The sequence below is a fragment of the Neobacillus niacini genome (genome assembly GCF_030817695.1).
Classification (GTDB): domain Bacteria; phylum Bacillota; class Bacilli; order Bacillales; family Cytobacillaceae; genus Neobacillus; species Neobacillus niacini_F.
In genome coordinates, this window is record NZ_JAUSZQ010000002.1 from 3,944,851 (window position 1) to 4,002,521 (window position 57,671).

At 36.7% G+C, this 57,671-nt stretch carries 60 protein-coding genes, 1 tRNA gene and 1 riboswitch (2 of these 62 only partly in view); of the genes, 19 read left to right on the top strand and 42 right to left on the bottom strand.

Annotated features, from left to right (window positions below):
* Both QFZ28_RS19820 and QFZ28_RS19825 read right to left on the bottom strand, forming a co-directional pair.
* A protein-coding gene (locus tag QFZ28_RS19820) for a restriction endonuclease (protein WP_307196240.1) crosses the window boundary here: on the bottom strand, positions 1 to 53 show its beginning. The gene continues 1,054 nt to the left of window position 1, outside the view; only the first 53 of its 1,107 coding nucleotides appear in the window; it begins with the start codon at positions 51 to 53; its stop codon lies beyond the left edge, outside the window.
* Positions 54 to 153: 100 nt separating this feature from the next.
* On the bottom strand, positions 154 to 1,107 hold the full coding sequence (locus QFZ28_RS19825) for a tyrosine-type recombinase/integrase (RefSeq protein ID WP_307196241.1): 954 nt from the start codon (positions 1,105 to 1,107) through the stop codon (positions 154 to 156).
* 422 nt (positions 1,108 to 1,529) lie between these two features.
* On the opposite strand from QFZ28_RS19825, the gene QFZ28_RS19830 reads away from it, so the two are divergent.
* Together QFZ28_RS19830 and QFZ28_RS19835 are read left to right on the top strand one after the other, a co-directional pair.
* Positions 1,530 to 1,958 carry a DUF2621 domain-containing protein gene (locus QFZ28_RS19830; RefSeq protein ID WP_307196242.1) on the top strand — a complete coding sequence of 143 codons (429 nt, stop codon included), beginning with the start codon at positions 1,530 to 1,532 and terminating at the stop codon, positions 1,956 to 1,958.
* Between the two features lie 84 nt (positions 1,959 to 2,042).
* The gene (locus QFZ28_RS19835; protein WP_307196243.1) at positions 2,043 to 2,513 is read left to right on the top strand and encodes a hypothetical protein; all 471 of its coding nucleotides are present in this window, start codon (positions 2,043 to 2,045) and stop codon (positions 2,511 to 2,513) included.
* A gap of 49 nt (positions 2,514 to 2,562) precedes the next feature.
* Here the strand turns inward: QFZ28_RS19835 and QFZ28_RS19840 are convergent, their stop codons facing one another.
* Together QFZ28_RS19840 and QFZ28_RS19845 are read right to left on the bottom strand one after the other, a co-directional pair.
* The gene (locus tag QFZ28_RS19840; RefSeq protein WP_307196244.1) at positions 2,563 to 3,036 is read right to left on the bottom strand and encodes a CcdC family protein; all 474 of its coding nucleotides are present in this window, start codon (positions 3,034 to 3,036) and stop codon (positions 2,563 to 2,565) included.
* Between the two features lie 63 nt (positions 3,037 to 3,099).
* Positions 3,100 to 3,807 (bottom strand): cytochrome c biogenesis CcdA family protein, encoded by a 708-nt coding sequence (locus tag QFZ28_RS19845; RefSeq protein WP_307196245.1) that lies wholly within the window; start codon positions 3,805 to 3,807, stop codon positions 3,100 to 3,102.
* Between the two features lie 280 nt (positions 3,808 to 4,087).
* Between QFZ28_RS19845 and QFZ28_RS19850 the strand changes: the two genes are divergently transcribed.
* A complete protein-coding gene (locus QFZ28_RS19850; RefSeq protein WP_307196246.1) occupies positions 4,088 to 4,267 on the top strand; it encodes an aspartyl-phosphate phosphatase Spo0E family protein in 180 nt (59 codons plus the stop codon).
* 36 nt (positions 4,268 to 4,303) lie between these two features.
* Here QFZ28_RS19850 and QFZ28_RS19855 read toward each other — a convergent pair whose 3' ends face one another.
* From QFZ28_RS19855 to QFZ28_RS19865, 3 genes are all read right to left on the bottom strand, one after another.
* Entirely contained in the window at positions 4,304 to 6,112 is a 1,809-nt protein-coding gene (locus QFZ28_RS19855) for an ABC transporter ATP-binding protein (RefSeq protein ID WP_307196247.1), read from the bottom strand.
* Positions 6,099 to 7,850, bottom strand: coding sequence for an ABC transporter transmembrane domain-containing protein (locus QFZ28_RS19860; RefSeq protein ID WP_307196248.1), 1,752 nt, complete (start codon positions 7,848 to 7,850; stop codon positions 6,099 to 6,101). The genes QFZ28_RS19855 and QFZ28_RS19860 overlap by 14 nt, the downstream gene beginning before the upstream one ends.
* A gap of 164 nt (positions 7,851 to 8,014) precedes the next feature.
* Positions 8,015 to 8,482, bottom strand: coding sequence for a hypothetical protein (locus tag QFZ28_RS19865; RefSeq protein ID WP_307196249.1), 468 nt, complete (start codon positions 8,480 to 8,482; stop codon positions 8,015 to 8,017).
* Positions 8,483 to 9,268: 786 nt separating this feature from the next.
* On the opposite strand from QFZ28_RS19865, the gene QFZ28_RS19870 reads away from it, so the two are divergent.
* Positions 9,269 to 9,574, top strand: a complete 306-nt coding sequence (locus QFZ28_RS19870) for a hypothetical protein (protein WP_307196250.1) — start codon at positions 9,269 to 9,271, stop codon at positions 9,572 to 9,574.
* Positions 9,575 to 10,067: 493 nt separating this feature from the next.
* Here the strand turns inward: QFZ28_RS19870 and QFZ28_RS19875 are convergent, their stop codons facing one another.
* The 6 genes from QFZ28_RS19875 to yneA form a co-directional block, all read right to left on the bottom strand.
* Positions 10,068 to 10,289: a YneF family protein gene (locus tag QFZ28_RS19875; RefSeq protein WP_063254381.1), complete on the bottom strand. Its 222-nt coding sequence runs from the start codon at positions 10,287 to 10,289 to the stop codon at positions 10,068 to 10,070.
* Positions 10,290 to 10,366: 77 nt separating this feature from the next.
* Entirely contained in the window at positions 10,367 to 10,807 is a 441-nt protein-coding gene (gene sirA / locus QFZ28_RS19880) for a sporulation inhibitor of replication protein SirA (protein ID WP_307196251.1), read from the bottom strand.
* A 215-nt stretch (positions 10,808 to 11,022) separates the two neighbouring features.
* Entirely contained in the window at positions 11,023 to 13,029 is a 2,007-nt protein-coding gene (gene tkt, locus QFZ28_RS19885; RefSeq protein WP_307196252.1) for a transketolase, read from the bottom strand.
* A 182-nt stretch (positions 13,030 to 13,211) separates the two neighbouring features.
* Positions 13,212 to 13,442, bottom strand: a complete 231-nt coding sequence (locus tag QFZ28_RS19890; RefSeq protein WP_307196253.1) for a DUF896 domain-containing protein — start codon at positions 13,440 to 13,442, stop codon at positions 13,212 to 13,214.
* Positions 13,443 to 13,512: 70 nt separating this feature from the next.
* Positions 13,513 to 14,172 (bottom strand): YneB family resolvase-like protein, encoded by a 660-nt coding sequence (locus QFZ28_RS19895; RefSeq protein ID WP_307196254.1) that lies wholly within the window; start codon positions 14,170 to 14,172, stop codon positions 13,513 to 13,515.
* Positions 14,173 to 14,181: 9 nt separating this feature from the next.
* Positions 14,182 to 14,505, bottom strand: a complete 324-nt coding sequence (gene yneA, locus QFZ28_RS19900) for a cell division suppressor protein YneA (RefSeq protein ID WP_307196255.1) — start codon at positions 14,503 to 14,505, stop codon at positions 14,182 to 14,184.
* Positions 14,506 to 14,665: 160 nt separating this feature from the next.
* Here yneA and lexA point away from each other — a divergent pair, with 160 nt between their 5' ends.
* Both lexA and QFZ28_RS19910 read left to right on the top strand, forming a co-directional pair.
* Positions 14,666 to 15,289, top strand: a complete 624-nt coding sequence (gene lexA / locus QFZ28_RS19905) for a transcriptional repressor LexA (RefSeq protein WP_179602115.1) — start codon at positions 14,666 to 14,668, stop codon at positions 15,287 to 15,289.
* Positions 15,290 to 15,695: 406 nt separating this feature from the next.
* On the top strand, positions 15,696 to 15,986 hold the full coding sequence (locus tag QFZ28_RS19910; protein ID WP_307196256.1) for a DUF4257 domain-containing protein: 291 nt from the start codon (positions 15,696 to 15,698) through the stop codon (positions 15,984 to 15,986).
* Between the two features lie 262 nt (positions 15,987 to 16,248).
* Here QFZ28_RS19910 and glnA read toward each other — a convergent pair whose 3' ends face one another.
* From glnA to hflX, 4 genes are all read right to left on the bottom strand, one after another.
* On the bottom strand, positions 16,249 to 17,583 hold the full coding sequence (glnA, locus tag QFZ28_RS19915) for a type I glutamate--ammonia ligase (RefSeq protein WP_307196257.1): 1,335 nt from the start codon (positions 17,581 to 17,583) through the stop codon (positions 16,249 to 16,251).
* 22 nt (positions 17,584 to 17,605) lie between these two features.
* Positions 17,606 to 18,007, bottom strand: coding sequence for a MerR family transcriptional regulator (locus QFZ28_RS19920; RefSeq protein WP_307196258.1), 402 nt, complete (start codon positions 18,005 to 18,007; stop codon positions 17,606 to 17,608).
* Positions 18,008 to 18,149: 142 nt separating this feature from the next.
* A complete protein-coding gene (locus QFZ28_RS19925) occupies positions 18,150 to 19,421 on the bottom strand; it encodes a methionine gamma-lyase family protein (RefSeq protein WP_307196259.1) in 1,272 nt (423 codons plus the stop codon).
* A gap of 4 nt (positions 19,422 to 19,425) precedes the next feature.
* Complete coding sequence (hflX, locus tag QFZ28_RS19930) at positions 19,426 to 20,694, bottom strand: GTPase HflX (RefSeq protein ID WP_307196260.1); 1,269 nt, start codon at positions 20,692 to 20,694, stop codon at positions 19,426 to 19,428.
* 179 nt (positions 20,695 to 20,873) lie between these two features.
* Between hflX and QFZ28_RS19935 the strand changes: the two genes are divergently transcribed.
* Positions 20,874 to 21,479 carry a trimeric intracellular cation channel family protein gene (locus tag QFZ28_RS19935; protein WP_307196261.1) on the top strand — a complete coding sequence of 202 codons (606 nt, stop codon included), beginning with the start codon at positions 20,874 to 20,876 and terminating at the stop codon, positions 21,477 to 21,479.
* Positions 21,480 to 21,513: 34 nt separating this feature from the next.
* Here the strand turns inward: QFZ28_RS19935 and spoVK are convergent, their stop codons facing one another.
* The 3 genes from spoVK to miaA form a co-directional block, all read right to left on the bottom strand.
* A complete protein-coding gene (spoVK, locus tag QFZ28_RS19940; RefSeq protein ID WP_307196262.1) occupies positions 21,514 to 22,464 on the bottom strand; it encodes a stage V sporulation protein K in 951 nt (316 codons plus the stop codon).
* Between the two features lie 240 nt (positions 22,465 to 22,704).
* The gene (gene hfq, locus QFZ28_RS19945) at positions 22,705 to 22,935 is read right to left on the bottom strand and encodes an RNA chaperone Hfq (RefSeq protein WP_034672853.1); all 231 of its coding nucleotides are present in this window, start codon (positions 22,933 to 22,935) and stop codon (positions 22,705 to 22,707) included.
* 26 nt (positions 22,936 to 22,961) lie between these two features.
* Positions 22,962 to 23,918 (bottom strand): tRNA (adenosine(37)-N6)-dimethylallyltransferase MiaA, encoded by a 957-nt coding sequence (gene miaA / locus QFZ28_RS19950; protein ID WP_307197080.1) that lies wholly within the window; start codon positions 23,916 to 23,918, stop codon positions 22,962 to 22,964.
* Between the two features lie 316 nt (positions 23,919 to 24,234).
* Here miaA and mreBH point away from each other — a divergent pair, with 316 nt between their 5' ends.
* The gene (gene mreBH, locus QFZ28_RS19955; protein WP_307196263.1) at positions 24,235 to 25,242 is read left to right on the top strand and encodes a rod-share determining protein MreBH; all 1,008 of its coding nucleotides are present in this window, start codon (positions 24,235 to 24,237) and stop codon (positions 25,240 to 25,242) included.
* 217 nt (positions 25,243 to 25,459) lie between these two features.
* Positions 25,460 to 25,849, top strand: a complete 390-nt coding sequence (locus tag QFZ28_RS19960) for a hypothetical protein (protein WP_307196264.1) — start codon at positions 25,460 to 25,462, stop codon at positions 25,847 to 25,849.
* A 594-nt stretch (positions 25,850 to 26,443) separates the two neighbouring features.
* Here the strand turns inward: QFZ28_RS19960 and QFZ28_RS19965 are convergent.
* The 3 genes from QFZ28_RS19965 to mutS all read right to left on the bottom strand — a co-directional run bounded on the left by QFZ28_RS19965 (position 26,444) and on the right by mutS (position 31,504).
* Positions 26,444 to 26,896, bottom strand: a complete 453-nt coding sequence (locus QFZ28_RS19965) for a hypothetical protein (protein ID WP_307196265.1) — start codon at positions 26,894 to 26,896, stop codon at positions 26,444 to 26,446.
* Positions 26,897 to 27,025: 129 nt separating this feature from the next.
* A complete protein-coding gene (gene mutL, locus QFZ28_RS19970) occupies positions 27,026 to 28,900 on the bottom strand; it encodes a DNA mismatch repair endonuclease MutL (protein ID WP_307196266.1) in 1,875 nt (624 codons plus the stop codon).
* 12 nt (positions 28,901 to 28,912) lie between these two features.
* On the bottom strand, positions 28,913 to 31,504 hold the full coding sequence (gene mutS, locus QFZ28_RS19975; protein ID WP_307197081.1) for a DNA mismatch repair protein MutS: 2,592 nt from the start codon (positions 31,502 to 31,504) through the stop codon (positions 28,913 to 28,915).
* Between the two features lie 163 nt (positions 31,505 to 31,667).
* Here mutS and QFZ28_RS19980 point away from each other — a divergent pair, with 163 nt between their 5' ends.
* A complete protein-coding gene (locus QFZ28_RS19980) occupies positions 31,668 to 32,378 on the top strand; it encodes a YwaF family protein (RefSeq protein ID WP_307196267.1) in 711 nt (236 codons plus the stop codon).
* A 57-nt stretch (positions 32,379 to 32,435) separates the two neighbouring features.
* Positions 32,436 to 32,509 (top strand) — tRNA-Arg (locus QFZ28_RS19985).
* 28 nt (positions 32,510 to 32,537) lie between these two features.
* Here the strand turns inward: QFZ28_RS19985 and QFZ28_RS19990 are convergent.
* Both QFZ28_RS19990 and QFZ28_RS19995 read right to left on the bottom strand, forming a co-directional pair.
* The gene (locus QFZ28_RS19990; protein ID WP_307196268.1) at positions 32,538 to 32,663 is read right to left on the bottom strand and encodes a hypothetical protein; all 126 of its coding nucleotides are present in this window, start codon (positions 32,661 to 32,663) and stop codon (positions 32,538 to 32,540) included.
* Positions 32,664 to 32,689: 26 nt separating this feature from the next.
* The gene (locus tag QFZ28_RS19995) at positions 32,690 to 32,869 is read right to left on the bottom strand and encodes a hypothetical protein (RefSeq protein WP_307196269.1); all 180 of its coding nucleotides are present in this window, start codon (positions 32,867 to 32,869) and stop codon (positions 32,690 to 32,692) included.
* A gap of 353 nt (positions 32,870 to 33,222) precedes the next feature.
* On the opposite strand from QFZ28_RS19995, the gene QFZ28_RS20000 reads away from it, so the two are divergent.
* Positions 33,223 to 33,594 carry a helix-turn-helix domain-containing protein gene (locus QFZ28_RS20000; RefSeq protein WP_307196270.1) on the top strand — a complete coding sequence of 124 codons (372 nt, stop codon included), beginning with the start codon at positions 33,223 to 33,225 and terminating at the stop codon, positions 33,592 to 33,594.
* A gap of 473 nt (positions 33,595 to 34,067) precedes the next feature.
* Here the strand turns inward: QFZ28_RS20000 and QFZ28_RS20005 are convergent, their stop codons facing one another.
* Together QFZ28_RS20005 and QFZ28_RS20010 are read right to left on the bottom strand one after the other, a co-directional pair.
* A complete protein-coding gene (locus tag QFZ28_RS20005; RefSeq protein WP_307196271.1) occupies positions 34,068 to 34,262 on the bottom strand; it encodes a hypothetical protein in 195 nt (64 codons plus the stop codon).
* 319 nt (positions 34,263 to 34,581) lie between these two features.
* The gene (locus tag QFZ28_RS20010; protein WP_307196272.1) at positions 34,582 to 34,920 is read right to left on the bottom strand and encodes a DUF1360 domain-containing protein; all 339 of its coding nucleotides are present in this window, start codon (positions 34,918 to 34,920) and stop codon (positions 34,582 to 34,584) included.
* Positions 34,921 to 35,177: 257 nt separating this feature from the next.
* Here QFZ28_RS20010 and QFZ28_RS20015 point away from each other — a divergent pair, with 257 nt between their 5' ends.
* Complete coding sequence (locus tag QFZ28_RS20015; protein WP_307196273.1) at positions 35,178 to 36,314, top strand: hypothetical protein; 1,137 nt, start codon at positions 35,178 to 35,180, stop codon at positions 36,312 to 36,314.
* A 133-nt stretch (positions 36,315 to 36,447) separates the two neighbouring features.
* On the opposite strand, the gene QFZ28_RS20020 is transcribed toward QFZ28_RS20015, so the two are convergent.
* Positions 36,448 to 36,996: a hypothetical protein gene (locus QFZ28_RS20020; protein WP_307196274.1), complete on the bottom strand. Its 549-nt coding sequence runs from the start codon at positions 36,994 to 36,996 to the stop codon at positions 36,448 to 36,450.
* Between the two features lie 52 nt (positions 36,997 to 37,048).
* Positions 37,049 to 37,708: a hypothetical protein gene (locus tag QFZ28_RS20025; RefSeq protein ID WP_307196275.1), complete on the bottom strand. Its 660-nt coding sequence runs from the start codon at positions 37,706 to 37,708 to the stop codon at positions 37,049 to 37,051.
* Positions 37,709 to 37,874: 166 nt separating this feature from the next.
* Between QFZ28_RS20025 and QFZ28_RS20030 the strand changes: the two genes are divergently transcribed.
* Together QFZ28_RS20030 and QFZ28_RS20035 are read left to right on the top strand one after the other, a co-directional pair.
* Positions 37,875 to 38,018 (top strand): hypothetical protein, encoded by a 144-nt coding sequence (locus QFZ28_RS20030; RefSeq protein WP_307196276.1) that lies wholly within the window; start codon positions 37,875 to 37,877, stop codon positions 38,016 to 38,018.
* A 25-nt stretch (positions 38,019 to 38,043) separates the two neighbouring features.
* Positions 38,044 to 38,445, top strand: a complete 402-nt coding sequence (locus QFZ28_RS20035) for a M67 family metallopeptidase (protein WP_307196277.1) — start codon at positions 38,044 to 38,046, stop codon at positions 38,443 to 38,445.
* 74 nt (positions 38,446 to 38,519) lie between these two features.
* On the opposite strand, the gene QFZ28_RS20040 is transcribed toward QFZ28_RS20035, so the two are convergent.
* A complete protein-coding gene (locus QFZ28_RS20040) occupies positions 38,520 to 39,284 on the bottom strand; it encodes a GT-D fold domain-containing protein (protein WP_307196278.1) in 765 nt (254 codons plus the stop codon).
* A 315-nt stretch (positions 39,285 to 39,599) separates the two neighbouring features.
* On the opposite strand from QFZ28_RS20040, the gene QFZ28_RS20045 reads away from it, so the two are divergent.
* The 3 genes from QFZ28_RS20045 to QFZ28_RS20055 all read left to right on the top strand — a co-directional run bounded on the left by QFZ28_RS20045 (position 39,600) and on the right by QFZ28_RS20055 (position 44,501).
* A complete protein-coding gene (locus QFZ28_RS20045) occupies positions 39,600 to 42,650 on the top strand; it encodes a hypothetical protein (protein WP_307196279.1) in 3,051 nt (1,016 codons plus the stop codon).
* 93 nt (positions 42,651 to 42,743) lie between these two features.
* On the top strand, positions 42,744 to 43,625 hold the full coding sequence (locus QFZ28_RS20050) for a glycosyltransferase family 2 protein (RefSeq protein ID WP_307196280.1): 882 nt from the start codon (positions 42,744 to 42,746) through the stop codon (positions 43,623 to 43,625).
* A gap of 45 nt (positions 43,626 to 43,670) precedes the next feature.
* The gene (locus QFZ28_RS20055) at positions 43,671 to 44,501 is read left to right on the top strand and encodes a glycosyltransferase family 2 protein (RefSeq protein WP_307196281.1); all 831 of its coding nucleotides are present in this window, start codon (positions 43,671 to 43,673) and stop codon (positions 44,499 to 44,501) included.
* 9 nt (positions 44,502 to 44,510) lie between these two features.
* Here the strand turns inward: QFZ28_RS20055 and QFZ28_RS20060 are convergent, their stop codons facing one another.
* From QFZ28_RS20060 to QFZ28_RS20085, 6 genes are all read right to left on the bottom strand, one after another.
* A complete protein-coding gene (locus QFZ28_RS20060) occupies positions 44,511 to 45,794 on the bottom strand; it encodes a glycosyltransferase family A protein (protein WP_307196282.1) in 1,284 nt (427 codons plus the stop codon).
* Positions 45,795 to 45,887: 93 nt separating this feature from the next.
* The gene (locus tag QFZ28_RS20065) at positions 45,888 to 47,039 is read right to left on the bottom strand and encodes a hypothetical protein (RefSeq protein ID WP_307196283.1); all 1,152 of its coding nucleotides are present in this window, start codon (positions 47,037 to 47,039) and stop codon (positions 45,888 to 45,890) included.
* A gap of 89 nt (positions 47,040 to 47,128) precedes the next feature.
* Entirely contained in the window at positions 47,129 to 47,317 is a 189-nt protein-coding gene (locus QFZ28_RS20070; protein WP_307196284.1) for a hypothetical protein, read from the bottom strand.
* Positions 47,318 to 47,432: 115 nt separating this feature from the next.
* Positions 47,433 to 48,116, bottom strand: a complete 684-nt coding sequence (locus QFZ28_RS20075; protein ID WP_307196285.1) for a DUF1796 family putative cysteine peptidase — start codon at positions 48,114 to 48,116, stop codon at positions 47,433 to 47,435.
* A gap of 105 nt (positions 48,117 to 48,221) precedes the next feature.
* Positions 48,222 to 49,925: a LamG-like jellyroll fold domain-containing protein gene (locus QFZ28_RS20080; RefSeq protein WP_307196286.1), complete on the bottom strand. Its 1,704-nt coding sequence runs from the start codon at positions 49,923 to 49,925 to the stop codon at positions 48,222 to 48,224.
* A gap of 135 nt (positions 49,926 to 50,060) precedes the next feature.
* Positions 50,061 to 50,810: a sugar phosphate nucleotidyltransferase gene (locus QFZ28_RS20085; RefSeq protein ID WP_307196287.1), complete on the bottom strand. Its 750-nt coding sequence runs from the start codon at positions 50,808 to 50,810 to the stop codon at positions 50,061 to 50,063.
* A gap of 181 nt (positions 50,811 to 50,991) precedes the next feature.
* Here QFZ28_RS20085 and QFZ28_RS20090 point away from each other — a divergent pair, with 181 nt between their 5' ends.
* A complete protein-coding gene (locus QFZ28_RS20090; RefSeq protein ID WP_307196288.1) occupies positions 50,992 to 51,204 on the top strand; it encodes a DUF192 domain-containing protein in 213 nt (70 codons plus the stop codon).
* Positions 51,205 to 51,364: 160 nt separating this feature from the next.
* Here the strand turns inward: QFZ28_RS20090 and rfbB are convergent, their stop codons facing one another.
* From rfbB to putP, 6 genes are all read right to left on the bottom strand, one after another.
* On the bottom strand, positions 51,365 to 52,363 hold the full coding sequence (rfbB, locus tag QFZ28_RS20095) for a dTDP-glucose 4,6-dehydratase (RefSeq protein ID WP_307196289.1): 999 nt from the start codon (positions 52,361 to 52,363) through the stop codon (positions 51,365 to 51,367).
* Positions 52,363 to 53,217, bottom strand: a complete 855-nt coding sequence (gene rfbD / locus QFZ28_RS20100; RefSeq protein ID WP_307196290.1) for a dTDP-4-dehydrorhamnose reductase — start codon at positions 53,215 to 53,217, stop codon at positions 52,363 to 52,365. The genes rfbB and rfbD overlap by 1 nt, the downstream gene beginning before the upstream one ends.
* A gap of 3 nt (positions 53,218 to 53,220) precedes the next feature.
* Entirely contained in the window at positions 53,221 to 53,781 is a 561-nt protein-coding gene (rfbC, locus tag QFZ28_RS20105) for a dTDP-4-dehydrorhamnose 3,5-epimerase (protein ID WP_307196291.1), read from the bottom strand.
* 1,254 nt (positions 53,782 to 55,035) lie between these two features.
* On the bottom strand, positions 55,036 to 55,287 hold the full coding sequence (locus QFZ28_RS20110; protein ID WP_307196292.1) for a hypothetical protein: 252 nt from the start codon (positions 55,285 to 55,287) through the stop codon (positions 55,036 to 55,038).
* Positions 55,268 to 55,352: riboswitch (cyclic di-GMP riboswitch) on the bottom strand. It overlaps the preceding gene by 20 nt.
* Positions 55,353 to 55,679: 327 nt before the next feature.
* Complete coding sequence (locus tag QFZ28_RS20115; protein ID WP_307196293.1) at positions 55,680 to 57,374, bottom strand: sigma-54 interaction domain-containing protein; 1,695 nt, start codon at positions 57,372 to 57,374, stop codon at positions 55,680 to 55,682.
* A 146-nt stretch (positions 57,375 to 57,520) separates the two neighbouring features.
* A protein-coding gene (gene putP, locus QFZ28_RS20120) for a sodium/proline symporter PutP (protein WP_307196294.1) crosses the window boundary here: on the bottom strand, positions 57,521 to 57,671 show its final stretch. It continues 1,313 nt past the right edge of the window; only the last 151 of its 1,464 coding nucleotides appear in the window; its start codon lies beyond the right edge, outside the window; it ends in the stop codon at positions 57,521 to 57,523.

Here is a 57,671-nt window from a genome sequence, read left to right on the forward strand (position 1 = left end):
CTTTCTGACCAGCCAACAGCTTCAGAAAGTTTTCTCTTTGAAATTAAACTCAACGTTCTCACTCCCTAAAATCTTCCTATTACAATAATACCATATGTTACTTACCAGAAATGCTGTAAAACAACAAAAAAAAGCTCTCCAACAAGGGAAAGCTTATCTGAAAACATGTCTTAATGGACTAAAACTATTATGTTGTCTCTTAACGTCTAAGTTGGTCATATTCACATATTTCCTAGTCATTGACATGTCTGTGTGACCAAGTATCTTTTGTAAACTGAAGGGGTCTCCTCCATTTGTAATATAAAGTAATGCTCCAGTGTGTCTTAGTATGTGAGGACGAACAGCTTTCTTTACACCAGATAATTCAGCAACTTCATGAAGTCGTGTTCTCCAAGTGTTAGACAGCATTTCCCTTCCGTCATAGGTAAGGAATAATAGGTCTTCCCCAAAGTCTGCTGACTCGTCCATGTACTCTTTCAACAGCTTCATGGTCTTTGTTGAAAGTGGTACTTCACGAGCTTTTCTGGTCTTAGTATTCATAGCTTCCAACTTGATAGTACCAGCTTTAAAGTCCACATTTGAACGCTTCATTGCTAGTAATTCAGAGATACGAACCATTGTATCTAACAAGACCATAGTCATGACCTTATCACGATACCCAGCAAAGGTTGACTCCTCGAATGAATTGAGCAAAGACTTTATTTCTGCAACAGAAAGAGCTTCTATTTGTTCCTCTGCAACCTTCACTGGTTTAAATCTCTCGTGGATTGGTTCGTCAATTAAGTTCTCCATGAAGCAATATCGAAGGAAAGCTCTCATTGTTCTAATCCTAATGTTGACCGTGTTTGGTTTCAGTTGCTTCTCGTGAACCATGAAGTCAACCCAGCCAAGAAAAGCTTCCGTTGTCATTTCTTCTCGTGATAAATCTTTCCCAAAGTAATCACACAGCCACTGAAAGTGTATCTCGTATTCTTCAACGGTTCTTGGAGCTAGACCTTCACTATTCTTGAACCACATGAACCGCTCGAACATTTCAACCATTGTAAACGACTCTGTTACCTTCCTCGTTGCTGTAACACGACCATGTTTCCTAGTACCTTTCCGCATACAAAAAACCTCCAAATAAGTAATATTTGAAGGTCACGGGGTCACACGGTTTCGGCTTCTCGTACTCAACCAGTCTCGTTTGAAAATGCAAAAGACTGGGTTAGTTTCGACGACTAAAACCCCTATGTATCAATGGTTAGGTCTCTCAAACTCTATCATGGTTTTGAAGACTGTGGGGGACACCAGTACCCCATTCAGCCCCAGAATTATTATGGTAAAAAAGATAACTATCATTTGTAATCATAATACAATGGAATATAGTAATAATCAATAGTGTTGGTGATTTTGTCATTTTTTCGACAACTTTTGCACCCCTTCTTTAGAGCTCGCCTTTTCCTTGATGCTATAGGCAATGACTTGTCTTTTCACCTGATTACAGACTATAATAAATAGATGAAAATAGTATCGTGTAGGTGAAAACAATGCAATTAACAGGTTGGTTTCTTTGGTTTATATTAATATGGATTTTTGCTTTTGCTGGTGCTATGGCGATTGGCGGATTTTTTATGTTTCGTAAGTTCCTTAAGAGAATGCCAAAAGACGATGGCAAATCGGTGATGGACTGGGAAGAATATTATGTCAATGAATCCCAACATCTTTGGGGGGAAGAAGAGAAAGCTCTTCTAGAAGATTTGGTCAGCCCGGTTCCTGAATTATTCCGTGATGTAGCTAGGCACAAAATAGCAGGTAAGATTGGCGAGATTGCGCTTAATGAGAAAGTACCTAAAATTACAGAAGACCTTGTAATCCGCGGCTACATTCAAGCCACACCAAAAAGAGATCATAAATTTTTACGTAAAAAGCTTTTTGAAAATAGAATTGATGTAGCTCCTTATGAGCATTTATTCTAAACCGTCCAATGTTGACGGTTTTTTTTTCATAATATTGGATACCTTAAATAAGGAGTCTAAATGTAGGTAGAGGTGAAAACACTTATGGCGACAAAGAGGCATAAGATATTTAATCTATTATTAATATTGATTCCTTGGCTGTCATTGTTATTTATAGGAAAGCGTGATTTTAAACGTTATTCTTTTTCAGGCGTTTTTATTGTTATTTTTGAAATCATTAATCATTTGTATGGACACAAGCGGAATTGGTGGAAGTTTTACGATAAGAAGAAATCATTTATCAGAGATGAACTTCCTTTTAGTGTTGGTCCTTATATGCCACTTTCGATGTGGCTGCTCAAAATTTCGAATGGAAACTTTAAGAAGTTTGTGTTACTCAATGCGATTTCTGATAGCGCCTTTGCTTTCTTTTTCATTGATGTTTTTAAAAAGCTTAAAATTATCCGTCTCAATCGGTTAAATCATATTCAGTTTTTTTTCTACTTACACTATAAAGCCTATATCTTATATGGAGTACAGTATTTGTTTGATAAAATAAGAAGATATCGTTATTAAAGAAACGCTCAGGACTTTTTATACCCTGAGCGTTTTTTTAATAGCGATGTCAGTGTTGACCATGAAGCTGTCTATATAGCTTTTTGTAATCGAGATACATCGCAACCCGCCATGGTACAATCATACTAAATGCCAACAGGAAGAACATGCCGCTGAGTTCTCCAAAATCAATGGTTGTACTCAAGATAGATTTTAACGCTAATCTCACAATTAACAATCCAACTAAAATGTAAATAAAAGCCTTTGATCTTTTTAAGTAAATTTCATTCTCGCGAATTTCGAATTTAGATGTTTTGATTAACAGAATCGAAAAAAGCATTCCTAAAATGACAACCTCTGTGATTTCCATACCAGTTAAACGAAATTGTGGTACCACATACATTAATGCCCCGCTCGACATAAAGACAGGAGGCAGGATAATTTTCAACGCATTTGTAGGTTTCTTTGCAGCCTTCATACGGACAAATAAAGCAAATATCCCCATAAATACCGCACCGATTGAAGAAACAACAACGAAGTTCATAGGTTCCATCCCCTATTTTCTTAAAATCAAGCTATATCATATTTTAATATATGATTCATGTCTTTAGAAACCTGTAAAACCGCCAAACAATCCTGAGAATATTGCAATGATTTTTGTCATCCAGTCAAAAAAGAGCACAATACCCATTACAATCATGATGTAACCACCGAATTTCATAATCTTTCCACTGTTTTTGCGAATCCATTTCATCCGACCGACGAAGAAAGATAAGATTAAAAACGGTATCGCAAACCCTAGAGAATACGCAGTCATGTATAGTACGCCTGACCCAGGATTTGTTGCAGCTAAGGCAATAACTGCCGAAAGAATTGGACCTGTACATGGAGTCCAGCCGGCAGCAAAGGCCATTCCGATAAGCGCTGAACCAAAAAAACCAGAAGGTCGATTTTTAAATTCTAATTTACGATCCTTCATCAAAAACTCCGGTTTAAATACTCCCACAATGATTAATCCAAACAGTACAATAAATATCCCGCCAAGCTGACGAATGAGATCTTTGTACTCGAGGAAAAAGCTTCCTACAAAGGAGGTTCCAAAACCAATTGCAATGAAAATAGCCGAAAATCCTAAAAGGAAAAAGATTGTATGTAAAAGACTCCGTTTTTGAAGCATGGCATTTTCAGTTTTTAACTCCCCTACTGACATCCCTGTAATATAAGAAAGAAATGCAGGGTAGAGCGGTAAACAGCATGGTGAGATAAAACTTAAAAATCCAGCACCAAAGGCCAAAAATATATTTACGTCAGTCATATTAACACTCCCAATATAGTCGATACTCATTCATTTTAACAAAACTTACCCTTAAATGATAATGGTTAACATGAATATTTTGTGTCGCCGGCAAATTATTAGAATTCCATTCAAAAAAATTACCATAAATCTATTAAATACTTAAATTAGATGGATATTATTTTACAAATATCTTTGTTTTTATTCCCATCTTAGGTTATACTAGTAAAACATTGGTAGAGAATTTCCTGCCAATGTTTTGTTATCTATTATTGGAGTTTCTCCGGAAAGGACCACGGCTATGATCAAACAAGACCTAATTGCACTTATTGAAAAAAAGCGTGCTGAATTAATTCAAGTCGCGGTCACCAACGGCCTTACTTCCTCCATTGCTATTCGCTACAGCCAAGAATTAGACCACCTTTTAAATGAATATAATCGAAAGTATATAAAGAAAACCCGCCGAGTGGCGAGTCTGTAGTGAAAAATCCTGGCAAAATGCCAGGATTTTTTCTATTTAATGCATAATATCCTCTAATCGTTCGACAGCTCCGTTTTGCAATAAGAACATTTTATGGTAAAGCCCGCCAAGTGCTAACAACTCTTGATGCGTCCCTCTTTCTACAATTTCTCCTTGGTGTAAGACGAGAATTAAGTTCGCATCCTGGATTGTCGATAACCGGTGGGCAATCGCGATCGTCGTCCGCCCTTTCCTCATTTTTGCAAGCGCAGTTTGAATCGCTTCTTCTGTTTCGGTATCAATATTTGCAGTTGCTTCATCGAGGACAAGTATCTTTGGATTGGCTGCAATCGTCCTTGCAAAGGCAATTAATTGCCGCTGTCCACTCGATAAAGTAGATCCTCTTTCCACCACTTTATGATTATAGGTATCTTCCAGCTTTTCGATAAACGTATGTGCCTGAACAAATTTAGCCGCTTCCTCCACTTGTTTATCCGTTAAATGATGATTATGAAGCGTAATATTGTCTCTTACGGTTCCGTAAAATAAAAACGGATCTTGGAGAACAAGCCCCATTTTATCGCGTAATTCATCCTTAGAAAAATTGCGAATGGATTTACCATCTATTAAGATATCGCCATTTTCATATTCATAAAATCTCATTAATAGATTAATAATCGAACTTTTTCCGCTGCCCGTATGCCCGACGAGTGCCACGGTTTCCCCAGGGTTAGCCGTAAAGGATATATTTTTTAATACATCTCGCTGTCCATCGTAAGAAAAGGTTAAATTCTTAAATTCAATTCTTCCCTCTTCAATCGATAGAGCATTTTTTTCACTTTGTGCTGGTGCCAATTCTTGTTTATCCAAGATTCTAAAAACACGTGCCCCAGCCACAATCGCCTGCTGATACAAAGATAATCTCATCATCATATTATTGACTGGCTCAAAAAACCGCTCTAGGTAATTGACAAACGCATATAACACACCGATTTCAACTGGACTATCCAATGAAGTAATACCAAAATAATTTAAGACGATGATTAGTCCTAAAATGAAAATCAAGTCAACGGCTGGCCGGAGCAGTAATCCGTCAATCTTAATATTTTTCATACCTGCGTTATAGTGCTTTTCATTAATGTCTTCGAACTCTTTACGAAGTCTCTTTTCCTGACGGAACACCTGTATAATACTCATTCCCTGCAGAGATTCACTTAGCTTGGCATTTAGCTGGCTGAGTCTTTCACGCATATCCAAATAAAAACGGGAACTAAATTTACGGTATAAACTCATGACAAGTAGAATTAATGGAATAAAAATCAGACAGAAGAGCGCTAATTTTACATCCAAAATAAACATGGTAATGAAAATACCTGTTAGTAAAAATCCGCTTTGGATGAAGGTTGATAGTACGGTAACAAACATATCTTTAATGGCTTCGGTATCGTTCGTAATCCTAGAAACGATACTACCAGCCGGTGTTTGATCAAAATATTTTAGACCAAGTGACTGAACCTTTGAAAAGATATCAACCCGCAGCTGTTGAATAATTTTTAAAGCAATCTCCTGAAATTTCACTAATTGAAAAAACAACAATACTGATTTTACAATTTGTATTCCAAGATAGCTTACCCCAAGAATTAACAAAGGCTGAAACACTAAATTTCCTGATGTTAGATAATCATCAATAAAGATTTTAACAAGTATCGGAGAGGCTAACTCTCCTATTGTTGTTAACACGAGAAGACTGAATGCTAGAATCAATTCCTTTTTATGCGGTTTCGTATAGGATAGCAGGCGATATAAAACCCTTTTTTGTTCTTTTTCAGTCAGCTGTGCTGTTTCATCTATTTTAATGTCCTCCATGCTCTACCAACTCCTCTAGCTGCTGACGTAAATAGATTTCCTTATACCATCCATCGCTTGCCATCAGTTCTTCATGCGTTCCTCTTTCAATGACCCCGCCATTATCAAGAACTAAGATTAAATTGGCGTGTTGGATGGCACTTAAACGATGAGAAGTAATAATGGTTGTTTTGCCTTCACGATTTTTCCTTAATGAGGAAAGAATCGCTTCCTCCGTTTTTGCATCCACGGCTGATAGTGAATCATCTAGTACTAGTACTTCTGGATTCATCAGCAGTGCACGTGCAATCGAAATTCTTTGTTTCTGGCCGCCTGATAGTGAAACTCCCCTTTCACCCACAACGGTTTGATAGCCTTCGGTAAATTGAAGAATATCTTCATGAATATTGGCAAGCTTTGCAGCATCATAGATTTCTTCTTTAGGTGCTTGCGGGTTCGTAAACGCGATATTTTCACCTACACTTGCTGAGAATAAGAAATGGTCCTGTGGTACATAGCCAATGGCTTCACGCAGTTTTTCTAGCTTATATTCTTGAAGGGTATGACCTCCGAAGATAATTTCCCCTTCATAATCTTCAAATTCACGAATGAGAAGCTTCAACAGTGTTGTTTTACCAGCACCTGTTTTCCCTACAATCCCAAGTGTTTCTCCTCTATTAAGCGTGAAGGAGATGTCCTTCAACATTGGTTCTTTTTCACCAGGGAAAGTAAACTTCTCAATGTTATATTGAATACCGCCGCTAGGCACAACCTCTAAAGCACCACTTGTGTCTCTTATGTCTGACTTTTCACGAAGCAATGCTGCTACACGGTCATAAGAAGCACGACCGCGTTCAACGATGTTAAACAACCAGCCGAATGCCAACATCGGCCAGATTAAAAGTCCTAAATAGGTCGTAAAAGCAATTAACTCACCAATTGATAATTCTCCTGCCAACACATATTTGGAACCAAAGGTAATCGCTAAGAAAAACGAAATTCCCACGATGATGGAAATCGTTGGATCATACAAAGAATCTATTTTTGCGACAACGATGTTTTTTTGCACCACGTCTTCTGACTGCTTTCGGAAATCCTCAATATCTTCATTTTCCTGACCAAATGTTTTAATAACTTTAATTCCTGAAATACTTTCCTGTGTTTTATCATTTAAGTCAGAGAATGCTTCTTGCGCCTTGTGAAATGTACGATGGAGCATGGTACCGAACCAATTTGTAAGCACTGCCATTAAAGGCATCGGTATTAAACAAATCAACGTTAATTTCCAGCTGATCGTAAATGCCATGGCCAGGATAACGAATCCACCTGTTGAGAGAGAATCCACTAACGTTAGGACTCCGGCACCTGCTGTTTGTTGAATAGCCTGTAAGTCGTTGGTGGCATGTGCCATTAAATCGCCAATTCTGCGTTTCTGATAAAACGATGGTGACATATTGGTAAAGTGCTGATATAAGCGATTTCGTAACTGTTTGCTAAGTTTAACTGCTGAACCAAAAATCATGATTCGCCAAAAATACCTCAAGACATACATTCCCAGTCCGGCAGCTACTAAAATGAGCGTCCACTCAAGAAGCAAACCTTTGGTTAACGTACCTTCATTAATGTGGTCTGCAATCACACCGATTACTTTTGGCGGTACGAGTTGAAGCAGCGCGACAAATAGTAATATAAATGTTCCTGATATGTATGCTTTTTTCTCCTGCTTAAAAAACCAGCCTAGATCTAAAAATACTCTCATAATGGTTCCCCCGAAAAATAATTGACCTTACTTTTATTATTTTAAAAAAATCATTCCACCCCACCCGAAGGTATATTTTATCAAATATTGGTAAAATAATAAAGATTTAGACACTTATTTCCATTTATAAAAAAGCACTCATCGTAATGAGTGCTAGTCCATGATTATTTTGTTAATTGTTTATCTGCTTCTGCTACTTTTTCTTCTGCAGATTTTTTTAATCCTTCAACTTCAACTTTGATTTCATCAGGTACAAACTTCACTCTGTTTATATAATTAACAATCACCTGATAATCAGTTTTCATCGCAGTCAAATCAGCCGGATTATACGTCTTTGTTTGATTTTCATTATTTTTAATAATTGCTGATGCTATATAATAGAAGTCTTTTTGCGATTCACTCTTTAAAGAAACTGTCTCTGTGATTACTGCATCATAATTTTTTTCTACTATTAACTTGCTGAACTTTTCATCTTCAGCTGTTAACTCTCTTGTATTTGTATTTTCTTTAGCAGCATTGGTACCCTCTTCTGTTTTCTTTTCTTCAGGTGAAGCTGTCTCTTCTTTTTCTTGCGTTCCGCAAGCTGTTAAAGCGAGCAGTAATATTAAAATAAGTGATAAAACTTTTTTCATATAAAATGCCCCTTTATCTATGTTGTTGCTCTAAGCGTAACTATTATGTACCTATTTTTCCTGCTTTTCAATATATTTTTTTAATATAATTTCTTTTTTCTAAAAAATAATCGATAGATGAAAAAACCACGTAATCCTATGATTAAGTGGTTTCAGTTTCATCTAATATTTACCTTATTCATTCTTATTATCCTGCTGCCTATTCTCCATGATATTAATATCATCCAGCATACACCATTCCTGGTGTTATTCATTACCATAATATGAAATTGATAATTTTTTTCTCATCGCACCAGTACAATTGACCCTTCTAGAATCCCACAGAGAGTCATATAGGTAGTTTTATGTAGTATTTTGTTACTTCGCACAATAGATTGTGGTATTTGAATTTTGAAATCATTCCTCATTTTTTATCCCTCCGTTTATTTGCTTTATTTATGTTTTGGTTCTGCTCAACAAAATTCTTTACATAGTCCGTATTCGGAAAAAAGTAAACAAATTTAGTTGGTGTGTTTAAGTCATTCTTGATCTTTTTTAATCTGCAACGCATTTATCATTAAATATCCTGCCATGCGTTGTGAAAACACCACGTAATCCTTTTCTATTTTTGATCCACTTCCCTTCGGTTCATCTTTTAAAACTCTTGTTTTATCGGAAACCCAAATCACCTCATTTATTGAGTTGTTGTTAATTCCTTGTTAAGAAACATACCATTGTATTCTTTAACCCCTTCCTATCGAATAAAATTAATTTGTAAATATTCAAAAATTGGGGGTATCAGTTAATATGGCTAACTTAAATGATAAATTTTCACTTGATGACATGAGGGATTTAGACCACAGACTTAACCATATCTTTGAACAAGTCACTCATTATCTAACTAGAACTAATGCAGGACTTACAGAACTTCAATTACTTAATACAATCGACCATTTATGTCGAGTATCAGGAATGCTATGTGACATGATTGAACAACAGATTGAAGGACATATTGAATCATCTGATCCTTTTAGTTATATTGATAAAAATTTAGGCACTGTTGAGACTGGGGTAAAAAACTTCTTAAAGGTTAAGAAAATTGAAATAGATTAAATACTAGGAGCTCATAAGGGCTTCTTTTTGCCTCCTTTTTATCTGATAATTTTGGTTTCGTTCCAATTTTATTTTTTTGAAAAATTGGATTGATTTCTGATTTAAATGATGTATTTTACATTTCTGTTTACTCGCATATTTTTTGGATTAGTGAAATGATTGTCCCAACTAATTCGATATGAACATCAGAATTTAGTTCATTTTTAGATTTACAATTGACTGACATAATTCGAGGATTTCTTTTAAAACTACATTGTTTTAGGAGTAAACCCTTTTACGATTATAGGTACTCTTCTAAAACATCATTAAAGACAGCAAAAAACCACCCTCCCCGTTAAATGGTTTATCATTCAACAGCAAAAGTGGTTTGTAGGTGTAATTTTGAAGGATTAAGTAATCTTCATTATTTTTTCGAGGAAGGATTAAGTCTTAATATCCTCTTCAATAAGATAATTACTTCTAACCAAGCGATGAGCCCTTGATATATAAGGGTTTATTTGCCTTGTTGTTTGTTCATAGCAGCCATCATTTGGTTGATCTTCTTTTGAGAAGGCTTCATACCCATTTGCATCATCATCATTTTTAACATTTGCTCATTGATTGGCGGATTTTTCTTTAAATAGCTCATCATGTATCTGCGAGCAATGAAAAATCCTAGAGCTACACCAGCTACTAATGCTAGTATAACAACTAGAATCCATAGACCTGTACCCATTAAACTTCCTCCTTCATGTTGTCTAACATACAGTGTACTAAATTAAACAGGAATATACAATATTCTCTTTTAAAAGATTAGACATATTTTCTCTCTTTAATAGGCTTTAACCATCCAAATCTCTGATGATCAAGATCTAATGCCATAAAGGAAGATTCACATTTTCTCAGCACTTCAAAAAATATAGTTTCTGCCTCATAGCTGCCTGATGCCTCAATCGTGATTAAATCCTGGTAGACCTTCAGTTTCGCTGTACTTAGTTTTCCACTTAACTCAATTGAGTATGTACCATGTTCAGCACGAAAACCCTTCTTTTTTCCAAGTTGTTTCTGAATTAAGTTATGGATTTTTAAAACTTCTATCGACTTTGTTATATACGTTATTTGTTTATTTGTAATAAATTTAAGTTCACCTTCTGCTTTGTCATGTTCCTGAAAAAGCTGAAAAAACATACGCTCTCTTCCGAAGTAATGGGCGGCAAATTCATCTTCTATTAAATAAAGCTGATAATGTCTCACCACGATCTCTCCTTCGTTGAATACCCTTTCTATCAATTATAAAATACGCGTTGTCAAAACATTTGTCTTTTACCGGCAAAAAATATCACTATTATTGTCGAATTCATTAGTTTCTTACAAAATTTATTATATTCTACTAGTAATTGGAATGTAAGACATTCCCATGCACCATAAAAAAGAGAACGGCTATTGACCGTTCTCTTAGATAATCATTATTATTTTTGAAGAAGTGCTTTCACGCGTGCTACTACATTGCTAACGCTGAATCCGTATTCTTCCATAATCTTTTCTCCAGGTGCAGAAGCCCCGAATGTATCGATTGCTAGGACGTCACCTTCATCACCTGTGTATTTGTGCCAGCCGAATGAAGAACCAACTTCAATTCCAAGACGCTTTTTCACGTTCTTAGGAAGAACTGAGTTTTTGTATTCCTGTGATTGCTGTTCAAAGCGATCCCATGATGGCATACTTACAACAGAAACATGAATACCTTCACCAGCTAAAGCAGCCTGCGCTTCAACTGCTAAGCTTACTTCGGAACCAGTTGCTAGTAATAATGCATCTGGAGTCTCTCTTTCAGAAGGGGAAACGACATAAGCGCCTTTTGAAACGCCTTCGTATGCGTTTTGATCTGTTCCTTTTAATGTTGGCAGGTCTTGACGTGTTAACACTAAAGCAGTAGGTTTGTTTGTAGATTCCACTGCTAGCTTCCATGCTGCCGCAGTTTCGTTCCCATCTGCTGGACGAATAATAGAAAGACCTGGCATTGCACGTAATGCTGCAAGCTGTTCAACAGGCTCATGAGTAGGTCCATCTTCACCAACAGCAATACTGTCATGAGTGAAAACATACGTTACTGGTAAGCCCATTAACGCAGCCAAACGGATTGCTGGACGAAGGTAATCAGAGAATACAAAGAATGTTCCTCCAAAAATCTTCACTCCGCCATGTAAAGCGATTCCGTTCATTGCTGCGCCCATTGCAAATTCACGAACACCGAACCAAATATTACGGCCTTCATAGCTGCCTGGTGCAAAATCTCCTGTACCCTTAATCATTGTTTTATTGGAACCAGCAAGGTCAGCAGATCCCCCGATAAAGATTGGTAGATTTTTCGCAATACCGTTAAGAGCTTCACCTGATGACGCACGGCTAGCTAGAGCTTTACCTTCGCTGTAAACCGGAATATCCTTATCCCAGCCTTCAGGTAATTCGTTTTTCAATGCTTTTTCTAATTGATTTGCTAATTCAGGATATTCCTTTTTGTATTGTGCAAAAAGGTCATTCCATTCTTTTTCCTTTTTAGTACCGTTTTCAACGATAAGGTTTTGGAAGTTATCATATACTTCCTGTGGAACATGGAAGTCTTCTTCAAAAGTCCATTTATAAGCTTCTTTTGTAAGCTTTAATTCGTCAGCTCCAAGCGGAGAACCATGGACACCAGAAGTTCCTGCACGGTTTGGTGAACCATATCCGATAACCGTTCTAACTTCAATCATTGTAGGACGGTCAAGATCATTTCTAGCTTCTTCAAGGGCTTTAGAAATCTCTTCAAGATTGTTTCCATCTTCAACTCGAAGGTATTGCCAGCCGTATGATAAGAAACGGTCCTTAACACTTTCTGAGAAGGATTTATCTAAATCTCCATCAAGTGAAATATCATTTGAATCGTATAATACCACTAAACGACCTAATTTTAAGTGTCCAGCAAGTGAAGCAGCTTCTGCAGATACACCTTCCATTAAATCTCCATCACCACAAACACTGTATGTATAATGGTTTACAAGTTCATAATTTTCCTTATTGTAGACACTAGCTGTATGGCGTTCTGCCATTGCCATACCAACAGCCATTGCAATACCTTGTCCAAGTGGACCAGTAGTAGCCTCTACTCCTTCAGTATGACGGTACTCTGGATGTCCAGGAGTCTTACTTCCCCATTGACGGAATTGCTTTAAATCATCCATTGATAGATTATAACCTGATAAATGAAGCATGCTGTATAATAAAGCAGAGCCATGTCCTGCTGATAATACAAAACGATCACGGTTAAACCATTCTGGATTTTTTGGATTGTGGTTCATAAAACGAGTCCATAAAGCGTAGGTCATTGGTGCAGCACCCATTGGCATTCCAGGATGTCCTGAATTTGCCTTTTCAATCATATCAATTGATAACGTACGAATGGATGTTACCGACAAAGCATCAATAGTATCAAACATTATTTACATCACTCCTGATTCTCTAGGATTAAAAAAATAATAACAACTTTAATATTATAGCTCTCTTCACTATAATTCAACAATTAATTTGACTACTAAACAAATTATTTCACTACATTATATTTTGACACAGGTTGCTGCGCAATATGTAAAAAAGGAAAACAAAATGTTTTCCTATGGGGTTAATGAAGATTATATTTTTTTCTTTGTTTTATTTTTTCTGGTGTTACGTCATTTCCTTCAGAATCAATGATTTTTGTATTTGTTAATGTATCCAGCATAGAACTGCGGAAAGTAGTCAAATACTCGCCTCTTAATTTTGATTGTTCCTTTGCTTCTGCTTCTGTAAGTCCAGTTGCTTTAGCTTTTCTAGCTAATTCATTGATTCTTGCCATTTTTTCTTTTGAGAGCATTTAGGACCCTCCTTTCATTACTTAAAGACTGATTTTACTAAAAAATAGACCATCTGACAAGGCAAATGGTCTACTCTTCTTCTGTCTCGAACAATTCTTGTTGAAATTCCTGATACCGTCTGTGTACGGTTGCTTTTGAAATATTATATCCAAACCCTCTTAAAGTAGCAGCAATCTCTGAAAAGGTTAATTTATTTTTTCTAAGACGGACAATCTCCTCAACCGGTACCTCTATTTTTTCCCGCCCGGAATTGGAATTGAGATTTTTTAGATTTTTTTCAGGCTTATAACCCTGAGCCACGGCTCGTTTCATGCCCCGTTTGATTTTAATATTATGTAACTTACGCTGATATTCTTCGACCATACCAACAATTTTCAATACCATAGAATCACTTTCAGATAACTGAAGTTGACCATTATGAGAAATACTATAAAGTTTCACATTTTCTTTTAATATGCAATGTAGGAGTGCAATCTTCGCATTCCCTCTTCCGAGTCTTGTTTCATCTTGAATTAACACAGCTTGTATATTTTTTTCTTTCAAAAGATCTAATAACTCCAGAATCCCGTCTCTTTCCAAGTCATAACCACTTGCCTGTTCTCTGATAATGGCTACTATATTAAAATGATATTGACTAGCAAGTTGCGTTAGCTCCTCTTCCTGACGCCTTAAAGAAGTTTCCTGGGTTTCTTTGTTTGTACTGACCCGGCAGTAAATGATAGCATTCACCATCTGACCTTATTCTCCAGCAGCGCTAGCATATTCAGTCATAGACCCAACTTCATAGTTTACAGGGATAGTGATTTCTTCTCCAGGATAAATTCTATCTCCATTGATTTCATTATGCTGCTTAACCCAGCTGACAAACTCATCATTAGAGTAAGAATGCTGGTCCGCATATTGGTTAGAGATTTTCCAAAGTGAATCTCCTTCCGAAACAGTAATGGTTAAGAACTTTTCTTCCACATCTGCGTTAAAACGTATTGATAACATAAAAGCTACAGCGCAGCTCAAGATGATTAATAAAATAGCATAAGAGTATCTGTCCCAAATTTTTTTCATACTATAACCCCTATCCAGAATGTATGTTCGTTTCGTTTATGTATTTATTATAGTTCGAACATTTGTTTGTTGTCAATAATAATTCGAACTTATGTTTGTATAAAATATGCGAACATGCTATAATAAAGGTAAATATTACATAGGGCGAGGTGTATCTATAATGACAAAAATATCTAAGCGACAGCAGGATATCCTTGAATTTATAAAAGGGGAAGTAAAGAAAAAGGGTTATCCACCATCCGTTCGAGAAATTGGTGAAGCAGTAGGACTTGCCTCTAGTTCTACCGTACACGGTCATTTAGCACGATTAGAAAGCAAAGGACTCATTAGACGAGATCCTACTAAACCGAGAGCAATTGAAATACTAGAGGTGGATGAAACCGTTAATATCCCAAGAAATAATGTTGTCAATGTACCAATTGTGGGTAAAGTAACTGCGGGTCTTCCTATTACTGCCATCGAAAACGTTGAAGAGTTTTTTCCACTTCCCGAAAGTCTAGCACCTGCAGACGAGCAAGTATTTATGCTAGAAATCATGGGTGAGAGTATGATAGAAGCAGGCATTCTCGATGGAGATTACGTAATCGTAAGACAGCAGCCAACTGCGAACAATGGTGATATCGTCGTTGCGATGACAGAGGAAGATGAAGCCACTTGTAAGAGATTTTTTAAAGAAAAAGATTACATTCGCCTACAGCCTGAAAACTCAACTATGGATCCAATTATTTTAAGAAACGTTTCTATCCTTGGAAAAGTAATTGGGGTTTATCGACATATTCACTAATTTTTACACAATAAAGGGTACAATTCGAAATCCGAATTGTACTCCTTTTTATTAATCTCGAAGTAAAACTCATGTGTCCGAATCTATGATCCATTCAGACAAGGCTTCCCACGATTTCATCAATCGTTGTCGAATCAGTGCTCCATTGAGACAAGTTCGCCACTATTTCACTAATTGTTGTCTAAATCCATACCCATTCAGACAACACCTCCTCGATTTCACGCTTCATTGTCCGAATTAGTGCCCCATTCAGATATTTCACCCATCCATTGCAGGATCCTTTTCACTTTATACAAAAATGTGTATATTTACTCATTCTATCTATTTTCCACTATTTGTATAATAGTATTACACCATGATTTAACCTTAGGTCCAAAAAATACTAGGCTTAAGGAGAGTGGAAAAAGTGTTGAAGGACATTATTTTCTCAATGGTTATTGGTGGAACTGTAGGGATTGTAGGGCATGTTAGAAAGCATGGAAAGATAATTATGCCCAGGAAAACAAAAAGGTTTATCTATTTAGGTTTTTTAGAAGAAATGCTTCTTGGTGCTGTCGCAGCTCTCCTCATCCTGATTTATACAACTCCGAATTCTATGGTTGAGACCATTTTTTTATCGGCTCTTGCCGGGATTAGTGGCGATATCATACTCTCTCGATTTAGAGCACTTAATGAAAATAGTGAAAAAGAATCCTAAACAGAAATAACCCAGAATGGTCGATTTCCATCCTGGGTCTTTCAAATTTTGCTGAAAACTTTCTTTTCCCACCTCTTTTTCTAGCTTCCCCGCGGATACAGTCATCATGAACACTCTATGATTACCACTTTTCCGTTTTTCCTATGATTTCGTTCATCATGAACGCTCTATCATGAAAACACACTATGGTCAAGGTACACTCAACCTATATTAACGAAAAATAACCCAGTATGGACTTAACTCCATACTGGGTTACTTAATTTTAGTACATGCTCATATATTGCTCACGTTCCCACTGGTGTACAACGGTACGGAACATATCCCATTCGATTTCTTTTGCTTCGATAAAGTGTTCGAAGATGTGCTCTCCTAAACCAGATACGATAACTTCATCAGACTTTAATAGGTCTAATGCTTGAGCTAGAGTTGCAGGAAGATCGATGATTCCTTCTTCGACTCTTTCTTCTTTGCTCATAACATAGATGTTACGGTCTACTGGAGCTGGAGGAGTTAATTTGTTCTTGATTCCGTCTAAACCAGCTTTTAATAGAACAGCCATTGCTAGGTATGGGTTTGCAGCTGGGTCTACGCTTCTTACTTCTACACGAGTGCTTAATCCGCGAGAAGCAGGAATACGAATTAGTGGTGAACGGTTTCTAGCAGACCAAGCAACATAGCATGGTGCTTCATAGCCAGGAACTAAACGCTTATAAGAGTTTACAGTTGGGTTCGTTACCGCTGTAAAGCTTGGAGCGTGCTTTAAGATACCAGCGATGAATTGACGAGCTGTATCACTCATTTCTAAATCACCAGTTGGCTCGTAGAATGCATTTTTGCCATTTGTAAATAATGAAAGATTCATGTGCATTCCAGAACCGTTTACTCCATATAATGGTTTTGGCATGAACGTTGCATGCAAACCATGCTTACGAGCAATTGTTTTTACTACTAATTTGAATGTTTGAATTTGGTCACATGCTGTTAACGCGTCTGCATATTTAAAGTCAATTTCATGTTGACCTGGCGCTACCTCGTGGTGAGAAGCTTCAATTTCAAAGCCCATTTCTTCAAGTTCTAGTACGATATCACGACGGCAGTTTTCTCCTAAATCGGTTGGAGCAAAATCGAAATAACCGCCTTGGTCATTCAATTCTAGTGTTGGCTCACCTTTTTCATCTAATTTAAATAAGAAGAATTCTGGCTCAGGTCCTAAGTTAAAGTCTGTAAATCCAAGCTCTTCCATTTCTTTTAATACTTTTCGTAAATTATTACGTGGATCACCCTCAAATGGTTTTCCTTCTGCAGTATAGATATCGCAAATTAAACGAGCAACTTTTCCTTTTTCAGCTGTCCAAGGGAATACCACCCATGTATTCAAATCTGGATATAAATACATATCAGATTCTTCAATACGTACGAAACCTTCGATAGAAGATCCATCAAACATCATTTTATTATCCAAAGCCTTTTCTAATTGGCTAACTGGAATCTCAACGTTTTTGATTGTTCCTAGAATATCAGTGAACTGTAAACGAATAAATTTTACATTGTCCTCTGCTGCCAACCGCTTAATATCTTCTCTAGTAAACTTTGCCATCCTTATTACCTCCAAAATTTAATTAGTGAAAAAATCTTGACATGTCCCCTTGCCTCAATGATGAACGATTGAATCTTCCAGCCTGCTGCAATTCTTGGCGGAGTAAATTCCTTAACTGTTCGTCTGTTAACTCCTGCTTGGCTTTTTCAGCCTGCTGGTGGATAACATTTTCCTGTTGATCTTTGATCAATAACAGCTGTTTGATACCAGCCATATTCACTCCTTGATCAATTAAATCTTTAATTTCTAATAGTCTATCAATATCGCTTAAGCTAAAGAGTCTTCTATTCCCATCTGTCCTTGCTGGAGAAATCAATTCGTGCTCTTCATAGTATCGGATTTGTCTAGCAGTCAATTCTGTTAGCTGCATAACGGTTCCGATTGGGAATAGTGGCATTGAGCGGCGTATTTCTTTTCCACTCACGTAAATTTCTCCTCTCCACTTGGTGATTTATAATGTTATTATATTTCGTGTTAGAAAAGATGTCAATCATATGTTAGGTTTTCTAACAATGTTTTTATAAAAGACAAGGGACAACTACTTTTGTTATCCTTTGTCATTCAACTTAGTTTAATTCAATTAATTTCTTTTCGATTAAAGAATCGACTGCGATACAAACGGCCATTTTTACATGCGAGTAGGTTAAGCCGCCTTGTACATAAGCTACATATGGCGGTCTGATTGGCCCATCCGCAGTCAGTTCTATACTTGCCCCTTGAATAAAGGTACCAGCGGCCATAATTACATCATCCTCGTAACCAGGCATATATGCTGGATAGGCCGTTACATGGGAATTAATTGGTGAAGCAAATTGGATCGCCTGACAAAAAGCAATCATTTTATCTTTATCATCAAATTGTACGGATTGAATTAAATCGGTTCTATTTTCATTCCACTTAGGTGATGAATTCATTCCTAACTTTTCTAGTAGAGCTGCTGTAAAAACGGCTCCCTTCAATGCTTGTCCGACTACATGCGGTGCTAAAAAGAAACCTTGATACATTTCCTGCAGGCTGTAGAGCGAAGCACCTGCCTCAGCGCCGATACCCGGAGAGGTCATGCGATAGGAACAGGCTTCAACAAATTGTTTTTTGCCAACAATATAACCGCCTGTTTTGGCGATTCCTCCACCTGGATTTTTAATCAGTGAACCCGCCATTAAATCAGCCCCGACATGACAAGGTTCTAGTTCTTCAACGAATTCTCCGTAACAGTTATCTACAAAAACCACTACATCTTCTTTGATCTCTTTTACAAATGAAATCATTTCTTTGATTTCATCGATCGTAAAAGATGGGCGGGTTGCATAACCTTTTGAACGCTGTATGCCAATCATTTTTGTATTACTTTTGATTTTTGAGGCAACCACATTCCAATCGATTGTCCCCTCTTCAGTTAGTACAGCACTATCATAAGAAATTCCAAATTCTTTTAATGAGCCGACACCATTACCACGGATGCCGACAATTTCTTCAAGGGTATCGTACGGTTTACCGGTAATATAAAGAAGTTCATCTCCAGGTCTCAGAATCCCAAATAGAGATATCGAAATCGCATGTGTTCCTGAGATAATCTGGGGACGGACTAGACCTGCCTCAGCACCAAAAACATCTGCATAGATCAGCTCCAATGTATCTCTTCCGATATCGTCGTAACCATATCCCGTGGAAGGGATAAAATGTGAATCACTGACCCTATGCTTTTGGTAACTTCTCAAAACTCGAAACTGATTCGACTCAATTCTTTCGTCAATTCCCTTATGTACGTCTGAAATTTGTTGTTCTACGACCCTTACAATTTGTTGAAGCTTTTCCCCATTTTTTAACTGTTGAAACATGCTGTTACTCCATTCTCGTTTTATATTTCTCTAATTGTCCAGAAACTTGGTGATCAGGAAGAGCAAATCCTCGGCATTGATAAAGCTCTTTTTCTTCATCAAACACAAGTTCTCTTATGATTGTATCATTCTTTAATTGCGCGAGCAGCTTCCCTTCGGTTGAAGGTATACTTACTTGATATTGATCCATCATTTCAATTATGACTTTTTCGATTTTCCTTTTTAGTTCATTTCGGTCCTCTTTATCATAAGCGCTGATGAAAATAAGAGGGGTGTTCGTTGTTGGTACAAAGTCAGGATGTTTAATATCCCTTTTATTATAGACAGTAATTTGTGGAATGTCTTTCACATCTAGGTCTTCAAGCAGCTTATTGACTGTTTTTTCATGCTGGAAATAATCCGCATTGGCCATATCGACTACATGCAAAAGAAGGTCAGCTTCCTTCACCTCTTCTAGAGTCGAACGGAACGCAGCTATCAGCGCTGTTGGCAGGTCTTGTATAAATCCAACCGTATCTGTAATTAAGGTATGATAACCGCTTGGTAAAACAAGCTTCCGTGTCATGGGATCCAATGTCGCAAATAATTGATTTTCTTCATACGAATCGGCCTCAGAAAGGCGGTTAAACAGTGTAGATTTACCTGCATTTGTATAGCCAACAATGGCAATTTGGAATGTCTTGTTTTTCTTCCTTCTTTCCCGGTAACGATCACGGTGTTGAACAATAACGGAGAGTTGACTCTTAATATCATCGATCCTTCTTCGGATATGACGGCGGTCAGATTCTAGCTTGGTTTCCCCCGGTCCTCTTGTTCCAATACCAGCACCGAGTCTAGATAATGCTGTCCCCTGCCCGGCAAGGCGCGGCAATAGATATTGAAGCTGTGCCAATTCCACCTGCAGCTTACCTTCTTTTGAACGTGCTCTTTGTGCGAATATATCTAATATAAGCTGAGTCCGGTCGATAATACGGGCATTTAATTCCGAAGAAAGATTTCGTTTTTGGCTGGGTGATAATTCATCGTTAAAAATCACCAAATCAGCCTCAACTTCATCGACAAGTGCTTTTAGTTCTTCCACTTTCCCTTTACCTATGTATAGCGCAGGGTGAATACGCTCGCGTTTTTGAGAAACAGTCATCAGCACTTCACCTTTAGCGGTCTCTGTTAAGGAAGCAAGCTCTTCCATTGAATATTCGAAACGACTATCGTCCAAGCTTTGCGTTTGGCAGCCAACTAAGATTGCTTTTTCCAAGCTTACTTCTTGTTCCATACCAACACCTCATTTTCGTAAATTTCCTTTTTTCATCATACCAAAATTAAGGGCAAACCCCTAATTTCAAGCGGATTTTTTCATATTTTTATTGATTATTTTTACTTCCGTGTTAAAATCATATTGTTTACAGAAAATTAGAAGATTATAGTATTTTACATCGAGGGGAAACAGACAAAATGACATGGGATGTGTTAAGTATCATCGGAACCATTGCTTTTGCTGTAAGTGGGGCAATTATAGCAATGGAAGAAGAGTATGATATTTTAGGGGTATATATTTTAGGGATTGTGACAGCATTCGGTGGTGGGGCCATTCGAAATCTATTAATTGGGGTCCCAGTTTCTGCAATATGGGAACAAGGGTTATTTTTCCAAATAGCTTTATTATCGATTACAGCTGTGTTTCTATTTCCAAATAATCTGCTGCGTCATTGGCAAAAATGGGGTAACTTTTTCGATGCGATTGGCTTATCCGCTTTCGCCATTCAAGGTGCTATTTACGCAGCCAACATGAATCACCCGATAAGTGCGGTCATTGTGGCAGCCGTCTTAACTGGAATTGGCGGAGGGATTATTCGCGATTTACTTGCCGGAAGGAAGCCAATTGTTTTAAGAGCGGAAATATATGCAGTATGGGCGATTCTCGCAGGTCTCATCATTGGATTAAAAATTGCCTCAAGTCCATGGGAGTTGTACACGCTTTTTATATTAATAACAGCCTTAAGGGTCCTTTCCTATACATTTGATTGGAAATTGCCATCTAGAAGACTTAGTGTACATTAAAAATCGACGGATATTTTCCGCCGATTTTTTTTGCTTATGAATCTTCTTCAAAGATTAAATCATTACTTCTCAGTGTCATTAATTCATGTTTGTCAAAGCTATTTTGCAGTAAAAGCCGCATCGCCTGTGCACGAATAGATTTTTCAATAATGTTACGAACATACCGGCCATTCGAAAAACTATTTGGACTGAGTACAGCTTTGACCCAAATTAAATGGTCCTTTAGCTTTTTTTCTGCCTCATGGCTTAAAGAATATTCTCTCTCATCGAGCATGCGGCTTGCAATTTCCATCAATTGCTCAATCGTGTAATTCGGAAAGTCGATGACGAGTGGAAAGCGGGAATGCAGCCCTGGGTTTAAGGTTAAGAAATAGTCCATCTCACGGGAATATCCAGCCAAAATCAGAATAAATTCATGCTGTTTATCCTCCATATGCTTCACAAGTGTGTCAATGGCTTCTTTTCCGAAATCCTTCTCACCGCCGCGTCCCAATGAATAGGCCTCATCAATGAACAGTATTCCGCCTTGGGCTTTCTTGATTAAATCTCTTGTTTTCTGTGCGGTATGTCCAATATATTCCCCCACAAGGTCTGCGCGTTCTGCCTCAATTAAATGTCCTTTAGACAGAACATTCATTTTTAAAAAGAGCTTGCCAATTAAACGTGCAACCGTTGTTTTGCCTGTTCCCGGATTCCCTTTAAACATCATATGAAGAGCTTGTTTTCTAGCCTTCAGTCCAAGTTCTTCACGTTTCTTATTTACAAAAATCCAAGCATAAATTTCCTTTATCATTCGTTTCATTTCTTCCATACCGACTAATGCCCCGAGCTCGTCTTCAATTTCCTTTAATGCCGAGTGTTCCGGGGGAATAACCTTTGGAACAACTTGAGGAACAGGCAGCTCTTTCGTCAAGGATTTCCTCTTTTGCGAGTTAAGGGATACTGTTATTTGTCCATTACTTTTCATGCGAATCGGTTGATCCAAAGCCTTCACCTCTCATTCTGCAAACAGTATACGTTAGGCAGCTTTTATCGTTGACTTGAAAAAATATATGCTCATTTTGACAAATAACGAGAGGAAATTGCTAATAAAGTTCACTCTGATATTTCTATGCGCTTTCCAAGCAATACTCCTTCATTTATGTGTATTCATCTTAGTAACAATTCATTATTAAAAATAAAAAAGAACCCATGGATTTCATGGGCTCGAGATCATAAATAAAGCTTATTGTGCATCCAGGTCAAGCTGAACATTTCTTTGCGGCGCAAAGGTTGAAATGGCATGCTTGTAAACCAGTTGCTGCTTTCCTTCCGATTCAAAAAGAACAGTAAAATTATCAAAGCCTTTAATTTGGCCTCGTAATTGGAATCCGTTTAATAAGAATACCGTTACATGGGTATTATCCTTACGGCACTGGTTTAAAAATTGGTCCTGAATGTTAATGGTGGTTTTCATTTGTATATCCTCCTCTTTTATCTCTACTAATATGTATTCGATTTTACTTGCAGCTTTCCTTCAACGTAATGTGAAATTTCGGTTATTTTTTTTGACAAATTTAAGACATTTGTCATGTCGAACCATTGTACTTCCATTTTATTCCGAAACCAGGTTAGCTGTCTTTTGGCATATCTTCTAGAATTTTGTTTTAAATTTTCAATGGCAGTATCCAGACTAACCTTCCCATCCAAATAATCATAAATCTCCTTGTAGCCAATAGCCTGAATGGATTGACAATCTCTGAGCCCCTGCTTGTGTATCCTGCTGACTTCATCAAGCAGACCTTCTGAGATCATCATATCGACACGCATATTAATCCGTTCATAAAGCTTTTCCCTTTCCATTGTTAAACCAATCAGTGCAGTTTCATAAAGAAGGTCAGGCTGCTGATTATTTTGATAGTCACTCATAATCTTACCAGTACAATGAAAAATTTCAAGTGCCCTTATCACCCTTCTAACATTATTCGGATGAATTTGGCTTGCACTTTCAGGATCTACCTTCATTAACTCCAGATGGAGAGCTTCATTTCCAATTTCCTTTGCTCTCTCTTCTAGCTGTAATCGAAACTCCTCATCCGCAGGTGCCTCTGAGAACTGATAATCATATATAACTGCTTGAATATATAAACCAGTCCCGCCAACGATGATAGGAAGTTTACCTTGGGAAGTAATCTCTGATATTTTTGCCCGCACAAGCTGCTGAAATTCCGCAACAGAAAAACTCTCATCCGGCTCTTTAATATCAATTAAATGATGAGGAATGCCTTCCATTTCCTCACGTTTTATTTTCGCAGTTCCGATATCCATACCACGATAAATCTGCATGGAATCGCCGCTGATAATTTCGCCATTATACCGTTTAGCTAGTTCAATGCTTAACTTTGTTTTTCCAACTGCAGTTGGACCAATAATGACTAATAATTTCTGTTTTGAATCCAAAATCTTCACACTGCCCTTTTCTTAATTTCCGTGATGTCACACTTACATCCTAACATAAAACTTTAAAAGCAGTTGAACATCAAATAAGTATAATCAAAAAATATCTTTTCTATGCATGTTTTTACACAGGATTTATTTATTCCAATTTCGTCTCAATAAATATATTTCCTTTACATCATTACATTCCTATAACGATTCATTTACAAACAGCTTTTTACCCCCAAATTCATGGTAGGCTTAATCGTAGCATATTGTGTAGAAAAATGGCTGGCCAAAACGGTTAGCTGTCGAAAAATAGGAAATCGGGTGAAATGAAATGTTTTCAAACTTTGAGATTGGAATTGATTTAGGAACAGCAAATATATTAGTTTATAGTAAAAATAAAGGAATCGCTGTAAATGAACCCTCGGTGGTTGCGATTGATACAGAAACGAAAAAAGTGGTTGCTTTTGGTAGAGAAGCAAAAGAAATGATTGGAAAAACGCCAGAGAAAATTATTGCGATCCGCCCATTAAAAGAAGGCGTCATTGCCGATTATGACCTTACAACAGAACTTCTAAAGCATATTATGCGTAAAGCTTCTAAATCAATCGGCTTTGCCGTTCGTAAGCCAAATGTGGTGATTTGTACACCTTCTGGTTCAACAAGTGTTGAAAGACGAGCGATTCACGACGCCGTGAGAAATGCCGGCGCAAAAAAAATCCAGTTAATTGAAGAACCAGTTGCAGCTGCTATCGGTGCTGGTATGCCTGTAGATGAGCCGGTAGCCAATGTGGTTGTCGATATTGGCGGGGGGAATACAGAGGTAGCAATAATATCATTCGGTGGTGTTGTTTCCTGTCATTCTATTAAAATTGGCGGCGACCGCCTAGATGAAGAAATCATTCAACATGTCCGAAAAGAGTATAACGTATTGATAGGCGACAGAACAGCTGAAAATGTGAAAATAGAAATTGGTTATGCGTTAGTTGATCATGAAGAACTTACAATGGAAGTACGCGGACGAGATCTTGTAACAGGATTACCTAAAACGGTAACACTATCATCCTACGAAATTCGCAATGCTCTGAAAGAATCGTTATCTCATATATTAGAAGCGATTCGAGCCACTCTTGAGGATTGTCCTGCTGAACTAAGTGGTGACATCGTCGATCGTGGTGTGATCCTTACAGGCGGTGGTGCGTTAATGAAAGGTATGGAAGAGTGGCTGAGCAAGGAGATCTTTGTTCCAGTTCAGCTTGCCCCTGCTCCACTAGAATCAGTCGCAATGGGAACCGGTCAAGCCCTTAAATACATGCATAAACTTCCTGCTGCAGTGAAATAGAAAAAGAGTTTGTTAGTGGTTAGATATAAATATGTATGACTTAGTGCACCGCATTTTTTAGCGGTGCTTTTTGTATGGGAGCGGTACTTATATTGTTAGTTAGCGATTGCAAAATTAAATTAAATCGCAGGAAAAAGGAAAGGATATTACTACTAAAAATACTAATAATTACTTAAGTAGTGAAATCAGCAACGGTTCCAAATCAGGGGGTTTTACAATGAAGGAAAAATGGAAAATGTATATGTTGCTAATTATGCCTTGGTTATCTGTAATAAAGCTTGGTAAATCTTCATTCTTTCGGTACCTGCCTACTATTACCTTTAGTAACTTGGTTATCGCCTTAATCAGTGAGTTATCTCGGGCATTTAAATGGTGGAAAGTTAAAAATCCTATTTTTCCGAATTTAGCAACAGATGTATCATTTGTATTTGGACCCTTTACAATCCTGAACTTCTGGATTTTTAAATTGACATACAAGAGATTCTGGGTCTATCTGTTGACCAATATTATGGCCGATTACTTATTTGCTTGCCCATTAACCACCGTAGCAGAAAAACTACGCGTTTATAAAATCGTAAGAAGAGCCGCAAGCAACTTTTCCTTCTAAGTGTTATAGTTGCAATTTTTAATTATTTGTATCATTTCTTAATTGTTGAACCACGGAGGAAAGAAAAATCAAATTGAATATCCTTAATAAAAAATGATGATCACCGGTAAAATTAAAGGGTTCCGTTTTCGGGTGCTACTTATTAAAAGACACAAGAATTGACGTATGAATTGGAATACGTCTTTTTCTTTGAAACTTTCATCATTTGCATTGCCGTTTTGAGTACCATTTTTATGGATCTTTATGAGCTGGTTTGTTTATAAAAAGCGGCTGATTTCCGCCTCTAGGTTCAATAGGGTCCACACTTACCGGTTGAGGAATCAGGTTAAGCACCTGAGTTGATAAATAAGCGGAGAAATTCCGGTTATTTAGTAATTAGTATAGAAAAAGGCTCAAATAGACGGAGAGATTCCGCCTATTTGCTCGGAAAATTCGAAAATGGGGGATTTTGCATTGATTAAGCGGAAAACCTCCGCTTATTTACCCCGAAACGAGCTTCATTTTGCATTTAACCGGAAAACCTCCACTTATTTTACTTTTGCTGGTTACTCGATTAAGGACAAGATTCTGTAAAATCTTTTTATTATTTCGGGCCTAGATATCACTTTGCCTTTTTCTCATATTATTGAAATATAGGAAAATCGGAAGTGGGATGACGATAAAACCTAAGCTTTTAATAAGTTGGTTTTTCGCATTTTCTCTAGCACGATTCTTTTCATCTTTTACCATTTGATCATATCTTTCTCGAATTTCATCTTCTGATAACTTTTGGCTATCCTCCGTTGGAACTTTGCCATCAGGGTAACCGTGCTTAAAATCTTCATAGTTTTGATAATAACCAGGCGGACTGACTAAATCTGCCGCGGCCATAAAAATCGAGATACCTCCCCCAATTACCATCATAAGTGTTGCAAACAAGACTAAATACGTATAAAGATGACGTATCACTGCTTCTCCCCCCATTTCTTTGTTTTTCACAGCATAAACGATTACAAAAATAACGATGATGATAGGTAAAAAAGTACTTAAGATGCCAAAAACAAACATTCGGCCACCTCCTTTTATCTCTCTTATAGTGTAATTTTACACTATACACAAAACAAATAGAAGTCCTATTCTGAATATTTTATAAAAAAAGAGTGCCTTCTTATTAAAAAGAAAACACTCTTTCTATGATTACATTACTCGTTTAAACATTTTCTCCATTTCATAGGAAGAATAATGAACAATAATAGGTCTTCCGTGCGGACATGTGAACGGATCGGAAGCTTTTCTTAGGTCATCCAGTAACGCCTGGATTTCATCATTGCGCAAATGACGATTTGCTTTAATAGAAGCTTTACAGCTCATCATAATCGCAGCTTCCTCGCGAAGCTTTTTGATATCGACCTTTTTCATCGAAAGAAGCTGCTCAATCATATCTTCAATGATTTGCTTTTCTTCTCCCTTTGGAAACCATTGTGGATGGGAGCGAACGATATAGCTGTTCAATCCGAATTCCTCAAGGAATACCCCAACCTTCTCCAGTTCAATCCGGTTTTCATTTATTTTTAGATATTCATCCGTTGAATAATCCAGCGTGATTGGAACGAGTAGCTCCTGAAGCTCAGCTTGGACTTGTCCCACCTTCTCACGGAAATATTCATACTTGAGGCGTTCCTGGGCAGCATGCTGGTCGATAATATATAAACCATTTTCATTTTGAGCAAAGATATACGTTCCATGCATTTGTCCAATTGGATATAACCGGGGTATTCTGCTTTCTATTTTTTCCTCATCGTGTGTAACCGCCGTATACCGCTCTGACTCAATTGGTTCTGGATCAGTTTCTTCGAACTCCCAATTTTGATGATCGTTTTCCACTTCAGCTTTTGGGGGCACCGGTTCAATATTGACCTTGATTGTTTCCGTTTTTTCTTGAATTGTCGGACCAGAAAAAACCGGGCGCTCCCATGTCACTTCTTTTGTAACCGGTATGTCCTTTGTTCTTTCATCCAGAACCAACGTAGTCTGTTCGGACTTTGGTATCTCTTTTTTCTCTTGTGTATAAGCTGATGGGATCAATATCTTCGATTTAAACGCGTTTTTAATAATACCTGTGACCAATTCATTTAGTTCTGTTTCTTTACTAATACGAACCTCCATTTTTGATGGGTGTACATTAACATCCACCAATAATGGGTCCATCTCAATATTGAGGAGAACAATCGGAAATCTTCCTATAGGAAGTAACGTATGGTATCCTTCCTGAATCGCTTTTGCTAAGGCATAATTTTTTATAAAACGGCCATTAATCATCGTAGAAATATAGTTTCTTGACGCTCTCGTTACCTCAGGCATCGAGGCATATCCGCTAATCTTGTAATCAAGTGATTCCCCTGATATCGGTACAAGCTGTTTAGCAATCGCCATTCCATAAATGGACGCAAGCACTTGGCGGACATCACCATTTCCGTTCGTTTGCAGCAGCTTTCTTTCGTTGTGAATTAAGCGGAAAGCGACTTCTGGGTGGGATAGTGCAAGTCGGTTTACCACATCCGTGATATTGCCAAGCTCCGTATGAATGGTCTTCATATACTTCAAGCGTGCTGGTGTGTTAAAAAACAAATCAGTGATGGTAATATCCGTTCCGCGTCTGCTCGAAGCTTTCTCATACACCTCAACCTTGCCGCCTTCAATGACCACGCGATTTCCTGCACCATCACCGGTTGAAGTTTTCATCTCAAGCCGTGAAACGGAAGCGATACTTGGGAGAGCTTCCCCGCGAAACCCTAGGGTACGAATACGGAACAAGTCATTTTCATTCTTAATTTTACTTGTCGCATGACGTTGGAAAGCTAGTAAGACGTCTTCTTCTTCAATGCCATTCCCATTGTCCGTAATGCGAATTTTCGCCAATCCCGCCTCTTCCACTTCAATTTCAATGACCGTACTGCCAGCGTCAATCGCATTCTCTACTAATTCTTTTACAACAGAAGCTGGACGCTCGACTACCTCTCCCGCTGCAATTTTATTGGATAGTGCGTCATCTAGCTGGATAATCTTACCCATACGAGTCACCTCCTAGTTTTTCAACTTTTTTTGAAGCTCGTACAACAAATTAATCGCTTGAAGCGGAGTAATATCAAGTAAATCAATTTCTTTCATTTTATCTAAAACTTTCTTTTCTTTAGAAGAAAGCTCTTGTTTCTTCGGCTCTTTCGGTTCATCGAAAAATGACAGCTGTGCTGGATGCTCCTTCAACTTCACTGGATTATTAACTGCGACTGGCTGTACATTAGGTTTTTCTAGTGCAGATAAGATTTCATTGGCACGATGGATTAGTTCCTTCGGAAGCTCAGCTAACTGTGCTACATGAATTCCATAACTTTTATCTGTCGGTCCTTCTTTTATTTTATGAAGGAAAACAAGCTTTCCATTATGTTCAATCGCACTAACATGAATGTTCTTTAATTTCTCAAGCTGATTATCTAAGACAGTTAATTCATGGTAATGAGTTGAAAACAGTGTCTTCGCACCGATATGTTTATGAATGTATTCAATAATTGCCTGTGCAAGGGCCATCCCGTCATAGGTGGAAGTTCCTCGGCCAATTTCATCGAATAAGATCAAACTGTTTTGCGTAGCATTGGTCAAGGCATTTCTAGCTTCGAGCATTTCCACCATGAATGTACTTTGGCCAGAAATCAAATCGTCCGCTGCTCCAATTCTCGTAAATACTTGGTCAAAAATTGGCAGCACCGCTTCATCAGCCGGTACATAACAGCCTATCTGCGCTAAGATGGCAGTTAATGCAACTTGACGCATATAGGTACTTTTACCACTCATGTTAGGACCTGTGATCAGTAGGATCTCACGATCAGTGTCCATAAAGCAGTCGTTGGCTACATACTCCTGTGCATTCAACACTTTTTCAACCACAGGATGTCTGCCTTCCTTTATAACCACTTTACCCTCTGTTGAAAACTTCGGTTTTACATAACGGCGCTCTTCACTTACTTGAGCAAAGCATTGGAGCACATCAAGTTCACTTACAGCTTTTGCAGCAGCCTGCAGGCGTGGAATATGTTCTTTGACAATCTCTCGGATTTCCGTAAACAATTCATATTCTAGCTCACCGCATTTATCTTCGGCTTCGAGTATTAAAGCTTCTTTTTCTTTCAAAGCTGGGGTAATAAAGCGCTCTGCATTTGTTAAGGTTTGTTTACGTTCATACTGCCCTTCTGTTAAAAGATGAAGGTTTGCACGCGTAACCTCAATATAGTAACCAAATACCCTGTTAAAGCCTACTTTTAGAGATTTGATCCCCGTCTTTTCTCGCTCTTCACGTTCAAGCTGAGCAATCCAGGTTTTCCCGTTTCGGCTGGCATAACGGTATTGATCCAACTGGTCATTGTATCCGTCGCAAATGATATTCCCTTCTTTGAGTGAAAGAGGTGGATTATCAACAATTGCCTGTTCCAATAAGTCTGTCACTTCTTCACAAGGGTCAAGTGAATCTGCGATTTGTTTTACCACTTCATGCTCCATGCCGCGAAGAATTTGTTTTAGGTAAGGAATCTGCAGTAATGAACGCTTTAACTGCACGAGATCGCGGGCATTCACATTCCCAAAGGCTACACGTCCTGCAAGCCGTTCCAAATCATAAACTTCGGTTAACTTTTCACGCAGCTCCTGACGTTCGAAGTACTTGTTCATCAATACTTCTACAATCGTTTGACGGTGCACTATTTCATCACGAGACAGTAACGGACGATCAATCCACGTTTTCAGCATCCGGCCGCCCATTGCTGTCATCGTTTCATCTAACAGCCACAGTAACGAGCCTTTCTTTCCTTTGGAGCGAATCGTTTCTATTAATTCAAGATTTCGTTTTGAGTAGTAATCAATTTTCATATATTGATGGATTTGATAAGTAGTCACAGGCTGTAGGTGGTCAAGACTTCGCTTTTGGGAGCGGTACAAATAGTGAAACAGTCTTGCTGCCGTTTGTTTCAGCTTGTCTTGATTGAGATTATCCAACTGATGTGAAAACTGCATTTCTATTGAACTATTATCTTCAAAGGAAATCGCGAGTACATCGCGCTCCCGCATTTTCCTTTGCAATTCAGCGTCAAAGCTGCTTGCTACAACCACTTCTTTTGTGCTTAAAACAGCAATCTCATTTAATACTTCATCAAAATTAGCTGATAGCTGTGTTACTTTGCTTTCACCTGTTGAAAGATCGGTATAGGCAAATCCATAAGTTTGATCATCAAAGTAAGAAATAGAAGCAATGTAGTTATTTTCTTTATCCGTTAACGACTTACCATCCATTACCGTTCCTGGTGTGATAAGTTGGACGACTTCCCGTCTCACCATGCCTTTGGTTTGTTTGGCGTCTTCCATTTGCTCGCAAATCGCCACTTTATAGCCTTTTGAAATTAGCTGTTCAATATAGTTAGGAGCAGAATGATACGGTACTCCGCACATTGGGATTCTTTCTTCTGTGCCGCCTTCTCTGCTAGTTAACGTAATCTCTAATTCTTGCGATGCTTTAATCGCATCGTCAAAAAACATTTCATAAAAATCGCCTAAGCGAAAAAATAAAAAGGCATCTTGATAATCTGCCTTAACCGTTAAGTATTGCTGTATCATCGGAGTGTAACCTGCCATAATGCCCTCCACTTGTTTAATCATTTCGAGTATCTTCGACAAACTATTATACCATATTTCAAGTAAACTTAGATTAGGTAGAAATTTCTTTTATCTATTAATGGTCGGGGATGTAAAATACCTGCATATATTCATAGTACAAAACCGAAAAGGGTGGTCCAGGATGGAGTGGTTTGGAGGAAGTTATAGGGAATTTAATTTTGAAATGTTTTCAGTCAGCCATTTTGTGATTATAGCCCTTCTTTTTCTAGGTTCTGTTTTGATTTATATAAATAGAAATAGACTAAAGGATAGAAAGTGGAGAAAGGCAGAGGTAGCTTTAGGAATATCTTTAATAACCATAGAGGTAACTTACCATATTTGGATGAATGTTAACGATATGTGGAATGTCAGCCATGCCATTCCATTAGAATTGTGCAGCCTCAGCCTCATTTTATCGGTACTGTTATTGTTAACGAGGAAAAAGATCATTCATGAAATCTTATTATTTACTGCTTTATTAGGTGCCTCTCAGGCAATCTTTACTCCATTATTAAATTTCGATTTCCCTCATTTTCGCTTTTTTCACTTTTTTTATACCCATTTAATGAGCATCTGGGTTGTTTTTTATTTCACTTGGGTTGTAGGCTATAGACCAACCATTTGGTCCGTGGTAAAACTGTTTATCTTTTTGAATGTTCTACTGCCTATCATTATGCTGATTAATAAGGCAGTAGACGGAAATTATATGTTCTTGAGTCATAAACCCCAGAGTCGCAGCCTACTGGATCTGTTAGGACCGTTTCCTTGGTACATTTTATCACTGGAGTTTTTATTAATCACCCTTAGTCTGATCGTCTGGCTGATCTTTAGGAATAAAAGGCAAAATGGTTAATTTTAATTGACCTTTTCCCTTTAACTATTTATAATAAGTAACGTTCCCAATAATAGTGTCCCGATAGCTCAGCAGGATAGAGCAACAGTTTCCTAAACTGTAGGTCGGAGGTTCGAATCCTCTTCGGGACGTACAAAAGCCTTGATTTTTCAAGGCTTTTTATTTTTGCACAAAGCAAATTTGCTGCAATAAGGCATTAATGGTTTTATCTTCTTCACCGCCAATGTAATAATCATTGCACGTACATTCAAATACTTGCTGCTTTGGGATTGTTTTACCTCCCACGTTTGCAATCGTTCAATTCCTTCTTTCTAGCTGCGGTCAATTTTATATTCCTTTTGAAAATTCATCACTACCTCATTTAGGAATTCGTAATTTATTTCAGTTCCTTTTTTGTCAGCATTATAATCAACTGTAAAACCCTCATAAATACCAAATTGGGCTGCTGAGCTAATGGCATCAAATTCGCATCCAGAATTATGATTTCCCACTTTGTTCAGGTTTTTGGTTTTTCTGACATTAATCAATTTCTTCTACGTTCAGTAATGACTTATACTTAACGACGGTCGAACGTATCCCTTCATATTCGGTATCGATATATGTATCCTTTTCATCTAGATCCAACATTTCCTCGCCGAGGAACAACTCTTCTTCTATTCAAAAAAAAACAACAGGGTTTTAAACCTGTTGTTAAAGGAAGATGTTTGATTAATAACAATATATGCAGTTAATTGGTTTTGGTAACCAATTAATTTTTGCTTTTTTAACTAATTTTGTGGAAATACATTCCATAAAACTAATTTCCGTGTAAAATAGAAATATAAGGGGGGGGACCAAATCAACAATGAATTACAATTCGAAAATTAAAGTTCTCAGAAAAAAGCATGGGGATACTTTAAAACAATTAGCACAACGGATAAATTACGATTATAGTAATTTATCTAAAGTTGAAAGAGGGATATATGAACCCTCCTTAGATTTATTACTGAAAGTCGCTGAAGTTTACAATGTTGATATGAATTATTTTTTTAAAACAGATAATGACAATACTTATGAAGATGAAAATAAGCTTTTAAAGGAACTAGATATCAGTTGTAATCAATCAAAAAAAAAATTCGAGTTACTGCTAGATGGAAAGCAGATATCTAAAAAAGAACTTGAGTTCGCCATCGAGGTTCTTCGGAAGCTGCGTAGTACCCTTGATAGTACTAGGTGAATAATAATGAACTGGTACGTTCCGAATTAACTGGAAAAATTTAATAACTAAAGTAATACAGATGTCCGATATATAATAACAACTATACCCTTTTACTCAACCCCTTTTTTTATAATATCGCTCAAATGAGTGGATGTAACCAGGCTCATCACTCTCATGAAACATTTATAAGAAAAATTTAAACTCCCTATTCTTTTTTTGGTCACTTTTAAAATCACTTCCAATTAAAATTTATTGATAGACACTTATTTAGACACGAAGAAAACCATTGGAACTAATTTTATACTCTCATCACTGACAGAAATCCCTCTATAAGTTTCATTATTAAATTATCCAACGTCATAAGCAGTTAACACATAGATAAAGAAACCGGCGCCTATCTTAGCCGGTCAGATTGCCGAGAAATGGTATTTTTCTCGGCAATTTTTTTCCCCGAATTATTTATTGATGATTGCTTCTGCGAATTGGTCTGTTTACATATATTCCCTATAGCCTTTTCTTGTAGTCGTACGATATCGTAACTCCTGACCATTTGGGCAAACATATAAACCTCGCTCTTTACCATGTCCTAAACTTCTATTTAGAAATAAATCTTTGTTGGTGATTTCTTCTATGTACAATAACTCAAAAAATAATCCGATCATGTATTCTTTACATTTCGGATTCATCTGGTAACGATAATCAAGAGTCGCAGATTCTACTTTAAATCCATAACGTTTGACCTACGGTCGCCATTCTTAACAGGTGATTTTGGGGTACTAAGTCTAAAAAAAATTCATTGAATTTCTCTTTTGGCTTAAATATCCTATCCACCGTCCCATTATTTAATATATTACATTACATTACATCACATCACACTACCGCGGTGAATCGCTAAAGTAAAAAGAAAAAAGAATGACTGTCGAGACTTTCTCGACAGCCCTGACCTGCTATCTTAGCCGTTATCTTTAGGGTAAACCTTCTCTGTTGTGTATATTCATCTGTTTTTTAGATTTTTGATTCAAGAATGGCAGCCCCACCTGCTACTGCTAAAATCAAGAATACTGGAAAAGTGAACGGGAAGCAGCAATAAATAATAACAACGAATATAGAGCACCATAAACCGCTGCACCAATAGCAGCTTAAAAGAGAACCAATAAAATGTCGTAAACCCGTTCCTTTAATTTCTATTTTTGGCTCCAGTTCCCCCAAAGAATTTTCAATAGTGGTTACTGTAATAAAAGGTTTCCTAATGAAAGAGGTAATTTCATCAAAAACAATTAAATGGGTTAAACGGAATGTGGCTAAGATGATAATAATAAGATCGATCCAATTGATATGAACCATGGTATTTCACCCCAAAAGTTATTCTTATTTTTCATAATTTCTTCGCCATCTCAAAAAATTACATCTTTCTATAATTCTATTATTAAGTCCTCGTCCGCGTACCTTATTTTAAGTTGATATTGTATTTGTTCTAAATAGAGCCTGCTAAATCTAACTTAATGAGCCCATTTTTACAAGATGAGTTACCTATCAACATCTGTCTCCATAGTATATTAGTGCAAAGGTAAAGACCTAAAGAGATGAAAGGAAGATGTTTGATGAAAAAAGATATAAAACCCATTCGCGGTCAACAGACTGTCCCACCAACATTAAACCCTAACCCGATTGGGCCGGAATGTATTCAGGTAACAAAAGTTTATGACTGGGTGGTGCTTACGAATCGTGACCGTAATAAAGTACCTATCCCAGATGCGTGCTTTGCGGAAATCGAAAATTGCCGCCACCTGGGTAATAATGTCACAGCTACTTGTTCATTAGCGGCAACAACACCACCGGACGTACTGGGAACAAGACCTGCCAATATCCCAGGAGTCCCAGGTGCAAATATCGTTACACTTGCTTTCCATGCCCATATTCGTATTCAATTCTTATGTAATGGTACTCCTCTTCCAGGTTGTGAATTTGTCGTTCCAGTAAGTTTTGTGGATGATGTGATTCTTTGTAACCCGCCAGGAACGACAATTGAAGCTACAATCTTTGATGTTCAATGTTCAGTCGTTTTAAATCAAATGCTTGGCAACATGGTAGTTATTGATGTTGTTATGTGTAAAGATATTCAAGTTGTAGCACCGGTTAAACTCGAAGTGGAGGCTAAATTCTGCGGACCACGCCCTGCCATTCCACTTCCGGAAGAAGAAGTGGTTTGCCCAATCCCAACCTTCCCGCAGCAATGTCCTACCTTCTTCCCGCCATTAAACTGTGCTTGCCAAGGCTTAGCAGAGTTTGCCGGTTTTGCAACAATTACTGTCACAGAAGATGGACTAGGCGGCCTTACTTCTGGAACACTCGATTTTGCTGCACTAGTTTGTGACCAATGTGATTTAGCAAACAGCAGTCTTCAGGTAACCTTCGTCGAGGATCCAGGGTCAACATTAGCACCATCAGAAATCGGGGCAATCGACCAAAGCTTTACATTTACATCGGATGAATTCAACCAGCCAGTCTGCGCACTTGCTACCCTACCTGGTGGACTTTCAACATTAACAGTAACAGGTACCGGTGTAATCACACCAGAAGGTGGAGTTCCAGAAAATGCAACATTCCTTCTAGCATTATCATCAGCTGGAACGACAACACTTACAATTACGGGAGCTACCACAACTGTAGCGATCGCACTTTCAACACTTACTAACACAGGATTGACAGTTGATGTAGGACCATGCAGCCGATTTTAGAATCCTACAATCAAGATTAATAAGCACCTAAAACCGGGAGAAGGCAGATCTTCTTCCGGTTTAGGTTTACAATTAGAGTTATAATCAAATGGATAATTTCAAGGTTGATTTTCAATACCATGAACCAATACTACTAAAATGACAGGGTTATCCTATTATTTGCTTTATATTGAAGACCTTGTTCCTGAAAGTAAACATATCCTTCCACCTTAAGGTTTTGCTGATTCTCCTCCTTAACAAGACTAATTTGAAAGTTTTGAAACGACTCTTTCTGCCCAGGTAATATGTTAATCGACTTAATCGGACATATCCAAATTTCACCTTTTTCTTCTGCTTGTTGAAACCAATCATCATACATATACTTCCAGCCTTTTTCACTATTCACGACCCCTCGGGTCTCGGCAATATTTGGAGGGACAAGTTGACCGGTAAAATTTACATTTCCTTTCGGGGACAACTGGAAACAAATAATGGGATTCTGCAATACGGTATTTCCTGTATTTTTGATTATTAAATTGCCAAATACGATAATTTTACTATTCTTATTCCTATCGAATAGGATTTGATAGTCGAAAAATGCTTCAACGGCACTGTTTTTCAATTCGTTTTTATCGGTGGTAGCCTCTAAAACATCTTGTTGAGGTTTTATGCGATCCGTTGGAATCGCCGATTCAGTAATCACCTTAGCCGTTTTTTCTTTTTTACTTTCCTCTAGGATCTTTGTCTGGTACTTATTAGGAATTGACGGATGAAAAGAAATTTGGTGAAGAGGAAGATAGGATAATAAAAAATAACGGATTATTGGTTTGGAAACGTGCTAGGATTCCCATTGAAATGATTAGCTGAAATTTTTTATTCAGCGATTCTGTAAATACAGGTTGAGCAGATCGGGGTACCTTCATAAGAAACTTCATGTATGGTTGAGTTTCAGCTTCTTTAACATTTGTAGTAAAGTCTATTCCGGCTTCACGACACTCTTCCTTTAGGATATAAATCCACTTGTGATTATGGGGTTTCATATCATGATGTACCGTTAGACTGGGTTGATCGATAGAAGGGTCTTCATACATGTCCAAAATAATGCGCAAGTCTGCGCTTACGTTTAGTGGCAAGTTTTTTTCCGAATAAATCGATGCCCCGCTGCCTTTAAGAAAGAATGAAATATCGTCAATGAATTTCTTAATTACTCTTTGAGCAGAATAAGGAGCCTTGAATGTTTCTTTAAGAATGAAAATCGTTTTCCCCGCTAACCCCGGCAGTAATTGGATCTTCCCATTCTGTTCATCCCACTTAAATGGAAAACCGTTTTCCCTCAGGAGTAAAAAAAAGGATGGAATAGATGTATAGGGGATCTTTACAATTTCCCTTTCTTCATATACAACAGAAACGTCCAATTCAATCTCTCCCCTCTCTAAATGATTCCCGACGATCCTTATTTTTTCGCCTTACCTTTTCCGAAATTTTATAAATTAGGCTACCCAAATAGAAAAATTTTCGTTTCCTAAACCCACTGGAGTACATATTTTATAATTGTAACCCAGAAAAGGAGAGATGAATAAAATGGCAGATGATAAACTGCGTCAAAAGTTAAGAGCAAAATTAGGTATTAAAAGTCCAAGTCCCAAACCCTTTCAATCAAATAAGTCTATCTCCAGTCTTCAGGTACAACCTGCAAGAAAAGGATGCTGCGGAAAAAAGGTTTGACAGTTCATCGACAACCGCTTCTTTTTTGATCAAGAAAAGCGTTTTTAAAAAGATGGTAACTCATTGCTGCAATGAGTTACCCTTCGAAGGGTGCGGCCTTCTGTCAGGAAAAAACGGTATAGCCACATCCCTCTGGCCAATGGAAAACATGGATCATAGCCCTAACTCCTACTCAATGGACTTAGATCAGGTTAGAAAAGTATTTGACTTAGTTCATAGCAGGAATGAGGAGCTTGTTGGAATTTATCATTCACACCCAACGACTAAAGCGTACCCATCTCTTAAAGATATCACTTACAACAATTATCCGGAAATTACACATATCATTCTTTCATTCGCACACTCAAAGATTCAACCAGATGTTGAAGCTTTTCAGATAAAAGGAGTACGTGTAATCCCTTTTAAAATTAATAAAATTAACGATTAAAATTTAAAAAGAAAAAATCACTTAGAAAAACTCGTATTTTCTTCATTTAATACGAGTTTTTCAATTTTATCGGGTTAGGAGTCTTCATCCATCTTATTTCTGTTAGAATTCCATTCTTCGACAAGCTTGGAATGGTTAAAACTGTCTCCATCAAGAATGATATCAAGGGCATGCCCAAAATCGATGGCAATCTTCCCGGAATATTTGGCGATTCGCGGGGACAAAATCGTTGCTGGTATTCCAGCTGAGATCAAAGCTATTTCCCAATCCGTTTCATTCACTATCGAATGGAACACCGTTTCCAAATCTTCAAATCCATTTAAGTTGAAAACTCCTGTGATAGTAACCCCTTTTTCCAAAAATATCGGAGCCGCTTCCTGCGAGCGGCGTCCGATTAGAATGACTTTTTTATTATTTAATAACGTCCAAAGTGTTCCTCGGTGAACCATATCGTGCATAAGCCATGCACAACAAATCGTCTTAGGAAAGAATTTTAAATTCTCAAGTACCCGATCCGTTGCTTGCGCCCAGTACTCAAGCCTCCAAGGCATAATGAATCCGGCGATATCAACCGTTTTTAAAGCAGTTAAGAGTTCACTTTTAATGATATCAGGTGAACCGTTAATCCCTGCATAGGATTGGTATCTTTTAAAATCTTCTAATAGTAGAGTGTTCGTTGGCCAACTTAAGTAGCTGATTTCCCCTATTCCAAATCGACCCAGGGATAAGCTACTTTTCATTTCATACGCTTTTTGTATCATATTGATTATTCGTGAATTATCAAAGAATAAAGTTTCATAACGATAATTACGCTTAAACACATCAACAGTCCTTTTCAAGAGTATTGATAAGCCTTATATTCCTTCCAATGACCTGATCTTTCAGGTAATATATACGTTTTAAGAACAAAACTTATGACTCTTTAAAAGGTTTTAAACCCATATTTCACCTAAAAGTAAACCATAACTATTTAATTGGGCTTGTCATGAAACAGGAATTTTTTTATACAATGTACCATTTGTTTCCACTTTCATATATATAAATGAATTGACATATTTGAAAGCCAGTGGAATGAGTTCATTACCTTTTCCAATGAAGTTCAGGAAAGATAATTCATTGGGGGTATCGAACATAAAAATAAAGGAAGGTATTTGATGATGGGACAAAATATAGAAAGAGAGAAATATGATAAGTATTCTTCTTTACAGCTTCAGCAGTTGATTATTCATTTAAAGTCCGAACTAGCCCTATATCAAGCGAAACTTAGAGAATACGAAAAAGATACAAAAAAAAGTAAAATGATAATGTTAAAAACAGAAATGAACGAATTGAAAATAGAATTAGAAGAACTATATAAAATTGTAAAAATAAAAAATGAGGAAAATAACTTATTGTCTAATCAAATAAATGACTTGAAAAATGAACTGCAACAAAGCAAAAACAACTATGATATAAAATTTAAGAATATCAAAAGCGAAAAAGAAAAAGTTCATGATAAGCTATGGAAAATAAAAAACGAAAACAAGGAATACAAAGCGATTAACGAATCCCTTAACGAAAATAATGAATTGTTGAACCGTCAAATAGAAGAAATCCAAAAAGAGATACTAAACATTGAACAATGTATATCAGATTCTAAACAAACAATAAAGCAATTAATGGAAAAAGAAAATGAGGATAAAATCACCATCACCAATCTTAATAAAAAGATTGAAGATTATGAACAAAAGGAAACCGACTTTCATGAAGAAATTGGTACTCTAACCAATTTACTTAGAACCTCTAAAGAACAAGAAAATTCTCTAACCAATGAGATAAACGATTTGAACCAAACAATTCATCAACTTCTGTCAAAAGAAAAAGAGTACGAACAAAAGGTTCAGAGGCTTACACAATTGTTACACGAAAAAGAAACGGCATTCCAGAATGAAACCGAAAGCCTCAATCAAACCATTGACAATCTTCGTGCGAAAGACAATGGCCATCAACAACAAATCAGCAGCTTGACTAATTTAGTTAACTCCTATATGGAAAGCGAAATGACTTATTTGAATGAGATAGACAACTTAAAACAATCTATTACCTATCTTCAGTCAAAGGAAAAAGATTACGAGCAAGAGGTTGATAGGCTTACTGAAACGGTAAATTCCTTTAATGAAAAGGAAACTGCACTCGAGAATGAAAACGACTACTTAAATCAAATCATCCACGATCTTCGTTCCAAAGAAAAACTTCATCTACAAGAGCTGGCTAATGTAAATAATTCTTTTAAGGAAAAATCAGCCTCTCTAGAGAGCGAAATCAACTCCTATAAGGAAAGCGAAATGACTTATAGGAATGAGATAGACAATTTAAAACAATCTATTACCTGTCTTCAGTCAAAGGAAAAAGATTACGAGCAAGAGGTTGATAGGCTTACTGAAATGGTAAATTCCTTTAATGAAAGAGAAACTGCACTCGAGAATGAAACCGACTACTTAAATCAAATCATCCACGATCTTCGTTCCAAAGAAAAACTTCATCAACAAGAGCTGACAAAGGCAAATAACTCTTTTAAGGAGAAATCAGCCGCTCTTGAGAGCGAAATCAACATTTTGAACAAAACGATTAAAGATCTTCGGTCCAAAGAAAAATTTCATCAACAAGAGCTGGCTAATGTAAATAATTCTTTTAAGGAAAAGGAAGCCGCTCTTGAGAGCCAAATTAACATTTTGAACCAAACGGTTGAAGATCTTCGTTCAAAAGAAAAATTTCATCAACAAGAGCTGACAAAGGTAAATAACTCTTTTAAGGAGAAATCAGCCGCTCTTGAGAGCGAAATCAACATTTTGAACAAAACGATTAAAGATCTTCGGTCCAAAGAAAAATTTCATCAACAAGAGCTGGCTAATGTAAATAATTCTTTTAAGGAAAAGGAAGCCGCTCTTGAGAGCCAAATTAACATTTTGAACCAAACGGTTGAAGATCTTCGTTCAAAAGAAAAATTTCATCAACAAGAGCTGGCTAATGTAAATAATTCTTTTAAAGAAAATAGAGCCTCTCTAGAGAGCGAAATTAACATTTTGAAGCAAACGCTTGAGGATTTTCGTTCCAAAGAAAAACTTCATCAACAAGAGCTTGCCAATGTAAATAATTCTTTTAAGAAAAAGGAAGCCGCTCTTGAGAGCGAAATTAACATTTTAAACCAAACGGTTGAAGATCTTCGTTCAACAGAAAAACTTCATCAACAAGAGCTGACAAAGGTAAATTACTCTTTTAAGGAAAAAGCAGCCGCTCTTGAGAGCGAAATCAACCGTTTGAAGCAAACGATTGAAGATCATCATTCCAAAGAAAAAATTCACCAACAAGATCTGGCTAATGTAAATAATTCTTTTAAGGAAAAGGAAGCCGCTCTTAAGGGCGAAATTAACATTTTGAAGCAAACGATTGAAGATCTTCGTTCCAAAGAAAAACTTCATCAACAAGAGGCTAATGTAAATAATTCTTTTAAAGAAAATGAAGCCTCTCTTGAGAGCGAAATTAATATTTTGAAGCAAACGATTGAAGATCTTCGTTCCAAAGAAAAACTTCATCAACAAGAGCTAACGAAGGTAAATAATTCTTTTAAGGAAATAGAAACCACTCTAGAGAGTGAAATAAGCCATTTGAAGCAAACCATTAACGATCTTCGTTCGAAAGAATTATCTTCTCAGGAGGAAATCACCAACCTTACGAACTTAGTTAACACTTTTAAGGGAAAAGAAACTACTTTAAAGAGCGAGATCAGCCGTCTAAATGAAATGATCATGAAAGAATTCAATGAAAAAAAGGAGAGTAAAAAACCGTCAAAAACATATGGAGCAACCAACAATATAGCTCAACTGAACACCTCACAAACCCAAAAATTAAGGACACCTCTCTCTCAACTAGGAAATTCGAACTTTTCGCCAATGAACCAAGCCGCCGCTCACAACTCTTTTAAACAGCCGATACAACAAGATTCCCTGTCTCATTCCCTTACGAATCATAACAGCAAAAGTCTCCTTCAAAACCTTAAACAAACAAATGCTCAAGAGGGAGTCGTCTTTTATAATCAATTAGATAATCAAAAAAGCCCTGCAACGAAAGACGATTCAATCAATATTTTCAAGCAAAAAAATCCTTTATATCGAGATAAGATGATAACGACCTGTATTGATCCTTTTAAAAATTCCCGCAGCAAATAATGTATAGGGTAACGAGGTAATTCCTTAATCATAGATAAAAAAATTTTATCAAACTGTCCAATTAAGGTGAACTTTTCTGAGGGAGGTTTATATATGGGTACTCAACCCTTCATTTCGATTATTATCCCCGCTAAGAACGAAGGTGGAAATGTTAAGTCAACTCTTGATTCGTTATTAACAGTTCAAACCAATTTTTTATATGAAGTAATCATTGTGAACGATGCGTCCGTAGATGGATGTTGTGACTTTTTGTCTTCCTACAAAAATAAAGACATTATAAAACTCATCCAAACAAATGGAATTGGTGCGGCCAATGCCCGGAACCTTGGTGCTAAAAATTCGTCAGGTGATTTTTTAATATTTTGCGATGCCCACCTAGAATTTGAAGATTGGTGGATTGATCATTTAGTAGCACCGTTAATTGCCAGAAAAACAGATGCGGTATGTGCAGCAATTGCTTCAAAGGAGGATCCCTCACTTATTGGTTATGGTCAAACCCTAAATACAAGGCTTGGGACAAAGTGGAACACAAAGCGGTCGATTCTATTTGAAACGCCTATCATACCGGGAGGATGCTTCGCGATTACGAAAACGGCTTTTGAAGATGTTGGCGGTTTCGAAACAGGATTTAAAACATGGGGGCACGAGGACGTTGAGCTTTCGATTAAATTATGGCTGTTTGGTTATCGCTGCCATGTCCAGCCTAAAGTAAAAATCCTCCATCTATTTAGAAAATCCCACCCTTACAAAGTGAGTTATGACGATGTAAATTACAATTTACTGAGAATGGCCTACTCTCATTTCAACGTAGCCCGGATTGGAAAATGCAAAAAATTAATTCACCATGGGAAAAGTGCCGCCGAAGTTGAAACCGAGGTGGTTAGAGACGGTGTAAGAATGCAAAGAAAAAGGTATTTTGCAAAGCGAAAATATGACGATGAATGGTACTTTAAAAAATTCAACATTAATTTTTAACGTAATAGATACCTTTAGAAGTCCCTTTGTGGAGGATAGGAAAAAATGATCCAAAATAACAAGGAGTTAACGGTTTCTTCCCCATTAACCTCAATCATTATTCTTACTTATAACGGCCTCTCATATACAAAGGAATGTATAGCAAGCATTTTTAATCACACAAGAGAGGACTTTGAATTAATTATCGTAGACAATAAGTCAACTGATGGAACAGTCGGATACCTGAAAACATTACCCAAAACAACCGTCATTGCCAATAGGATCAACCGAGGATTTCCCGGCGGTTGTAACCAGGGATTATCGGTTGCAAAAGGAGAAAATATTGTTCTTCTAAACAACGACACAGTTGTTACGGCTGGATGGCTCACCCGTTTATTATGGTGGATGAATCAGGATGAATCGATTGGAATTGTTGGACCAAGGTCTAATTATATTTTACCTCAACAGTCGGTTCATCCGGTACCCTATGATACCATGAGAGAAATGCAGCTTTTCGCTGCCCGTTGGTCAAAAAGCCATTTCAGGCAGGGTTGTGAAGCCGATTATTTAAGCGGACTTTGTATGGTATTCAAGAAATCCCTCATTGATCAAATTGGGGGACTCGATGAAGGGTTCAATCCGGGATACTTTGAAGATACGGATTTCAGTGTGAGGGCACGTATCAGCGGTAAAACGTTATGGGTGGCTAATGACGTTTATATTCACCACTATGGGAGTAGCAGCTTTAAGACCAATCCATTTCAGCAGCGGAGAGCCATACTTGAGAGTGAAAAAAAGTTTATGGAAAAATGGAAAATTACCGATTTAAGTAGAATTAACGTAGTGGTAAACCGTGAAAAGCCATTCAACAGGGAACGACATTATATTCCCTTTTGAATGGCTTTTTCAATGAATATATTTCCATGTAAACGGCACGCCTTGGTTAAATCGGTTAATAAATGAACGGCCGATGATCACTGGATTCCTTATTGGCAGATTAAGTTTTTCCGCAACATTTTCCTCTATAAGATGCAGGTGATTATTTTGACTGAGATAATACCTTTTTTCTTTAAATAAAATACCATCCGGTAACAATGCAGAATTTACTCCGATCTCTTCGATAGCGGGACCATCCGGTATTTCCGACAATAGTCGGTCATCCACCATTACTATTTTATTCCATTGAAATTTATATTGTCTAAACGTTCTTTCATTATTAATTAATCGCTTTTGATTATTTTGAAGGTAATATACGGATGGATGATGATGTGATTTAATTAGTCTTTGATTTGGCATGATTATGAGATTTTGAAAGACGGTATGGTCCACAGGTGTTCCTTTATTATATTTAAAAAGGAACGGATCAGGGATTGTTACGGCTAGACTTGGATCATATTTTAATCTTTCTAAAACTTGAGGCATTACTTCTCTTCTTTCCTGATTATCGATGATATAAAGATCTGATGAGAGACCTTTAACAAGAGTTCCATTTGGGATATTTTCTGGCAAAAACTTATAAAGCCTTTGGAAAGAATAAGGGTCTTTTAATGCGATATCAAGGGTTTGAGGAATAGGAAAAAATAATGAAAAATTAGTTAAGCGTTTCCAGAAGGCTGCATCTCCATTAAACCAATAGTCTGGGTCGTCATCCCAATAACTCCCATAAAGGTTGTATATTTTTTCGAGAATCTTCCTTGTATGCATGATGGAACAATGATCGACTACTCCAACTGGATTGTTTAAAACCCCTCTTGTTTTCCGAACAAACTGTTGTACCACCTGGGCGGTTTCATCGATCCACTTCACCAATTGTTGTGAATATACAATATCAATATTGGGATTTTGAACGAAGATTTTTACCATTTTTTCTATTCTATCCTGTAAAAAAACATTGTCATCGGTTAGATAGGTAATAAATTCTCCTTTACTCTTTGGAATGGCATTATTGATTAATGTTGCATATCGTGTAGTTTTAAATCTTTCTTCATCCTTTATATGGCTATTGAAATAATAAATTCTTGGATCATGTAAATATCTTTTAATAATTTGGACCGTCTCTTTATTCGAGTTATCATCCATAATAAAAAGTTCCCAATGTGGAAAAGTTTGTTTTATGACACTTTCGATTGCTCCGGCAATCGTTTTCGGTTTATTATAACTCGTTAAAATAATGGAAACGAGCTGCTCCATTTTACCACCTCGAATGTACTCTCCTTACAACTATCATAATCCTATAATCAGTGTAGTAATTTTAGACCAATAAAATATTTTATTAGTTTTTTCTTAATTTCTTACTTCCGTTATTTCATCTAATAGGCTTTTTAGAAAACAGTTCGTATCGAGAACATTTTGATGTTGTTCCTCTTTCAAAAAATTGAAAAGTAAATCTTTTAGGTCTAAAGAAAGAAGTGGACTAAAATAGGCTTTTTTAATATCCAAACAAGTCTCCTCAGAAAATTCTTTGTTCCCATCACTAACAGCTAATTCTTTCGAGTTTAAATAATCTATTCCCCATATTTCCTTTAACCATTTTCTATCGTCTTTGGATATTTCCAATATTTCACCCTTGTCAGCATGTGGAATATCAAATTTAGGTCCTCTAATCGTTAAAAGCGGAATAATATCTCCATTAGATCTCTTTTCATTTAATTTGTTGTTTTGGCTTAAAGGTAATTTTTCATTTATAAAAGAGATTAATTCTGCTGATATTTTTGAAATACTCACATTCGCTCTAGCCATCCTAAATTGTTTTATTTCCGATTCTTTAAATCCTAGTAGCGACAAAAAATGTCCATTAATGCTATAGCTGGATTGAATGGCCTCTTCAAAAGGGTAAACTTTAACCTTGTCTTTCCCAAACACTTCTATAAACTTACTTATACTACTAGTAAATAAATCTTTTACTATGGTTTTAAGCTCATTAAAAGCATCGTGATACGTATATCCCCCTTTTATCTTTTCTTGAATCGAACTAATCGACCAAGTCAAAGGATTTCTTACATATATGATCACTTTAAAGGTAACATCATTGGAAGACAATGACTCAAAATATTTCTTTAATAAATGTAAATTCACCATTGATAGTGAAGAAATATCTTCTCCCACAATAACTAACTTAGATTTCCGAATTTTTGAAATCTCCATCTCTAAAGCTTTTAGGTTTTGAGTATTAATTTTTTTAATTTGTTCGATATCATAGCCTAACAAAACGTTAATATGATATTTTTCAGGGAAATCACAAAATGCACTATAGATAGGGATAGAATGATTGGGATCTAAACTGGCAGGATATAGATAATCTTTTTTTTCCATTAGTATATTGTTCGCCTGCGAATAAAGTGTTGCTTGTATACTACTTGTCCCTGTTTTATGCAAACCTACATGCAAAATGACCTCATTAATCGTCTTGTTATAATCCCCCATACTTCTTTCCATCCTCCCAGTCCTTTTTCCAAAATACAGTATAACGTTTAAATTTTTCATTCCAGGTTACATTCGTTTGTAAATTTTACACAAACTTACTACTAGTCTTGCAATAGACCATATAAAATGATTTTTTGACACATTTGCAGATACGATAATACCAATTTGAGCTCATGTACTCTTTCATAGTTACTTTGCAGCTCAAAATCACTGACGGCTGCATTGATGTAAATAATGGCATGGCTAATTTCTTTTAATACCTGATCTAAATGTTGGTTTTCTGAATCCAATTGTAATCCACTCCTTTTAGCCCGGCTGAAATGCATCTGTTTATCTTATTAAAGTTGATGAATCAGATTGTTTACCAAAGTCCCCTGACCTCATCGACAAGCAAAAGAAGTGATCTTACTTAGTTACTATTACTCCATTTAGGATAATATCCCAATCTTGGCTGTTCCATTGTGTTTTATCTGAACGTACAAATGGAATAGACACACATACTGCTCGATCTAAATCCCAATTTTCTTCCCTTAATGCAGGTAATCCTTCTACTGGATTAACGACCAATATATGATATTTTCCGTCCGTTAGCCCCTTTAGTATTTGGCTTAGTTCTGCCACCTCTTGGTAACTCGCATTATAACGAACAAATAAACTCATTTGACTCTTACTTATTCTTTCATAAAACCTATTAATTCTTCGGTTAAGCGTTACTTTAAACGAAGGATAGAACATTTCCCAACTTTGATTAGGGATAACCGGAAAATCATGATAGGAAGCTATATTGTTCATAGTATCCTGTATAATATAGGTTTCCCTTTCCGTTACGGTTTCTTGGTCATCATCATTTGTAATAACAAACTTTGATTTATTCACATATTTCATATTTTTAATATCCATATAACTTTGAAATCTGGTTTTTAATAATCGATTAATGTCAAGAAGTGATGGAGTGGTGACCCAATCAAATGGGCCTGAAAATTTTCTTAATTGATGCTTCTTTAACTCCGTGGCCACACCACACCAAGACCCTAAACTGACAATAACATCATAAGGTATCTTAATATCTTTTAATTTCAAGTTTCCCACACCTTTTTAAATGTAAATTTTTTTTGATCAATCATTTTAAACATTCCTTTATTAAGAAATAGTGAGATGATTTAACAGAACACAATCATATTGGGGAAAGAGTGGTTATGACAAAAAATGGGTATTCGAATATTGAAACGGATTCTTGTACATACGTTGTAAAACTGGATTCTCCCGATAGTTCAGTTGTGCTTTCCTTTGTATTTTTTCATTATTTCGATAGTGACCATAACTCCAGGGGATCTTTTTAAATGAATCTTGGCCCATTTCGTTTAATTCCTGTAAATATTGCGAGCGAATGAAATAAATGGGATTCGCGGGGTCTGGTACATAGTACTTTGTTACGGATAGATTTGCTCCAGAGTCAAGACCAGAGAAATGGACGAATTTTAAAGCTTGGTTATTAACTAAAAACTGACCTGTTTCCGCCAAATGGATCGTACGCTTGGATAAATTCCAAGGCGCCACATTATAACCCGGATGTTTTAGGATAAAAACATCAAAAAAGCTGGGAGCTAGATCGACCCATTTTTGATCGGTAAAAAGTCCATTTGCTGTGTCGTCATAACAGTATTGGAACAGCCTGTCTCTCCACCATGAAATAAATTGCTCAGAATTAGCCTCTCTGTTTATAGCAAGAAAACCTAAATTAAAAATTCCTTTTCGGAGTATTTGAATCTCGTTACCCTTAATAGAAACAACATTATCTTTATTTTCAGGTACTAACAGATGCGGGGTTACAATAATAGAATGATGATCTAAAAGGGAGTAGAGTTCAGTCAATCGATCTAGTACATAAATATCAGGATCCAAGTATATAAATTTACTATGATGCTTATACGTATTTAATAAATAAGTAAATAAAGATCCTTTTACGGCTGTTGATGCTTCTAATGCATTATGCCTAAATATAAAACGATAGAAATCAGCAATACCTAAATTTTTGGCTAAAATGATTTCATCAAAGTAAGCAAAAGTTTTCGCGGCCGGGGGTACCGTTTCTTCGACTAAACAAACAACCATTTTAGAATCGGGGTGAAACTTTTTAATCGATCTGGCTAATACCATTGCTTTTGGTAAATAGTTTGAACAGATAGAAGTACAAAAAACGATGTTATCATTTACTTCTTTTACTAATGGAGCAGAAACTTTTTCAACCAATGGGTCATTAGCTAGTTTTAATTCTTTATCGTCTGTTTGATTAAAGTTGGCTTGGATTCCGTCTGTTAGTTTCCAATAAACGTAAAGGCCCTTTTCATTTCCGGTTAATCGTTTGGATAGATTTTTCCTAATTTGTTCTTCCGATTTAGCAAAATTCCAAATACGAACATCTTTTAAATAGCCAACATAAAACCCGTACGGTTCTAATCCGCCTAAAGTACCTGACGGATGAACATGTTTTTTATTACTTTTCAACCCTATTTTTACTAGTTTCCCATTTATATACAGTGATGGTGTTTTATCATCATAAACGATAGCTATATGCGTCCAATTCAATATTGGTGTAGGATGAACTAGTATTGGGGGAAGGTAGTTTGAACTATGTTCGTAAACAATTATCCCATTTGTTCCAACTGAAACACCCATTCCAGCATTTTCTTCATCGTCTCCATAACCGGGTCCAATCACATATCTTTGGCCAGTTGTTCCTCCATTTCCGGATGTTCGTTGTATTCTATTCATCAGTTGTGAAGCTTCTGGTTTTACCCAAAATTCAATGGTAAAGGTGTTGTTTATATCTTTGAATAACGGTTTGGTTTGAATTAAATCAGCACCAGAAAAATAGAGAGAGCCATGTTTAAATTCCATTTTCTCAAACCACCTTTTGGGAGTTTTTTAAACGAATTTGCATAAAAAATGAGTATTCGCAAATTGAAGGTTTAATTATAGGATCTGAAGTAAATTAGCAGATGCCTTTACTAGCAGTATATCGATTATTTGGAGCTAGAGAAGTTTCTCAGGGGCGCCCTCCAATATACGATTGTATATTAATGTATTGGCTCTAAATAGTGATTCATGGGTTCCGGCATCAATCCACCAGCCGTGTAAAATATCATATTCAAGCTGGTCTCTTTTAATATAAAGGTTATTTAGGTCCGTTATTTCTAATTCTTTACGGTATGATGGTTTTATTTCTTGAATGAGTTCAAATGCTGTTTGATCATACATATATATACCGGTTACACAATAGTTGGAAGGTGGATTGTTGGGTTTTTCTACAATAGACATTATCTTTTTTTTCGTTTGATCTATTTTGGTTACCCCGTATCGGGAAGGATCCGTGACCTCTTTCAATAAGACCCTTGCACCGTTTTTTTGCTTGTTATATGAATCCACATATGGTTTCAATGAATCTTCAAAAATATTATCTCCGAGTATGACAACGTACTTGTCTTGGCCTACAAATTTTTTTGCACTCATTAGTGCATCAGCAATTCCTCCTCCTGTATTTTTTTGTATTTTGTATTGCAGCGAAACATTCAACCCTTCACCATCTCCCAATAACTGGATGAAGGAACTAAGGTGATCTGTATTCGTAATGATTAATATTTCATGAATACCACATTCTCTTAATTTTAGGATAGGCCAATAGATCATGGGATACGCACCGATTGGTAATAAATGTTTATTGATATATTTAGTTAACGGTTCCAGTCGGGACCCTGTTCCCCCAGCAAGGATAACACCTTTCATTTCTGCCAATAGCTCCTTTTAATTAGTATGTTGTACTATTAAGATTTGACATTCGATTATACACTTTATGAATTGAAGCTTGTTTTGCTTCCTATATTGGTAGAATTAGCAAACAGGTTAATACCCTAAAAAATGCTTTAACATCAGAAAATAGGAATGATGTTCATGCCGTTAACATTATGTGGATAAATTGCCAGAGAACGAGGGGATGTTATTTGTGTTTTCAGAAAAAACATATGGCGGCTTTTGGATGAAAAACACATTAATTCCTTTATCTATTGCTTTTCTTGATTCAGATGGGAGAATTCTAAAAATACGGGACAGGAGCCCTGTTAAGAGGAAATATGTCCTACTTATGATCCAGGGATTTATTATTATTATGCCATTGAAGTGAATCTTGGTTGGTTTGAAAAAAATCAAATTAAAGAAGATGATTATGTAAAGGTTTGATTGAATTCATCTCCCCGGAATCAGGAGAGTAACCTGATTCCCTTTGTGACGGTGAAAAAAACCCGTACCTAAAATGTAAGTACGGGTTAATAAGAGAACTTAGATTATTTATTTTTATATTCCCCACTAATTATTTGCTCCCACCACCACTTGTTATTTACGTACCAATCAATGGTTTGAGAAATTCCTGTTTCAAAAGTATAAGTCGGTTTCCAACCTAGATTTTCAAGTTTCGTTGCGTCTATTCCATAGCGTTTATCATGACCTAAACGATCCGTTACAAATTCAATTAAATCTTCTGATTTCCTTAAGGTTTTGATAATGGTTTTAACCACTTCCAAATTCGTTCGCTCATTATGCCCGCCAACATTATATACTTCACCATTAACCCCTTGATGTAATACAAGGTCGATTGCTGCACAGTGGTCAATGACATGCAGCCAATCTCGGATATTTTTCCCATCGCCAAAAACCGGTACTTTTTTGTCATTTAATACACGAGAAATCGTTAAAGGTATCAACTTTTCTGGAAAGTGGTATGGTCCATAGTTATTGGAGCATCGAGTAATATTAATGGGAAGCCCAAATGTCTCGTGATAGGCTCTAACCATTAAGTCAGAAGATGCCTTACTTGCACTATATGGGCTATTCGGTTGCAATGGAGTTTCTTCTGTAAAAAATGCAGTTGGGTCAAAGTCTAACTCCCCATATACTTCATCTGTAGATACATGCACAAATTTTGAAACGCCTATTTGTTTTGCAGCATGTAGCAATACTTGAGTACCCAGAACATTTGTGCGCACAAATATTTCAGGCTCGGTTATCGAGCGATCCACATGACTTTCAGCTGCAAAATGGACGACAAAATCAAAATTTTCTTTTTCAAATAGAGGCATAATGGCACTGCGGTCTGCAATATCTGCCTGGACAAAATGGTAGTTGTCTTTCTTTTCAATATCACGATGCTTTGTTAAATCTCCTGCATATGTTAAAAGGTCAAGATTATAAATATCATACTGAGGATATTTATTGACCATATACTGAACAAAGTTTCCGCCAATAAACCCTGCCCCGCCAGTCACTAAAATCTTTTTCCTTGCCATTATTTCACCTCGTCTTTTGGAGCGTTCAAGTAATGGGTTAAAGAGTCCTGCCATTGAGGCAATAGGTTAAATCCATTATCAAGCAATTTTTGCTTTGACAACCGGGAATTCTTAGGGCGTACCGCTCTCGTAGGATATTCTTCTGTTGTAATAGAACTTACTATTATATTTTTCTTAGCTTGACGGAAAATTTCCTTTGCAAAATCAGCCCAGCTGCAAAATCCTTCGTTCGTTGCATGGTAAATTCCATATTTATTCGTTTCGATCATGTCCATTAATAATTTAGATAAATCAAAAGTATTCGTCGGGGAACCAACTTGATCTCCTACAACATGTAACTCATTTCGAGATTCTGCTAATCGCAGCATGGTTTTAACAAAATTGTTTCCATTTAACCCGAACACCCAGGATATTCGTACAATAAACCATTCTGAAAGAAGTGATTGGACCAGCTTTTCTCCTTCAAATTTAGTTAGTCCATAGTAGCCAGCTGGGTTTGGGGTATCTGTTTCAACAAAGGGGGTATCACCTAGACCATCAAATACATAATCTGTACTAATATACATAAATTTAGCATGAGCATCTGCTGCTGCTGCTGCTAAGTATTTTGTTCCGTTAACATTTACATTCCAGCAATTTTCCTTATCGTCTTCCGCTTTATCAACCGCTGTATAAGCGGCGCAATGAATAATCGCATCAGGATTAATCACCTTAACATACTCATATACAGAATGCTCATCAGTTATGTTTAGTTCAGCTGATCCGATACCAACCATTTTAAAACCACGTTTTAAACCTTCACGAACCACATCGTATCCGAGCTGTCCAGTATAACCTGTCACTAAAATCTTCATTGTCTACTCTCCATAAATAAAATTATTCTCTGCCTTTGATAGAACTGGTGCATTCTCATCTTTAGCAGATAGTACAGGTGTAATATCAATCGGCCACTCTACACCGATTTCTGGATCACTCCAAAGTATACCGCGATCACATTCAGGTGCGTATAACTCGTCCACTTTATATTGAACTTCCACATCGTCAGTTAAGGTCATAAATCCATGTGCAAATCCCTTTGGAATTAATAATTGTTTCTTATTCTCCGCACTTAACTCAAGTCCAAACCATTTTCCGAAAGTAGGACTTCCTTTGCGAATATCAATCGCAACATCATAAATGGCTCCTTTGGTACAGCGAACAAGCTTGGTTTGTGCCTTAGGGTTTAATTGATAATGTAAACCCCTTAATGTCCCCTTAATTGCTGAAAAAGATTGATTATCTTGAACAAATTGGATTTCGATTCCTAATTCCTCAAACTTTGGGCTATTGTAGGTTTCCATGAACCAGCCGCGATGATCCCCAAATACCTTGGGTTCAATAATTTTTACACCCGGTAAGGAAGTTTCTTTTACTTTCACGTAATACACCTCCCATTTAGTACTTTATGCTGCCGCTAGCCACTTTTAATAAATACTGGCCATTTCAAGTTTTTAGAATTCTTTTCTCCTGATTCAAATCACTTTATCTTTTTTCCACGATATTTACCAAGCCCATGTTTTTGAAGGGTTAAAAAAGGCACCTTTAAGGTACCTTTTTCGGAATCGAACATTATGGGTGTGAAAGTTCTAATATATTAATATGGCAATTCCTATAAATAGCTCGGGGATTTGGTCAATTTAGGTTTAATTGGTAAATAAATCAAATTTTAGCCAGTACTTTTCAATTGTGAAACACCATAAACTCTTAGAGAAACGCCTCTGTCAGCTTATTATGGGACTTTGACTGCTCTATTTATGGAGTAGTCTTTTTTTATCCATCCAATTCAGACAGTTGAAGAAGAAGTTACTTACTACGATCAATGAAATAAATGCAAATTGAGTAGATATAAAATTAACAGTGATTTGGTCTTTATAAACACTAGGTCGTATCTTAAAAAATAACGGCGAAAATGGGAGATAAATTTATATAATTACCAGAAGAAGAACAAACTTTCGGAGTAGATTAGTAGTGGCGTTTAACAAAATATGGACAATATTCAACCGAGAAGAGTTTTTTAATTTCACATGATAGTTTGTCGGAGTTTACGAATAACGATTACTATAATCGTAGTTTATTTTATTGGCTAAATCTTTTAATGTGTCACCGTTTTTTTCTAAGAATTTTTATTTTGTTATTCATTGTTCGCTCTCCAACTAACTTTTTGGCAATAACTTTAAATATATGATTTTTGTTTCTAATACATAGGTTTGGATGAGGGGGATTTCCACTTATAAAACCGAATAAGTGATATGCAGATCTTTAGAACATGTCGTTCCCCTTACCCCGAGAGATTCTTCGGTGCTGCTGTTCCAAGTTCTTCACACCTTCCATGGTCTTCGCCATCTTATCAAGGCTCGACTTCTCTTTAGCCACCAGAGGTGGGTTCCTTTGACGAGACGGCAGGATTCACTTTATGTTACAACCTGTTAGTTTGCTCGCACTCTTCTAGAGAGTTACTTTGTCACAGGGCTTCAACCTTAGAATTTCTTCACCAGTGGCCTGTCAGCTACTGAGCGTCTTGGTACTTACTCAGATTGGACTTTCACCAATTAGCAATTAACGGCTTGCTGGGCACGCATAAGAAAAAGGATTGCCGTAACAATCCTTCTCAGATAAACTTAGTTCCGCAAAAATTACTCACGAAGCTTACGTATATGTTCAATTATGATTTTCAAATCCGCTTCTGTTAATTTCTCTCCATCAATTACCAAATCATACTTTTCAAAAAAATCCTCGGAAGAAATATCAATTTCTTCATGATTACCACCATAAATGGATTTTTTAGTTATTACATCTAAGGTGTGAGTAATTTTCTTTCTGGGCCTTTTATCCTGATTTGGCATTTTTCTTCTTCCCTCCACCTTATCAGGTAACCCAACTACCATAGGACTTATCCCTTAGGTTTGTGGTTTTGCGTCCTAACCTTTCGATTAGTTTGCCTTTTTCTGAATACTAATATTAGTATTATTTTAACAAGTACCAGATTAAAAATATAGTGGCAAAAATTACACATTATTCCCAATATTAACCTTGGCACAACCCAAATTTGTACAATTTGTATTGCGTAGAACTTCCGCAATTGTAATATTGTAACCATAATCAAAGTTAAAAATCTAAATTTTATAATTTCATCGCAAAAAAAAGACATCCTGTTGATCTTCTTTTTGATATATCTTTAAGAAAATTAATTTATTTTAAAGCTTCATCTTTCCACATAAACAAAAGAAGCTGAGGCTTTCGCATCAACTTCTTTTTGTTAAAGATTTAATTAAAGATTTCAACTTAATCCATATTCTTTTATTTTGTTATATAATGTCCCTCTTGAAATGCCAAGTAAACTGGCTGCGGCACTTTTATTTCCATACGTTTTTCTTAATGCTTCTTCAATCTCTAATGCTTCTGAATTTTTTAATCCTTGCTCTTGTCGATTGATTTCGCCTTTTTTTGAGGAGGTTAGGTTTACCATTTCCTTGCTCCTAATATTCTCCGGCAGATGCTCGCTCATAATAGATCGTTTATCATTAAGGAGGATGATCCGTTCAATCGTGTTTCTAAGCTCCCGGACATTTCCTGGCCAATCATAATTCACTAACTGGGTGATCACTTCAGAATCTATGTCTGGCGCTGGCTTTTTATAATTGGAGCTAAATTCCTGAATGTAATTCTTGGCTAATGATACAATATCCTCTTTTCTTAACCGAAGGGGCGGAATATCGATACTAATCACAGATAAATGATAATATAGTTTTTCGTTAAAATTTCCTTCTCGAAGGAGAACATCTATCGATTGTGAAGTGGAAGTAATAATTCTCGTAGGAGATATAATTTCTTCAACGCCTCCAACCCGGTAGAATCGGTAGTCTATTAGGTAGTCTAATAATTTCCCTTGAATGGAAAGCGGCATTTTATCGATATCTTCAATAAACAATGTGCCATTTAACGCCTGTTCTATCCTGCCGATCTGTAATGTTTGCTGGTCAGTTGAATAAATATCCTTCTGAAAACCAAAAAGTTCAATTTCTAGTAATCCTGGAGGAATAACGGAACAATTTAAGGTGATAAAAGGTCCATCAGCTTTTGTGCCCCCATAATGGATTGCTTGAGCCAACATTTCCTTTCCAGATCCGGGTTCCCCCGTTAAATGCACTGGTATATCTGCATGTGCAACTTTTTGAGCAATTTTCAAGGCTTCTTGAAATTTAGGGCTTCCACTTACCATTTTTCCAAATGGATTTGACTTTGGGACAAGCAATGCTGAGTTGGAATCAAGTTCTTCGTTAAGACGGATTATATTGGTAATATTATGTTCGGTAGCAACGCCACCGATAATTTTATTATCGACCATTATTGGTGAAGCGTTAATTAAAACATGTGTATCCTTATTGGGTCGATGATATTGGCCTCTGACAGGCAGTCCTTCATTTAATATTCTGTGAAGGACAATCGATTCATCACTAAAATGCTCCCCTATTTTCTTCCCTATTATGTGCTCTTTCTTAATCTTATATGTTTCTTCTGCTGTTAAATTCCAGTATAACACTTCTCCAGCTTCATCTACCGCTGTAACAGAGTCATTGATTGTTTCAGCTAATGTTTGAAAATAAGCTAAAAGTTGACGCTTCTGTTCCTCTAGCCTTTCAATGTGCTGTTCAGATGTTAGGATACCAATGATTTCCTTTTCATTTTTTACCAGAACTGGTCTGCGCCAATCTACATCCGAATAGTACCCCATATCGGTTGAAACTACTGTGGAAGGGAGCCAATTAAGAGATTCAAGCCAATCAATGATTTTAGTTGATTCATTGCCCAATTCTATTAGCCGGTACTCATAGTTATGAATGATAAAGTATGCTCCACCAGCCACAACGACAAATTTATACTTATCTAGTTTCTTTTTTATTTCTGCTAATGGTAGATGGTCATGTACTATTGTAAAGGAGTCATCGAGATGACATTGCCCACTTTTAAACATACTAAAACCCTTTCACGCTTTTTATTCACTTTAACATAAAATTATCTGTACTTTCTAGCTAATAGGATAAAAAGCTGAACCCATCAACAGGATCAGCTTTTTTCTGAGCAATAAATATACTTAATAACCACTATTGACGTTTTAACCTACGCAGAATGTTTATACTGATCAAACTCTCTTTTTAATTTTTCATTTGGTTCGGGAGTTAGTAAACTAACAATCCAAATAGCAGCCAAACCTACAATGAATCCTGGAATAATCTCATATAAAGTATTCACTAATACCGGTACATTTGCC

Coding starts and splice junctions, on each gene's coding strand:
- QFZ28_RS19825 (WP_307196241.1), bottom strand. CDS start 1,107: ATGCGGAAAGGTACTAGGAAACATGGTCGTGTTACAGCAACGAGGAAG.
- QFZ28_RS19830 (WP_307196242.1), top strand. CDS start 1,530: ATGCAATTAACAGGTTGGTTTCTTTGGTTTATATTAATATGGATTTTT.
- QFZ28_RS19835 (WP_307196243.1), top strand. CDS start 2,043: ATGGCGACAAAGAGGCATAAGATATTTAATCTATTATTAATATTGATT.
- QFZ28_RS19840 (WP_307196244.1), bottom strand. CDS start 3,036: ATGAACTTCGTTGTTGTTTCTTCAATCGGTGCGGTATTTATGGGGATA.
- QFZ28_RS19845 (WP_307196245.1), bottom strand. CDS start 3,807: ATGACTGACGTAAATATATTTTTGGCCTTTGGTGCTGGATTTTTAAGT.
- QFZ28_RS19850 (WP_307196246.1), top strand. CDS start 4,088: ATGATCAAACAAGACCTAATTGCACTTATTGAAAAAAAGCGTGCTGAA.
- QFZ28_RS19855 (WP_307196247.1), bottom strand. CDS start 6,112: ATGGAGGACATTAAAATAGATGAAACAGCACAGCTGACTGAAAAAGAA.
- QFZ28_RS19860 (WP_307196248.1), bottom strand. CDS start 7,850: ATGAGAGTATTTTTAGATCTAGGCTGGTTTTTTAAGCAGGAGAAAAAA.
- QFZ28_RS19865 (WP_307196249.1), bottom strand. CDS start 8,482: ATGAAAAAAGTTTTATCACTTATTTTAATATTACTGCTCGCTTTAACA.
- QFZ28_RS19870 (WP_307196250.1), top strand. CDS start 9,269: ATGGCTAACTTAAATGATAAATTTTCACTTGATGACATGAGGGATTTA.
- QFZ28_RS19875 (WP_063254381.1), bottom strand. CDS start 10,289: ATGGGTACAGGTCTATGGATTCTAGTTGTTATACTAGCATTAGTAGCT.
- tkt (WP_307196252.1), bottom strand. CDS start 13,029: ATGTTTGATACTATTGATGCTTTGTCGGTAACATCCATTCGTACGTTA.
- QFZ28_RS19890 (WP_307196253.1), bottom strand. CDS start 13,442: ATGCTCTCAAAAGAAAAAATGGCAAGAATCAATGAATTAGCTAGAAAA.
- yneA (WP_307196255.1), bottom strand. CDS start 14,505: ATGAAAAAAATTTGGGACAGATACTCTTATGCTATTTTATTAATCATC.
- lexA (WP_179602115.1), top strand. CDS start 14,666: ATGACAAAAATATCTAAGCGACAGCAGGATATCCTTGAATTTATAAAA.
- glnA (WP_307196257.1), bottom strand. CDS start 17,583: ATGGCAAAGTTTACTAGAGAAGATATTAAGCGGTTGGCAGCAGAGGAC.
- QFZ28_RS19925 (WP_307196259.1), bottom strand. CDS start 19,421: ATGTTTCAACAGTTAAAAAATGGGGAAAAGCTTCAACAAATTGTAAGG.
- hflX (WP_307196260.1), bottom strand. CDS start 20,694: ATGGAACAAGAAGTAAGCTTGGAAAAAGCAATCTTAGTTGGCTGCCAA.
- QFZ28_RS19935 (WP_307196261.1), top strand. CDS start 20,874: ATGACATGGGATGTGTTAAGTATCATCGGAACCATTGCTTTTGCTGTA.
- hfq (WP_034672853.1), bottom strand. CDS start 22,935: ATGAAAACCACCATTAACATTCAGGACCAATTTTTAAACCAGTGCCGT.
- mreBH (WP_307196263.1), top strand. CDS start 24,235: ATGTTTTCAAACTTTGAGATTGGAATTGATTTAGGAACAGCAAATATA.
- QFZ28_RS19960 (WP_307196264.1), top strand. CDS start 25,460: ATGAAGGAAAAATGGAAAATGTATATGTTGCTAATTATGCCTTGGTTA.
- QFZ28_RS19965 (WP_307196265.1), bottom strand. CDS start 26,896: ATGTTTGTTTTTGGCATCTTAAGTACTTTTTTACCTATCATCATCGTT.
- mutL (WP_307196266.1), bottom strand. CDS start 28,900: ATGGGTAAGATTATCCAGCTAGATGACGCACTATCCAATAAAATTGCA.
- mutS (WP_307197081.1), bottom strand. CDS start 31,504: ATGGCAGGTTACACTCCGATGATACAGCAATACTTAACGGTTAAGGCA.
- QFZ28_RS19980 (WP_307196267.1), top strand. CDS start 31,668: ATGGAGTGGTTTGGAGGAAGTTATAGGGAATTTAATTTTGAAATGTTT.
- QFZ28_RS20000 (WP_307196270.1), top strand. CDS start 33,223: ATGAATTACAATTCGAAAATTAAAGTTCTCAGAAAAAAGCATGGGGAT.
- QFZ28_RS20005 (WP_307196271.1), bottom strand. CDS start 34,262: ATGAATCCGAAATGTAAAGAATACATGATCGGATTATTTTTTGAGTTA.
- QFZ28_RS20010 (WP_307196272.1), bottom strand. CDS start 34,920: ATGGTTCATATCAATTGGATCGATCTTATTATTATCATCTTAGCCACA.
- QFZ28_RS20015 (WP_307196273.1), top strand. CDS start 35,178: ATGAAAAAAGATATAAAACCCATTCGCGGTCAACAGACTGTCCCACCA.
- QFZ28_RS20030 (WP_307196276.1), top strand. CDS start 37,875: ATGGCAGATGATAAACTGCGTCAAAAGTTAAGAGCAAAATTAGGTATT.
- QFZ28_RS20045 (WP_307196279.1), top strand. CDS start 39,600: ATGATGGGACAAAATATAGAAAGAGAGAAATATGATAAGTATTCTTCT.
- QFZ28_RS20050 (WP_307196280.1), top strand. CDS start 42,744: ATGGGTACTCAACCCTTCATTTCGATTATTATCCCCGCTAAGAACGAA.
- QFZ28_RS20055 (WP_307196281.1), top strand. CDS start 43,671: ATGATCCAAAATAACAAGGAGTTAACGGTTTCTTCCCCATTAACCTCA.
- QFZ28_RS20060 (WP_307196282.1), bottom strand. CDS start 45,794: ATGGAGCAGCTCGTTTCCATTATTTTAACGAGTTATAATAAACCGAAA.
- QFZ28_RS20065 (WP_307196283.1), bottom strand. CDS start 47,039: ATGGAAAGAAGTATGGGGGATTATAACAAGACGATTAATGAGGTCATT.
- QFZ28_RS20080 (WP_307196286.1), bottom strand. CDS start 49,925: ATGGAATTTAAACATGGCTCTCTCTATTTTTCTGGTGCTGATTTAATT.
- QFZ28_RS20085 (WP_307196287.1), bottom strand. CDS start 50,810: ATGAAAGGTGTTATCCTTGCTGGGGGAACAGGGTCCCGACTGGAACCG.
- rfbB (WP_307196289.1), bottom strand. CDS start 52,363: ATGGCAAGGAAAAAGATTTTAGTGACTGGCGGGGCAGGGTTTATTGGC.
- rfbD (WP_307196290.1), bottom strand. CDS start 53,217: ATGAAGATTTTAGTGACAGGTTATACTGGACAGCTCGGATACGATGTG.
- QFZ28_RS20110 (WP_307196292.1), bottom strand. CDS start 55,287: ATGGTAGTTGGGTTACCTGATAAGGTGGAGGGAAGAAGAAAAATGCCA.
- QFZ28_RS20115 (WP_307196293.1), bottom strand. CDS start 57,374: ATGTTTAAAAGTGGGCAATGTCATCTCGATGACTCCTTTACAATAGTA.